The following is a 57,319-nucleotide window of genomic DNA, read 5'->3' on the forward strand; positions in this document are numbered from 1 at the left end:
CCGCGGGCGGGTCGCAGGCGGCGATGGCCAGCCGGGTCTTGCCGACGCCGCCCCGTCCGTGCCCGTGCCCGGGACGGAGCTGATCGGCAGGGACGCCGACGTGCGGCGGGCGGGCGCGGGGGCGAGCTGCCGCCTGACGGCCCGCGTCTCGGGGGCGGGCTCGACGCCCAGCTCGGCGGACAGCCGCCGGCGCAGCTCGTCGTAGCAGGCCAGCGCCCCCGCCCGGTTGCCGGACCGGGCCAGGGCCGTCATGAGCAGACGGTGCGCCTCCTCGTCGTACGGATCGAGCCCGGTCACGATGTACGCCAGCCGCGCCACCTGCCCGGCCGGCTCGTCACCCGCGCCCAGCAGCAGCTCCCGGAGCAGCAGCCGCACCCCGTGGCGCTCGCGCTCCAGCCAGTCGGCGAAGGCCGGGGCGTCGTGGAAGGAGACCCCGTCCATGAAGTTCCCGCGCCACAACCGCAGGGCCTCGGCCACCGTCGGGGCCTGGGCGAGGTGGCGGCGGTCCACGAAGCACTCGTCGGCGGCGCGCAGGCGTACGTGCTCCCGGGTGACGTCGAGCCAGCCGCCGACCTCCTTGCGCAGCTCGGACAGGGCCAGGCGCAGACTGCCCCTGGCGTTGGCGTCCGGTCGCTCGCCCCACAGCAGCCCCGCCAGTTCGGCGCGCGGCCGGGGCGCGGCTGAGGTCGCGAGGTAGCAGAGCAGGGCGCGCGCCTTGGCGGAGCGGACGTCCACGGGCGCGCCTGCGATGGACAGCTCCGGCGCGCCGAGCAGGAGCACGGTCAGCGACTCCCTCATGGCTCAGGAGGGTAAGCGCGAGGCCGCCTCGCGATCTGTGCGAAAAGATACATCCGGCCTGTGCTCTGGGTGACTTCACCTGGGCGTTAACGGTGCGCTCACGGCGGCCTGCCGACTCTGGTGCCGCGTTCCGCGAAGTCCGCGGGACGGACGTCCATCGAGGAGCACCGGCATGATGCGCTCTGCCCCATTGATCACCGCGCTCGCACTGGCCGCGGGCCTGACCGCGAGCCCGGCCGCCGCCTCCGTCGCGGCCTCGAACTGCCGCGTGGAGCTGTACGACATCGACAACCACGACGTGGACGAGAGGGACGGCAAGGACGAACTACGCTTCCTGGTCGGCGGGAACCTGTTCCCGCCCAACGGCTACGTCAACGTGCGCAACGGCGACGACCGCGACCCGGCCGACTTCGGCTTCCCGAGCACCTCCGTCAGCAACACCGGCAGCGCCACCTTCGACCTGCGCGAGGTCACCCCGCCCGCCGTCGGCCGCGGTGACAGCCTCGGCACCGTCGTGGTCTGGGGCAGCACCGTGTGCGCGCCGCTCGCGACGGGCGCGGTCGACTACGTGGAGGACTTCGTCGAGGGGGACGACGAGACCTTCTACTCCTACCAGGTCAAGCTCAAGGTGACCGGACTGTAGCCGGTCACGGGAGGCCCCGGACGCCGGCGGCGACGCCGGGCCGGGGCCTTCATTAATGCACCGTGTCGTGGCAGGGTTCGAGCGTGGTCCACGCCCTCACCCTGGCCGGGTGCCCCGTGCACGAGCTGCTCGACCGCCAGGCCACCAGGCTGGCCCGGCGGCTCGTGAGCGGCTTCTCCGAGCAGATCCCCGTCTACCGGCGGCTGCCGAGGGAGGAGCTCGACGGCGACATCACGTTCATCACCCAGCACAACCTGCGCCTGATCTCGCGGGCCTTCCGCGACCGCCGGCCGCCCGGCAGGGCCGACCTCGCGCCGCTGCGGGAGTCGGCGGCGCGCCGCGCCCAGGAGGGGGTGCCGCTCGAAGCGCTGCTCGCGGCCTACCACCTGGGGGCGCGCATGATGTCGGAGTGGTTGTTCGCCGACGCCGGGCCCGCCGACCTGGACGACGTGCTGGAGGCCAACCGGATCGTGCTGCTCTACATGGAGGGGGCCACGGCCGCCGTCTGCTCGGCGTACCTGGAGGAGCGGGAGAGCCTGCTCAGCCAGGAGCAGCACGCCATGCACGCCGTCGTCGCGGCGCTGCTCGGCGGTGACCGGGCGGCGCTGGCGGGTCTGCGGCTGCCGCCGCGCTACCTGGTGCTGGCCGTGGCGGCGGGGCGGCACCCCGACGAGGACGGTCCCGGCGGGCCGGTCGCCGGGCGGCGCAAGCTGCACCGGCTCAGGAGCGCGGTGCAGCGGTTCACGGCCGAGCCGGTGCTGCCCGCGCTCGACACGGCGGGCGGGCTCGTGCTGGTGCCGCTCCAGGGGGAGGGACCCGAGCTCGGCGAACTGGCACGGACGGCGGGCAAGGCCGCGGGCGTGCCGGTGTGGCTGGCCGCCGAGTGCGCGCCGCCGCAGGAGGTGCCCGCGGCGGCGCGGCTGGTGGAGGAGGTGCTGGAGGTGGTGCGCGTCTTCGAGCAGCCACCGGGCGGCTACCGCCTGGCCGACGTGCTGCTCGAATACCAGCTCACCCGGTCGAGCCAGGCCACGGAACTGCTGGCCGGGCTGCTCGACCCGCTGCTCGACCACCCCGACCTGCTCAGGACGCTCACCGCGTACCTGGACCTGGGCCTCGACCGGCGGCGTACCGCGGAGTTGCTGCACGTGCACCCGAACACGGTCGACTACCGCCTGCGCAGGGTCGTCGGGCTGACCGGGCTCGACCCGATGGACCCGGCCCACCTCCAGCGGATCGGGGCCGCGCTGGCGGCCCGCCGGCTCACCGGGCCGCCCCAGTGACCGCCCCAGTGACCGCCCCAGTGACCGCCGCAGTCACCACTCCGGCGAAGCCGCGCATGCCCGCCGCGTTCGGATGGAACGGCGCGGCCGGTGAGGCGGGCACGTACGGCTCGATCCACCGCGCGCCGGCCGAGGCGCACGGGTCGTGGCCGACGCTCGGGGTCTGCAGGTCGATGAAGCCCACGCCGGCCGCGGCGGCCTGCTCGGCCAGCATCTGGTTGAAGTACATGAGCGTGGCCCGGATGTAGTTCGCGTCCGCCTTGATGATCGGGACGCGCGGGTAGCAGCCGTTCTGCGGCGCGTACGTGCCGTAGCCGACCATGAAGATCCTGGCCCGCGGGGCGCGGGCGCGGATGTCGGAGACCAGGGTGAGCAGGCGGGGCCGCAGCGCGTCGGTGTCGACCCGCCACTTGTCCTTGCCGTCCACGACGTAGTCGTCGTTGCAGGCGTCGCCGATCGGCGGGGGCAGCAGGTTCAGGCAGTCCTCGATGAAGCCGGTCAGGCCGACGTCGTTCGCGCCGATCTGCACCGTGACCAGCGTCGTGTCGGCGCTGAGCGCGTCGAGTTGGGGCGCGACGTCGCCGAGTTCGGTGCTCTGCGGCTGGTACATGTCCTTGGTGTCGGCGCCCGAGCAGGTCACGTCGCGGAAGGTGGCCGCGCCGATGGCCTGGGCGGTCAGGCGCGGGTAGTCGCGGTCGGAGCGCAGGCAGCCGAGATGGATCTGGTTGGGCACGAGCGGTCCCGCGGCGGCGGAGTCGCCCAGGGCCACGTACACCTCGGATGGGGCGGCTTGCGCCGGTGGGGCGAGGGCGAGCGCGAGGCACGCGGTGGTGAGCAGCAGGGACATTCGCCGGAGCATGGCGACTCCTTCACAGGGGGTGAGCGGGGGTGTCGTCAGCGGCGGAAGGGGCCGGTGACCTCGTAGGTGATGCCTCCGGTGCCGGCGGTCTCGCCGCTGGTGCCGCGCTGGGAGGAGAAGTAGAGCCGGGTGCCGTCGGGGGAGAAGGCGGGCCCGGTGATCTCCGACCGCTCCTGGCCGTCGAGCCGCATGATCGGGGCCACGACGCCGTCGGGGGTGATGATGTTGATCTCCATGTTGCCGCCGTCCTCGGCCACGTAGAGGTCGCCGGACGGGCGGCCGGTGATGTTGTCCACGCCGTCGAGCGTGCCGCCGCCGTCGTAGATCGCGGTCACGGTCTGGCGGGCGGTGTCGTACGCCCAGACCTTGCGGTCGCCCTTGGCGGTGAAGTAGCAGACGCCCGCGGCGTAGTGGCAGCCCTCGCCGCCGTCGAAGTGCCTGGCATCCGCGACCTGGTGCCTGGTCTGGCGCTCCAGCACGGCGGGCGACGGGTCGGGGACGGGCCGCCACTCGACGCCGTCGCCGCCGGTGCCGCACAGCACGTCCAGCCGCCCGCTGGACAGCTCGCCCCAGGTGGTGGGCGTGAAGCGGTAGAGGCAGCCGTCGCTCTCGTCCTCGGTCAGGTAGATCACCTTGTGGTCGGGGTCGCAGGCGGCGGCCTCGTGCTTGAAGCGGCCCATGGCGGGACGGGGCTGGGCCCCGCGCACGCCGTACGGGTCGGTCTCGTAGACCCGGCCGCGGAAGATCTCCTCGCACGACAGCCAGGTGTTCCAGGGGGTGGCGCCGCCCGCGCAGTTGAGGTTCGTGCCGTTCAGGACGCGGTAGGCGTCGCCGATCGACCCGTCGGCCCGGAACCTGATCGCCGACGCGCCGCCCACCAGCGGCACCTCGGAGTTGGACACGTAGATCCAGCCGGTGCCGTCGGGGAAGCAGGCGCCTCCGTCGGGGGCCGGGTGCCAGAGCGTGCCGCCGACGCTGCGGCCCGTCCTGGCCACGACGCGGCCGGTGAATCCGGCGGGTAACGCCATGCCGTTGGCGTCGGGCCCGCCGAGCGGACCGTACGGGCTCACCCCGGCGGTCACCGACGCCACCGCCTCGTGCCACACCGCCCCGGAGAACGCCACCGATACGGGCACGGCTGTCAGAAAGGTACGGCGGCGCATGAAGGCTCTCCCGTGGTCGCGGTTGGATTCGCAGACACACGATGAGCCATGCTCGTCATTCTGTGAACTGGACAGGGCAGTAAACGTCGGCGGTCAAATCTGTGACGCCTCACAAAGCCGCCGGAGCTGAGGTGAGCAGGGGTGAGCCGGGGTGACGGTGGGCCGGGTCAGGGTGAGCCGGGCCGCCACATCGGCCGGAGCAGCGCCCCGTCCGGCGGCGCGTACGGCTCCAACGCCTGGTACCCGTGCCGCGCGTACAGGTCGCGGTTGCGCGGGTCGCCGGCCTCCAGGTACGCGGGCCGCCCGCCCAGCCTGGCGTGCTGGTAGTGCGGCAGGGCCGTGCCGAGCCCCTGGTCGTGCCGTTCGGGGTGCACGGCGAGGAAGGCGAGGCGGTGGTGCGGCGGCTCCGGGCGGTTGGCCGCGGACAGCCCGTCGAGCGTGCGGAACCGTTCGGCCCACTCGCCGGTGGCCTCGGAAAGCCTGCGGTCGTAGTCGTGCGGGACGGGCGGCGGCGAGTCGTGACGCAACCACACGGCCACGGCGGGGCCGTCGTCGATCAGGTGGATCTCGCCGTGCTCGGCGGCGTGCTCGACGAGGATGCGGAAGCCGGCGGGCAGTACCCCGGGCCGGCCCGTCCGCCCGAAGCGTGGCGATCTCCGGCTTCTGGCGTTTCGCTGACGTGTCCCTTACGCGGTTGGGAGATCCACTTGTTCCTGCCTGGGGTATCGGTGCCCGTGATCACGATCAGGAGGCACTGCAGATGGCGGACTTTCCCATCGTTGTCGGCATAAATCGCACCAAGGATGGTTCCATCGCCGTCGCGGTGGGCGAGTCGGGCATGTACGGCCTGCAGAAGGAGCGCGTCAGCCGCCGCAAGCACCACTGGGGCCGCCTCGGCGACCTGCCCGACTGTTACCTGCCGGCCATGCCGCTGCTGAAGGAGCCGGTGGACCTGGTCGTCGAGGGGTACTCGTCCGACACCGAGATCGAGCACGTGGGCGCCTACCAGGAGGAGGCGCGCGAGACGCTCGGGCTCAAGGGCGGCGCGCCGATCGTGCTGGTCTCGCACCACCTCACCCACCTCTACAGCGCGTTCTACCCCTCGCCGTTCGAGCAGGCCGCGGGGCTGGTGATCGACGCGCGGGGCAGCCGGGTCAGGGACTTCACCGAGCACGCCCCGCTGCCCGCGGGCACGGGCGGCGACCTGCTGGAGGTGGCCTCGTTCTACCGGTGCTCGCGCGGGCGGATCGAGTGCCTGGCCAAACAGGTCTGGGACGGCGACTGGGACCGTCCCGCCGGCCTCGGCTGCTTCTACACGCTGCTGACCAGGATGGTGTGGTCCGAGGGCGAGGGCAACGAGGCCAAGGTCGCCGACCTGGCCGCGTTCGGCGACCCCGACGCGCTCGGCCTGCCCGACCTCGACGTACGCGGCCACGAGGTGCACATCCCGCCCGCCTGGCTCAGGACGTTCGGCCGCCACGACGTCTTCGTCTACGAGCCCGGCGGCGAGGAGTTCCGCCGCGCCGCGAACCTGGCCGCCGCCGGCCAGCGCGCCTTCGAGCGGGCGCTGGCCCGGGTGGTGGCCTGGCTGCACACCGAGACCGGGCTGGACACACTGGCCTTCGCCGGCGGGGCCGCGCTGAACTGCGCGGCCAACGGCCGGCTGCTGCGCGAGTCCCCGTTCCGCGAGGTGTACGTCCCGCCCGCCCCGCACGACGGCGGCACGGCCGTGGGCTGCGTCCTGTACGGGCTCGTCGCCTGCCTCGGCGCGGACAGCCGCTTCCGCTGGACGGACGACTTCCTCGGCCCGGTCCCCGACGGGAGCGAGATCGAGGCGGCCGTCCGCGCCCTGCCCGACGGCCTGTACGCCGAGCGGCCCGACGACCTGGCGGGCGAGGTGGCGGCGCTGCTGGACAGCGGGCGCGTGGTGGGGCTGCACCAGGGCCGCAGCGAGTCGGGACCGCGGGCGCTGGGCAACCGGAGCATCCTCGCCGACCCCCGCAACCCGGACATGCAGGACTACATCAACTTCGAGGTGAAGGGGCGCGAGTGGTTCCGTCCGCTGGCGTCGCTGGTGCCGGCCGAGCACGCCGGGGACGTCTTCGATGTGGCCGGGCCCGCCCCGTTCGGGCAGTACGCCGCCGACGTCCACCCCGAGTTCCGCGACCGGCTGCCCGGGATCACGCACGTGGACGGCACGTCCGCGCCGCAGACGGTCGAGCCGGAGCGCTCCCCGTTCCTGCACGCCCTGCTGAGCAGGTGGCACGCGCGGGCCGGCACGCCGGTACTGATCAACACCTCGCTGAACAGGTCGGGCGAGCCGCTGACCGAGACGCCGGACCACTCGATCGAGACCCTGCGCCAGAGCGGCATGCACGCGCTGGCGATGCCGCCGTACCTGATCCGCAAGCGGGCCGAGCCGCCGCTCCCCGGGCCGCCCGCCTGAGCGTCAGGTGATGTGGAGGCGCAGGTCAGCGCGGTTCTTGGGTTCCGGGGCGGTGCCGGGTACGTTCGGTGGCATGCGCGTCCACCGACCCGCCGCGGCGCTGACCCTGCTCGCCGCGCTGTCCGCCGGGTGCGCCGCGCCCGCCGTCCATCAGGCGGTGCCGCCCGTCCCGGCGTCGTCCGGCGTCACCCGGTCGCCGGACGCGGGCCCGCTGGCGGGGAAGACGGTGGTGATCGACCCGGGGCACAACGGCGGCAACGCCTCCCATCCGAAGGAGATCAACCGCCAGGTCGATGTCATCACCGGCCGCAAGCCGTGCAACACCGTCGGCACCGAGACCGCCGACGGCTACCCGGAGCACGCCTTCACCTGGGACGTCGCCGGCCGGCTGAAACCGATCCTGGAACGGCTGGGCGCCGAGGTCGTGCTCACCCGTCCCGACGACAAGGGTGTGGGCCCGTGCGTCACCGAGCGGGCCGCGATCGGCAACGAGGCCAGGGCGGACGCCGTCGTGTCCATCCACGGCGACGGGGCCGCGCCGGGCGGGCACGGCTTCCACGTGATCATGCCGGGCCTGCTGCGCGGGCACAACGACAACGTGGTCAAGCCGTCGGCCAGGCTGGGCCGGGACCTCCGCGACGCCTACCGGGAGGGCACCGGCCTGCCGTACGCCACCTACACCGGCCGGGACGGCCTGCAGACCCGTACCGACCTGGGCGGGCTCAACCTGTCGAAGCGGCCGGTGGTGTTCATCGAGTGCGGCAACATGCGCAACCCGGGCGACGCCGCCAAGATGTCCGACCCCGCCTTCCGCGAGCGCATGGCCGCCGCCCTCGCCATGGGCGTCAGGCGGTTCCTGGACTAGCGTCGGCGCGCCGGAACACGGTCACCGCGGAGCCCGCGGGGCGTTCGAAGCCCTGCTCGTACCAGGTGCGGCCGAGGTCGGGGTAGCGGACGCCGCCGGAGCGGGGCGGGCGGGCTCAGCCGTGCGGGCAGAGGGGTTCGCCGCCGACCACGCACGCGATGTCGTCGAGTTCGCAACTCAGCAACGTGCCGTCCATGCCGAGCACGAGCACCAGATCGCGCCGCGACGGATGGGCCAGCATGACCCGCCCGACGACGCCGTTGTCCAAGATCACGGTAGGCCGGCCTGCCGCGTTGTCCATGCCCTCGTGACTCCTCTCAGGGTCCGGAACGAGCCCCGCGCCGGACCCGTCATCACCAGGATGCACAGGCTTTCCCTCGATGCGCATCGGTCCTGCGGCGGTAATTCCCTACGTCGCAGGTAGGAGGCGCACGGATCGTCGGCCGGCCGGCGGCGGTGACGCCGTCATTCTCTCCTTCCGCACCGGCGCCGCTCTTCCCGGCCCCGCATCGGGCGGGCCCGCCGGGACCGGCTCAGTAGGACTTGAGGGCGATGTCGGTGGCGAACTTGTCGCCCAACTTGGTCATCAGGCCCATCATCAGGCCCGACCTGAGCATGCGGTTGCGCATGCGCAGCCGCGTCGGGGTCGCGGGGGCGAGGAAGGGGCCGGCGTTGCCGTTCTTGGCGATCTTGGCGTACCGCTGGAACTGCCGCTCGTACTCCGCGAAGGCCGCGCGGTGCTCGCCGCCCGCCGCGGCCAGCTCGCCCGCCAGCACGTACGCGCCCACCATCGCCAGCCCCGAGCCGAACCCGCCCAGCGTGTTGCCGTACGCCGCGTCGCCCAGCAGCACCACCCGGCCCTGGCTGTAGCGCTCGATCCGCACCTGGCTGATCGAGTCGAGGTAGACGCTCTGCGAGCGGCGCACCGCCTCCAGGATCCGCTGAGTCCGCCAGCCCATGCCCTGGTAGGCGCGCACGAGGATGTCCTTCTGCTGCTCCACGTCGTAGCGGTCGTAGGTGAGCGGCTCGGAGGCGAAGACGAAGAACACCGGCGCCTTCGGCCCGGCCGTGGCCACCAGCCGGCCCGGCTCGTTGTACATCTGCGCCACCGGCCCGAAGTCCTCCTCCACGTCCACCAGGGCGTAGTGGTAGCCGAGGTGGCGGACGTAGTCGGGCTCGGGGCCGAAGGCCAGCCGGCGCACGTTCGAGTGGATCCCGTCCGCGCCGACGACCAAGTCGTACGTGGCGGGCGCGGCGTGTTCGAAGGTGACCTGGACGCCGCCGGGCGTCTCGGTGAGCGAGGTGATCGAGTCGCCGAAGACGTACTCGCAGTGCGGGGCGGTGCGCTCGTACAGGATCCTGGCCAGGTCGCCGCGCCTGATCTCCAGGGCGCCGCCGGTGAACTCGCCGGACATGACCGCCAGCTTGCGGCCGTCGGCGTCCACGATCTCCTGGTCGGCGCCGCCCGTCTGGAGGCGGCGCATGTCGTCCAGGATGCCCATGCGGCTCAGCACGGTGAGGTGGGTCTCGCCCTTGAAGTCCACCGCCTGACCGCCGGGGCGCAGGGCCTTGGCCTTCTCGACGACGGTGGCCCGGTAGCCGTGGTGGGTGAGCCAGTGGGCGAGCGCGGGACCGGCGATGCCGGCGCCGGAGATGAGGACGTTTCGCATGTCAGTCAGCTTCGCGAGCCGCGCTGACAACCCGGCGACCGTCCGCTGACAGGGCGGCACGGGGGTGTCAGCGCGTCGCCACCGGTGACGGCACGGGGGTGTCAGCGCGTGCCGCCGGGCGGGCCGCTACCGGTGGCGGAAGGGGGTGTCAGCACGTCGCCACCCGTGGCGGAAGGGGGTGGAAGCGCGTCGCCACCGGTGGCCGGAAGGGGCGGCGAGGCGCTATCGGCCGGCGGTGGCGCGCAGGGTGGCCAGTGCCTCGTCCGCGGACATCGCCGCACCCCCGGCGTACGCCGCCGCGAACGCCTCGGCCCCGAGCGTACGGGTGGCGCCAGCGGCGGTGGCGGCCACGTCCCGGTCGCCGGACACGGCCATGCCCCGCACCGCGACCCCGATCCCGAGCAGCAGCGCCGCCCGCTCCGCCGCCTCCCGTCCGGTCCCCGTGAACAGCGCGTGGCCGGCCAGGCCCTCGGCGGCGTCGGCGACGTCGGTGGCGAAGGGGGAGTCGAGGGCGTCCGCCAGGGCCTGGCCGTGCGCCTGGGTGGCGGCCTCCGCGTCGCCCCTGGCCTCGGCGAGGCGGCCGAGCGCGGTGTGCAGGTGCGACCTGATCCCGCCGGCGGTGAACGCGCCGGTCTCCGCGCCGGACAACGCCGCCCCGAGCTGCCTGGCCGCCTCGTCCAGGTCGCCTTCGAGCCGGGCGATCTCCCCGAGCTGGAGGTGCACCCAGGTCGTCACCTCCGGCCGGCCCAGCCGTCGTTCGATCTCGCCCGCCCGCTCGTAGTCGGCCCGCGCCGCCGCGGCGTCGCCCGCCCGCCGGCGCGCCTCGGCCCGCCGGCCGAGCACCTCGGCCAGCTCGTCGAGCGTGCCCAGCTCCTCCAGCAGCTCGACGGACTCCGCCCACAGGTCCATGGCCCGCCGCCAGTCGCCGCGCCGGCTCGCGAGCAGCGCCAGCCAGTCGAGCGCCTGCGCCTTCCCCCAGCGCTCGCCCAGCGCGCCGAAGTCGGCGAGCACCGACTCCAAGATCTGCTCCGCCTCGGTGACCGCGCCGTCGTGCAGCCTCATCAGCGCGATGCTGAGCCGGATGAGGGCCTCGCCCCACGGCTCGGCGCCGAGCAGCCGCCGCCCCTGCCCGGAGGCCGGCTCCTCGTCCGGAGGGCCCGCGATCATCCCCCACAGCGCGACGCCGAACCGGTAGCGCACCGGCCGGTCGAGCGACCCGACGACCTGCCTGGCCCGCGTCCAGTGCGGCGAGCCCGCCTCGGGCACGGCGTGCAGGACGGCCAGCACGTACTCCTCCTCCAGCCCGGCGGGCAGCTCGGAACCGCAGCCGTCGAGCAGGCGTCCGGCGGGCCCGGCGGCCTGGCCGCGCCGCCCGCTCAGCCACCAGTACATGGCCAGCGTGCCCATCAGCCGCCACGCGACCGGCCGGTCGTGCTCGACGCCCCAGTGCAGCGCCGCCTGGAGGTTGGCGTCGTCGGCCGACAGCACGGCCAGCCAGTCGAGTTGCTCGGCCCGGTGGAGGTGGTCGTGGGCGCGCTGCGCGAACTCCAGGTACCAGGCGGCGTGGGCCCGCCGCAGCCGTTCCTCCTCGCCCGCCTCCGCCAGCCGCTCCAGGCAGAACAGCCGGATGGTGTCGAGCATCTGGTAACGCTCGCCGTCGGTCTCGACCAGCGACTTGTCCACGAGGTCGGCCAGCGCCTCGCCGCCCTCCGCGCCGCAGACGCGTTCGACCGCCTCCAGGGTCGCGCCGCCGGTGAAGACCGCCAGCCGCCTGGCCAGCTCCTGTTCCCCGGCCCCGAGCAGGCTCCAGCTCCACTCCACCACCGCGTGCAGCGTCCGGTGCCGGGCGGCGGCCGTACGGTCGCCGCGCGAGAGCAGCCGGAACCTGCCGTGCGCGGCCAGCCGGTCGGCGACCTCCGCCACCCCGAACGTCCGCAGCCGCGCCGCCGCCAGCTCGATGGCCAGCGGCAGGCCGTCGAGCGCGGCGCAGATCCGCAGCACCGCCTCCAGGTTGCCGGGGCCGAGCGAGAACCCCGGCCGCACGGCCGCCGCACGGTCGGCGAACAGCCTGACCGCCGGGTAGCCGAGCGGGTCGTGCGCGTCCGGCGGCGGGACGGTCAGCGGCGCGAGCGGGACGAGGTGCTCGCCGGTGAGGCCCAGCGGCTCCCTGCTGGTGGCCAGGATGCTCAGACCGGGGCACTCGGCGAGCAGGCGGCGGGCCAGCACGGCGGCCTCGGCGATGACGTGCTCGCAGTTGTCCACGACGAGCAGCAGCTCCTGCCCGGCCAGCGCGGCGACGAGCACCCCGGCGGGGCCGGGCCCGCCGCCGGCCGCCGGCCTGAGCGCCGGCTCGCGCAACCCGAGCGCCCCGAGCACGGCCCGCGCCACCTGCTCCGGGCCGGACCCCGTGGCCACCAGCGACAGGTCCGCGAAGGCGACCTCGGCGGCGGGCGACGGGAGCCGGGGGCGGCGGGTCGTGGCCTCGATGGCCAGGCGGGTCTTGCCGGTGCCGCCGGGCCCGACGATCGTGACCAGGCGGGCCGCGCGCAGGGCGGCCAGCACGTCGAGCTCCTCCTCGCGTCCGACGAAGCTGGTGAGCTGGGCGGGCGGGCCCGTCCGGGTGGCGCGCCCGCGCTCGCCGCGCAGGATCTCCAGGTGCAGGGCGGCCAGTTCGGGCGACGGGTCCGCGCCCAGTTCGCCGGCCAGCAGCCGCCGGCCCTCCTCGTACGCGGCCAGCGCCTCGGCCTGCCGCCCGGCCGCGTGCAGGGCCCGCATCAGCAGGCCGCGCGCCCGCTCCCGCAGTGGCTGCGCGGCCACCAGCGCGCCCAGCCCGGCGGAGGGGTCGGCGCCGGGGAGTGACAGCTCGGCCTCGTACAGGTCCTCGGTGGCGGCCAGCCGCAGCTCCTCCAGCCGCAGCGCCTGCGCCGCGGCGAACGGGGCGTCGGCCACGTCCGCGAGCGCCGGTCCGCGCCACAGCTCCAGCCCCTCACGCAGCACGGACGCGGCCCGTCCGTGCAGCCCGGACGCGAGCAGCCCCCGCCCCTCGCGGGCCAGCCGTTCGAAGCGGTGCGCGTCGACGGACTCGGGGTCGGCGGCCAGCCGGTAACCGGCGCCGTGGAACTCGATCAGCCCGGCGGGCAGCCGCCGCCGCAGCCGGGAGACCTGCGCCTGTACCGCGTTGGCCGCGCCGGACGGGGGCCGGTCGCCGTACTGGCCGTCGATGAGGTGCTCGACGCTGACCAGCCGTCCCGCGTCGAGCAGCAGCATCGCCAGCAGCGCGCGCGGACGGGGCCCGCCGAGGGCGATCGGGTCGCCGCCGGGCGGCCACACCGCGAGCGGACCCAGGACGCCGAACTGCACGCCTCGATTGTCCCTCACCTCACCAGGTGAAACGTAATTATCGGTATACCTACCGATGCGAGTACGTATTTTCCCGCCGTCACGGAGCGCCTAGCGTCGGGCGGCAAGAAGGCGAAACGGCCCGCTCGCTCTCCCTCACCCCCCATTCCCTGTCACCGACGCGAACCCAGGCGACCCCGGGTTACGCGCGGGCCGCCGTGCGCCCACCAACGCGCGGCGGCCCAGGGAAGCGCCGAAAGGAGCAACACAGAGTGAAACGCAAAGCCTTACTCGCCGCGGTCGTGGGCCTCGCCACGGCCGCGACCGTGGTGTCACCGGCGCACGCCGCTCCGCCCGGAGCCGCCAAGTCCCAGGAGAGCGCGCGGGCGGCGGCGGCCGACCCCGCCTCGCTCGCCGCGGCGGTCGCCGACAAGGCCGTCTCCAACCAGCTCGACGAGCTCACCAGGGGCCCGGACGAGGCGTACAGCAGGGTCTCGGTCACGCCGGGCGCGAGCGACATGTTCTACGTGGCGTACGAGCGCACCTACAAGGGCCTGCCGGTGGTCGGCGGCGACGCCGTCGTGGTCACCGACGCGGCGGGGCACGTCAGGGACACCGTCGCGGCGTCGGGCCCGAGCCCGCGCGACGTGGCGACCAAACCCGCGATCAGCGCCGGCCGGGCCACCGAGGTCGCGCGGGCCGAACTGGAGCGGGTGGACGACACCGCCGAGCCGCGCCTGGTCGTGCTGGCCTGGGGCGAGCGGCCCCGGCTGACCTGGGAGGCCGTGGTCAGCGGCATCGACGCGGGCAAGCCGAGCATCCAGCACGTGTTCGTGGACGCGCGCACCGGCAAGATCGCCGACTCCTACGACCTCGTACGCGCCGGCACCGGCAACGGCTACTACTACGGCCAGGTCACCATCGGCACGAGCGGCTCCGGCAGCTCGTACTCGATGACCGACACCACCAGGCCCGGCATCCAGTGCGGCGGCCAGGGCGGCACCGCCTACACCGGCACCGACGACGCGTGGGGCAACGCCTCCGGCACCAACCTGGAGACCGCCTGCGTGGACGCGCTCTACGGCGTGCAGCGCGAGTGGGACATGCTGCGCGACTGGCTGGGCCGCAACGGCATCAACGGCAGCGGGCGCGGCTTCCCGGCGCGGGTCGGCCTGAACGACGTCAACGCCTACTGGAACGGCAGCTACACGAACTTCGGCCACAACCAGGCCAACACCCAGCAGGCCACGCCGATCGACGTGGTGGCCCACGAGTTCGGGCACGCGATCTTCCAGACCACCCCGGGCGGCGCCGGCTCCGGCAACGAGAACGGCGGCATCAACGAGGGCACCGGCGACATCTTCGGCGCGCTGACCGAGGCGTACGCCAACCACGCCGCCGACCCGCCGGACTACCTGGTCGGCGAGGAGGTCAACCTGGTCGGGCAGGGCCCGATCCGCAACATGTACAACCCGAGCGCGCTCGGCGACCCGAACTGCTACTCGTCGTCGATCCCCAGCACCGAGGTGCACGCGGCGGCCGGCCCGCTGAACCACTGGTTCTACCTGCTCGCCGAGGGCAACAACCCCGGCGGCGGCAAGCCGTCCAGCCCGATCTGCTCCGGCGGCCCCTCGTCGGTGACCGGTGTCGGCATCCAGAAGGCCGGCAAGATCTTCATGGGCGCGCTCGCCCGCAAGACGTCCGCCTGGCGCTACACGAACGTCCGCGCGGCCTCCGTCGCGGCCGTCATCGAGCTGTACGGCTCCAGCAGCGCCGAGTGCAACACCACGAAGGCCGCCTGGAGCGCGGTGAGCGTGGCGGCGGCGTCGGGTGAGCCCGCGTGCGGCACGCCGGGCAACGACTTCTCGCTCTCGCTCAACCCGTCCGCCGGCAGCGGCGCCCCCGGCCAGCAGGTCACGGCCACGGTCAGCACGCAGACCACCTCGGGCACCGCGCAGACCGTGACCCTGTCGGCGTCGGGCCTGCCGTCCGGCACCACGGCGAGCTTCAGCCCGGCGTCGGTGACCTCGGGCAGCGCCTCGACGCTGACGCTGTCGGTCGGCTCGGCCACGGCACAGGGGACGTACCCGATCACCGTCACCGGCACGGGGGCGACCTCGCACACCGCGTCGTACTCGCTGACCGTCGGCCAGGGCCCCGGCGGCGATGACCCGCCGGACATCAGCCTGACCAACGTCAAGGCACACCTGACGCAACTCCAGTCGATCGCCACCGCCAACGGCGGGAACCGCAGGTCCACGACCAACGGCTACCTGCAGTCGGTGTCGTACGTCGAGGACAAGCTGCGCGCGGCCGGCTACACCGTGGTCCGGCAGAGCTGCACCACCGCCTACTGCACCAGCGGCGCGGGCCCGAACCTGATCGCCGACTGGCCGGGCGGCGACGCCAACCAGGTCATCATGTCCGGCGCGCACCTCGACGGCGTGGCCGCCGGGCCCGGCATCAACGACAACGGCTCCGGCTCCGCGAACCTCCTCGAGGTCGCCCTCACCCTCGCCCAGCGCAACCCGACCCTGGCCAAGCACGTCAGGTTCGGCTGGTGGACGGACGAGGAGCAGGGGCTCAACGGGTCGGAGTACTACGTGGCCTCCCTCAGCGCCGCCGAGCGGTCGAGGATCCAGGTCTACTACAACTACGACATGACGGGCTCGACCAACGGCGGCTACTTCATCAACAACATCAACACCGCCGGGGCCGCGTACCTCAAGGAGTTCTACGACCGGCTGAGCCTCCAGCCCGAGGAGAACGTCGAGGGCGCCAACCGCTCCGACGACGCCTCCTTCCGCAACGCCGGCATCGCCAGCTCGGGCGTCGCGGCCGGAGCCAGCGCCACCAAGACCACGGCGCAGGCGGCCAAGTGGGGCGGCACGGCAGGACGCGCGTACGACTCCTGCTACCACTCCTCCTGCGACACCACGGCCAACATCAACGACACCGTCCTGGACCGGGCGGCCGACGCCGCCATGTACGCGGTCTGGAAGCAGGCGGTCGGCGGCACCCCGCCCACCCGTGACTTCTCGATGTCGGCGAGCCCCGCGAGCGGCACCGTGCAGGCGGGTTCGGCGGCCACGTCCACCATCGCCACCAGCACCACGGCGGGCACCGCCCAGACCGTGAACCTGGCGGCCGCGGGCCTGCCGACCGGCGCCACGGCCACGTTCAACCCGGCCTCGGTGACCTCGGGCGGGACCGCCACGCTGACGATCTCGACCGCGCCCACCACCCCGGCCGGCAGCTACACCGTCACGGTGACCGGTACGGGCGAGGCGGCCACGCGGACGACGACGTACGCGCTGACCGTCCAGAGCACCACGGGCGGCCGGACCTTCACCAACGACACCGACCGTCCGATCTACGACTACAGCAACACCCAGAGCTCGATCACCTCCACCGCGACGGGCACCGCGACCTCGCCGGTCCGGGTGTCCATCACGATCAGCCACACGTGCGCGGAGGACCTCGACATCTGGCTGCGCGGCCCCAACGGCACCTGGTACGTGGTCGACAGCTACGGCGGCACGACCTGCACCTCCTACGGCACCAGGACGTTCTCCGTCCCGGTGAGCCAGCAGGCGGCCGGCACGTGGGTGCTCGACATCGAGGACGTCTACGCCGGTGACACCGGCTACCTCGACTCGTGGAGCATCACGGTCTGACCGGTCTACGACTCGGGGGTGACGGGCCCCGGCCGATCCTCCGGCCGGGGCTCTCTCACCTCCGCCCGCGTGCGCACGCCCAGCTTCTGCAGCACGCGGGCGACGTGCGTGTCCACGGTGCGCCGGGACAGGTACAGCACTTCGGCGATCTCCCTGTTCGTCCGGCCGAGCGCGACCAGCCTGGCCACCTCGCTCTCTCTCGGCGACAGCACCCCGGCCGCCGCCCGTCTGGCCCGGCGGGGCGCGGCCGGCCTGCCGGGGCCCAGCTCGCGCAGCAGGCGGCGGCAGCGGGCCGCGTCGTGGGTGGCGCCGAGCACGGCGTACCGCTCGCCCGCCTCGGCGACCAGCTCCACGGCCCGCGCCCGCTCCTCGGGTCGATCGCCGGGGTGCGCACCTCCGGCGGCCGGCGCGAGCCGGGCGGCGGCCTCCAACTCGGCCGCCCGAGCCGCCGCGTACGGCCGGGGCATCGCCAGGTACGCCAGCCGGGCCCGCGCGTAACACCGCGCCGCCTCGTCGTACGCGCCCGCGTCGCTCGCCAGCGCGCCCCTGGCCAGGTCGAGCCCGGCGTGCGCGGAGGGCGCGTTCCTGCCCCTGATGCCCGCCGCGAACTCGGCCACCAGCCCGGCCGCCGCCGGCGCCCGCCCGTCCCGCAGCAGCGCGGCCACGGCGGCCGGGACGAGCTGGTCGCCCCACACCCACACGCCCTTGCGCCGCAGCCGGGTCACCGCCAGTTCGGCCGCCGCCAGCGCCGGAGCCAGCTCGCCCCTGGTCAGGTGCAGCTCGACCAGCCCGCTCGACCCCGCCACCGCGACCGGCAGGAAGCCGGAGTCCAGGTCCCGTACGCGGGCCGACTCCAGATGCTCGCCGGCCTCGTCCCACTCGCCCCTGGCCAGGGCCAGCACGCCGAGCGCGAGCCGGGCCTCGACCGCCGGCAGCGGCGCCTCGAACGTCATCGCGACGGCGGCCAGCGCCCGTTCGCGCAGCCCGGTCCAGCGGCCGGTCAGCAGGTCGAGCCGGATCGAGGACATCTCCACCAGGAACGCCGGGTACAGCGCGCCGGTCTCCTCGGCGACCCGCCTGCTGAGCTCGGCGAACCCCCAGGCCGCGGCGTAGTGCCCGAGGGCGAGCGCGGCGTCGTACAGGTTGGAGTAGCCGCGCGCGACCTGCCTGCGCACGGCCGCGGACGGGTCGTTGACCGGCAGCGTGCCCGCCAGCTCGAACGCGTCGGGCGAACCGACGTACATGGCCAGGCTGACCTTGTTGGCCTCCACCGCGGCGGTCAGCTCGCGATCCCGGCCCGCCGCGAGCAGGTGCTCCGCCCGCGTCATCCACTCCTCGTGCACGGCCAGCGGCTCGCCGCCCCACACGGGCATCGCCAGCAGCGCCAGGCCGCGGGCGGCCAGGCACGGGTCGCCGTCCAGGTCGGGGAGCGCGGCCAGGATCTCCTGGCGGCCCGCGGCGATCTCGCCCGCCTGGTTGGACAGCAGCACGCCCAGGTTGAGCCGGGCCTCGCCGCGCACCCGGGGGGACAGGCGGTCGTCGGACAGCAGGTGGCGCAGGATGCGGACGACACGCCGGTGCGACAGGCCGATCGCGGCGATCCGGCTGAGCCTGAGCGCCAGCGTGCCCCGCGCCTCGCCGGGCAGCTTCGGGTCGGACAGCAGCCCTTCCAGCAGTTCCACGGACAGGGGGATGTCGCCGATGGCGGCGGCGTGGTCGGCGGCGGCGCTGCCGTGCCGCTGCCAGGCCGTGACGTCGCCGGTGCGGCGGGCATGATGGGCGAGCTGGACGAGGGGCGGCGGGTCGAGGACGGCCAGCGCGGCCATGGCCCGGCGGTGCGTGAGCCGGCGGTCGGGGCCGGGGATGGCGTCGTAGACGGCCTGCTGGGCGAGGGCGTGGCGGAAGCCGTACAGGCTGTCGGGGTGTTCGCGCAGGACGCCGGCCCGTAGCGCCTCGGTCAGCCCGGACTCGCTGTCCGATACGGCGTTGATCAGCGGCTCCTCCGCCGGGATCCCCAGGACGGCGGCGGCGTGCACGGCGCGCAGCGCGGCCGGCGACAGGCCGGTGAGCCGTTCGGCCATCGCCTCGCGCAGCAGCACCGGCACGCCCATCCGGTCGAGCGCCTCCGGTTCGGGCAGGCGGCCCTCGTCGTCGAGCAGCGAGCGCATCGCCTCCTCGATCACGAACGGCACCCCGGCCGTGCGCTCGTGCAGCTTGGCCGCGAAGGCGGCGCTGAGCGCGGGCGGCGGGCCCGTTGCGGCGGTCGCCGCGGTCCCGGTTCGCGTGGAGGTCTCGGAGGGTCCGGTGCGTGCGGAGGGCACGGCGGCGGGGTCGGCGCGGGCCGAGGTGAGCAGGGCGGCGGCCAGGCTGCGCACCTCCTCGACGTCGAGCGGCGTCAGCGAGATCACCTCCCCGCGCACCCCGGGCGTCCTGCGGTACGCGTGCCCGAACGGCAGCCCCGGCACCGGCAGTTCCTCCCGCCGGAACGTCACCACCAGCGCCAGCCCCTCGGGCGGCTGGTCGGTGAGGAACCGCAGCAGGTCCCGGGTGCCGTCGTCGGCCCAGTGCAGGTCCTCGACCACGAGCACGGTCGGCCCCGCCGCGCCGAGCAGCGCGTGCACCGCGCGGAACAGGTGGTGCCGCTCGGCGCGCGGGTCGTCCACGGCGGGTGGAAAGGGCGCGGGGGGCAGGTGTCCGGCCAGTTCGGGCAGGTATCCGCGCAGCGCCCCGGTGACCGGGCTGAGCCGGTCCCGGCCGGGCAGCGCCGCGGCGATGTGGCGCAGCGCGTCGAACACCGGCCCGTACGGGAACGGCTCGCGGATCTGCCGGCAGTGACCGAGCAACACCGTCCTGCCGGGCCCGCCGGGTGCGGTGAGGCGGTCGAGTGCGGCCCGGACGAGGCTGGTCTTGCCGATGCCCGCCTCGCCCTGCACCTGGACGACGGCCGGCGGGCAGGTGATGGCGTCGGTGAGTACCCGCAGCGGGGCGTCGCGCCCGACCAGCGCAGGAGAAGCCAGGCTTGCCATCGGGTCTCCGTAAGAGTGGCAGGTTCTCTGCGTTCCCCTCGCGAGTGTGCTGGCTCCGCACTGATTCGTCCATCGCCGGTATCAGACCTGGGTCTTACGCACCTCCCACGCCCCGGCCCCGGCGCGGGTGCTCGATCCCGGTCGCCGCGTGATCTTGATACGGGATAATGATCTTGTGCGGGCCCTGACCGCAGCCGGGGCTCGCACGCCTTGCGAAGGTAGGCTGCTTCCATCATGGACAGCACCGTGGGGCTGCGGGAACGCAAGAAGGCCGAGACCCGCCAGGCCGTGCACGAGGCGGCGCTGCGGCTCGTCGTCGAGCGTGGTTTCGACTCCGTCACCGTCGAGGCCATCGCCGACGCGGCCAACATCTCGCGCCGCACGTTCTCCAACTACTTCTCCGGCAAGGAGGACGCGCTGCTCTACGGGGAGGAGCAGCGCTTCCAGTCGCTCGTGGAGCAGGTACGCGCCCAGCCCGCCGAGCTGTCGGCCTGGCAGGCGCTCCGGGCGGCGATCGACGACCTGCAACGGGAGATGGAGGAGCCCGAACGCGAGTGGGCGCTGCGCACCCGGCTGGCCCGGCGGCACCCGTCGCTGCTGGCCCGTCAGCTCGCCAACCACGCGGCGCTGGAGCGCGACCTGGCCGAGGCCGTCGCCGGGCGGGCGAGCGAGGTGCCGTCCCGGGTGCTGGCGGCGGGCTTCCTGGTCGCGCTGCGGCTGGCCGCACACCTGTGGACGGAGGAGCGGGAGGCCCGCACGCTGCGCGAGGTGATCGGCGAGACGCTCGATCACATGGAGCGGCCGTTCACCTGACGCCCTCCGGCGGAGGAGGCGTGGCGGCTCGCTCGCCACGCCCCGATGGGCACCGTTACGACCTGCGAGGTCGCGCCGCCGGCGGGGCCGGCCAGCGCTTCCGGACTGGTGGCGACCGCCGCGCGGGGTTGATCTCTCCTTATCGGTTGTCCCCGACGATGTGACCGGTGAAGGTGTCCACGTCCACGGCGGAACGCGCGACGACCGCGCCGCCGCTGACCAGGGCCAGGTGCAGCCGCCCGCTCGTCCAGCCCGCGGGCAGTTCGGCCCGCACCTCGGCGGCGCCGCTGAGCAGGAACGGCTTGGCCTCGACCCGCGGGCCCTCCGCACCGGGGCCGGCGGGCGTCGCGCCGAAGACGGGCGTCCAGGCGGTGTGCAGGCGGCCGTCGACCGGCTCGGCGCCGTGGTGCGAGACCCGCACCGGGACGTTCACCGCGCCCGTCTCGCTGAGCAGGTCGCGGCCGGGTGCGACCGGGACGACGTCCAGCACGAGCGTGGTCGTGGCGTTGGCGTCGGCCGGGCGCACCCCGGCCAGGTCCTTGGCCCGGCGCTCGAAGTCCAGCAGGCCGGCCGACTCGTGCTCGATGTCGTACAGCTCGGTGTAGACGTAACCGGCCACGCGGTCGTGGCGGCGCAACTCCTGGGTCTGCCAGCGAAGGTGCCAGCCCCGCTCGACGGAGGTGAAGCCGGTGCCGTACTCGCTGTTGAGGTTGGGCAGGCCGCGCAGCGGCTGGTCCGGCGACCCGGCGAGCTTCTTGCGGACCACGAAGTCGGGGCCGAGCTTGACGGGGAAGTCGTCCTGGCGGCCGTCGAGCAGCGCGGCGACCGTCCGGCCCCAGGAGGCGGCGGACTCGTCGTAGTAGTGCCAGTCGAGCAGGTCGGTCTTGACGTGGGTCCAGCCGGAGTTGTCGACCGCGGGCCGGCTCGAGTCGAGCGCCTTGAGCAGGTCGTATGCCCGAGCCGCCGCCCGCTGCTTGGCCGGGTCGCCCGGGATGTCCCAGTCGAGGCCCCACTCCTCGTTGTACAGGCCCCAGATGACGACCGCCGGCGAGTTGCCGTCGCGCTCCACCATCGGCGCGATCTGCTCCTCGAACGCCGTCACCGAGGCGTCGGAGAAGCGGCCCGTCGCGGCGGGCTCGGCCCACACCAGCATGCCGAGTACGTCGGCGTGGTGCACGAAGCGCGGGTCCTCCAGCTTGAGGTGCTTGCGCACCAGGTTGTAGCCGGCCGCCGCGGCCAGTTCGATGTCGCGGCGCAGCGCGGCGTCGTCGGGCGCGGTGATGCCGGTGAGCGGCCAGTACCCCTGGTCGAGCACGCCGCGTACGAACAGGCGGCGGCCGTTGAGGTACAGGTCCTCGCCGATCGCCTCGATCCGGCGCAGCCCGGTGTAGGCGGCGACGGTGTCGGTGCCGTCGGCCGAGGTCAGCGTGGCGTCCACGTGGTAGAGGTGCGGGTCCTCCGGCGACCACAGGCGCGGCTCGGCCACGGGGATCACGGTCTCCGCGAGGCCGCCCACGACGGGGAGCTCGATGGCCAGGTCCGTGCCGCGCAGGCTCAGCCGCAGCGTGGCCTCGGCCGCGCCCGCCACCCGGGCCTCGACCTCGATGGCGTCCAGCCCCTCCGACGGCCGCAGCGTCAGCCCGGACAGGTACGTCGCGGGCCTGGCCTCCAGCCAGACGCTCTGCCAGATGCCCGAGGAGGGCGTGAAGCAGACGCCGTCGAAGTCGTCGCGCGGGACGCTGCGCTGCTTGCCGTGCGCGATCTCGCGCTGGTCCAGCGGCGCGCTCACCCGTACGACGACCTCCTGCTCGCCGTCGCGGAGCGCGTCGGTGACGTCGGCCTCGAACGGCGTGTAGCCGCCCCGGTGGGTGACCACCTCGACGTCGTTCACCCAGACCGTCGCCTCGTGGTGCACGGCGCCGAACTGGAGCACGACCCGCTGCCCGCGCCACCCGTCCGGGACGGTGAACGAGCGGCGGTACCAGGCCACGGGCAGCCAGTGGGCCTCGATGCCCGACGCCGGGGTCTCCCAGGCGAAGGGCACGGTGATGGTCCGGTCCCAGTCCTGTTCGGTGTCGGCCCGGAAGTCCCAGTCGCCGTTCAGGCTCGACCAGGTGTGCGACCGGTCGAAGTGGGGGCGGGGGTATTCCGCACGCGGCGTCATAGTGCTCTCTCTCATGTGATCGGGGTCAGCCCTTGACGCTGCCCGCGAGGATGCCGTTGATGAAGTGGCGCTGCAGCAGCACGAAGATCACCAGGAGCGGCAGCATGGCGATGCTCCCGGCCGCGAGCAGTTCGCCCCACACGGTGGCGAAGTCGGCGCCGATGCGGTTGCCGGTGATGTTCTGCGCCAGCGTGGACAGCACCACCTGGAGGGTCTGGTGCGCGGTGTCGTTGACGGCGACGACCGGCCAGACGAAGTCGTTGTAGATGTTCATGGTGGTCAGCACCGCCAGCGCGGCCAGGCCCGGCCGGATGACCGGCAGCACGACCTTGGAGAAGATGCGGAACTCGCCGGCCCCGTCCACCCGCCCGGCGTCGATCAGCTCGTCGGGGATGGCGGCGATCGTCTGCCGCATCCAGAAGATGCTGAACGCGTCGATGCTGCCCGGCAGGATCAGCGCCTGGTAGGTGTTCACCCAGCCGAGCGCGCTCATCTCCAGCAGCAGCGGGATGATCAGCACCAGCGTCGGCAGCATCAGCGTCAGCAGCACCACGCCGAAGAGCAGGTTCTTGAACGGGAAGTCGTACTTGGCGAAGGCGTAGCCGGCCAGCGGGCAGAAGACCATCGTCATCCCGCCCTTGACCAGCAGCACCAGCGCCGTGTTCACGAACCCGGTGCCGATCGGCACGTCGGCGAACATCGCCCGGTAGTTGTCCAGCGTCAGCTCGCCGATCGACAGCGGGCTGGCGATGATCTCGGCCGCGGGTTTGAACGAGGAGCTGACCGCCCACCAGATCGGGTACAGGAACACGATCGCGAGCAGCGCCAGCAGCACGTACTGGGCGGCTCCCGGCCTGTGCTGGTTCATGAGACCTCGTCTTTCGGGCGCAGCATCCTGACCGAGACCAGCGACAGGCCGAAGACCAGCAGGACCAGCAGGAACGAGTTCGCCGCGCCGGTGCCCAGGTCGGAGGCGGAGATGTGCTCGTACAGGTAGAGGCCCGCGGTGCGGGTGGAGCCGTACGGGCCGCCCTCGGTGACCACGAACGGTTCGGCGAACATCTGGAAGACCGCCAGCGTCTGGATGACCACCAGGAACGCCATGCTCCGCCGGACCAGCGGTACGGTGATCGACCAGAACTGGCGCCAGCGGGAGGCGCCGTCGAGCGAGGCGGCCTCGTACACGCCGCCGGGGACGGCCTGCAGGCCGGCCAGCAGGATGATGATCGCGAACCCGGTGGTCTTCCACAGGAACAGCAGCGCCAGCGTCGGCTTGGACCACGTCGTGGAGGTCAGCCAGCCCACGTCGGGCAGGCCCACCAGGTTGAGCAGATAGTTGATCAGGCCGTGGTCCTGGTCGAACACCACGATCCACACCTGCGCCATGGCGACCAGCGGCGTCACGAACGGCGCGATGAAGGCCACCCGGAAGAACCCGCGCAGCCGCAGCTTGGCGTTGGCCAGCAGTACCGCGCCGCCCAGCCCGGCCACGATCTGGATCGGCACGATCAGCAGCCACATCACGGCGCTGTTGCCGAGCGAGGCCCAGAACTCCGGGCTGGTCAGCAGGTAGAGGTAGTTGTCGAGACCGACCCAGCGCGCCTCGCTCCCGCCCCGCCAGCGCATGAAGCTGAGCTGCAGCGCGTAGATCAGCGGGTAGAGCCCGAACGCGCCGAAGACCGCGAAGAACGGCGCGATGAACAGGTACGGCGTCAGCCGGACGGAACGCAGCCTCATGAGCGGTCGATCAGGTTCTTCTGAATCTTCCCGGCCGAGTCGGCGATCACCTGGTCGGGGGACATCTTGCCTTCCATCAGGCGTTGCATGTTGTTGCCGAGGTAGTCCACCGACTGGGCGAACCACCACGGGATCGGCGCGGCGGCCGGGATGGTGGCACCGGCCTCGACGGCGACCTTCCACAGGTCCTGGCCGCCCAGCGCCTCGATCGGCTGGAACAGCGGCTTGGCCGGGTCGGCGGCGGGCGCGTAGCTCGGGATCGAGGTCGACAGGCCGCCGGGGTAGACGTCGTTGGGGCCGTACACGGCGGTGTAGCCGGGCTCCTTGAAGCACAGGAACTCGTACAGCAGCCAGGCCAGTTCGGGGTTCTTGGCCTTGGCGGGGATGATGAAGCTGCTGCCGCCCATCGCGCCGCTGCGCGCGCCGCCGGGCGTCCAGGCGGGCAGCGGGGCCGCCCGCCACTTGCCCTTGGTGTTCTTGAGCAGTTGCTGCGGCGCGAACGACCACCAGATCGCCCATGGCACGAACACCTGCTGGCCGTTGTCGAGCGCGTTGAGGTCGGCCTGCTCCAGGTAGGGGGCGTGGGTGACCAGGCCGTCCGTGACCGCCGACTGGATCCAGGTGAAGATCCGCCGGTATTCCTCGGAGTCGAGCCGCAGCTTGCCCTGGGCGTCGGTGAGGCTGGTGCCCTGCTGGTTGGCCAGCATCTCCAGCCAGAGCTGGCTGAGGAACGGCGTCTTCTCCAGGTGGATGGGCTTGGTTCTGGGGTCCTTCTCCTTGATCGTCCTGGCCGCCGTGAGCAGGTCCTCGTACGTGGCCAGCCCCGCCGGATCGACTCCGGCGTTCTCCAGGACGTCCTCGCGGTACCAGAGCAGGCCGGGGTCGAGGTCCCACGGCACGCCGTAGATCTTGCCTTCCACGGTGTTCACCGACAGCTTGTACGCCGAGGTCTGCTCCTTGTACGGCGCGATCAGGTCCGTCAGGTCGAAGAGGTGCTCGGCCTGGCCGCCGATCTTGGCGTCGTCCCAGAAGCTGCCGTCGGGCACGTCGGTGCCGCTGATCAGCGTGTTGGCCAGCTTGGCGTCGATGTCCACGGCCTGGTGGTTGACCTTGACGTCGGGGTAGGCCTGGCGGAACTTGGCGATCGCCGCGTCGAACACCTTGAACAGGTCGCCCGAGCGGTTCCAGATCGTGATCTCACCCTTGGCCGCGGAGCCGGACGCCGTCGGCGCGGCGAGTCTGCTCGGCTGCGCGCTCGTCCCGCCCGGCGCCGCGCAGGCGGCGGCCAGTGAGCCGGTGGCGGCGAGTGCGCCGAGGCCGAGGCTTCCCTTGAGGAAGCCGCGGCGGCCGATGGGGGTTGTAGTCATCTTCGACTCCTCGCCGGACGGAGTAAGGCGTTGTGAGGGCTCTGCAACGATGCAGACATAATGCATAATCGTCTGCAACGATGCAAGAGCCAGTTAGGATCTTCCCAACTACGGGGCCTCGGAGGTATAGGAGACGCATGGCCGGTCCAACCCTGCGTGACGTCGCGAAACTGGCGAACGTGTCCATCCGGACGGTGTCCAACGTGGTCAACGGGTACGCCCCGGTCTCCGCCGAGCTGCGTGCCCGGGTGCAGGTGGCGCTCGACCAGCTCGACTACCGTCCCAACCTGATCGCCCGCAACCTCAAGCAGGGGCGTACGGGGATGATCGCCCTCGCGGTGCCCGAGCTGGACGTGCCGTACTTCGCCGAGCTGGCCCGCGAGGTGATCAAGGCCGCCCACGCCCACGGCTACGTGGTGATGATCGACCAGACCGACGGCGCCGCCGACCGGGAACGCGAACTGCTCGGACGGGACTCGCGGGCCACGATGTTCGACGGCCTGCTGCTCAGCCCGCTGTCGATCTCCGCCGACGAGCTGCGCGCCCGCGGCAACAGCGTCCCGATCGTGCTGCTCGGCGAGCACATCTTCAACGGCAGTTTCCCCCACGTGGCCATCGACAACGTGGCCGCCGCCCGCGAGGCCACCGCCCACCTGCTGGAGCTGGGCCGCCGCCGGGTGGCCGCCATCGGCGACCAGCCGTACGCGACGGGGGAGACCGCCCAGCTCCGCACCGCCGGCTTCCGGCAGGCGCACGCCCGCGCGGGGCTGGACGTACGTGACGAGCTCATCGTCTCCACCCCGCACTTCCACCGCAGGCTGGGCGCCGAGGCCATGGAACGGCTGCTGGCCCTGCCCGAGCCGCCGGACGCGGTCCTCTGCTACAACGACCTGCTCGCCCTGGGCGCGATCAGGGCGCTGACCAGGGCGGGTCGCCGCGTCCCCGACGACGTGGCGGTGGTCGGGGTGGACGACATCGAGGAGGGCCAGTACAGCACACCCAGCCTCACCACGGTCGCCCCGGACAAGGTCGGCATCGCCCGGCGGGCGGTGGACACGCTGCTGGAGTCGATCCGCGGCGAGCTCGGCACCCCTCCCGAGATCGTCGTGCCGCACCGGCTCATCGTGCGCGAGAGCACGGTGGGCGAGCGCGCTGTGGGGGAAGGCACTGTGGGGGAAGGCGCTGCGGGAGATAGCGCTGCGGGCGAGGCCGCCGCCGCACGGTGACGGCCGGGCGGCTCACCCGGTGAGGAGCTTCACGATCGCCACCGCGCCGATGCACACGATCACCCCGCGCAGCACCGGAGCCGGCAGCCGGCGGCCCAGCCGGGCGCCGGCGAAGCCGCCGGCCATCGAGCCCGCCGCCACCAGCAGCACCGCGAGCCAGTCCACGTCGGCGACGAGCGTGTACAGGATCGCGGCCGTGCCGTTGACCAGCACCACCAGCACGTTCTTGGCGGCGTTGACGCGTTGCAGGTCCTCGTCGATGAGGATGCCCATCAGGCCGATCAGCAGGATGCCCTGACCGGCGCCGAAGTAGCCGCCGTACACGCCGGCCAGCAGCGCGCCCAGCCAGAGCCACGGGCCGCCGTGCGCGTGCCGGGGCCGGTCGGCCAGCGCGCGGCTGAGCCGGGGCTGGATCACCACCATCGCGCAGGACAGCGCGATCAGCACGGTGACGACCACCGTGAAGGTGCGCTCCGGCAGGTTGAGCAGCAGCAACCCGCCCGCCAGCGCGCCCGCCACGGACGCGGGCGCCAGCCGGAGCAGACGCTCGCGCTGGCCCTTCAGCTCCTCGCGGTAGCCCGCGACGCCGGTCAGCCCGCCGGGGACCAGGCCGATGTTGTTGGAGACGTTGGCCGTGATCGGCGGCAGGCCCACGGCGAGCAGGGTGGGGAACGTGATCAGTGACCCGGACCCGACGACGGTGTTGATGGCCCCGCCCGCGACGCCGGCCACCAGCACGGCGACCATCTCCCAGGGCGTCATGCCGTGCGGCTCCCGGGCGCGGCCGTGCTCTGCCTGGCCACGAGCCGGGCCGTGGTGTCCTGGAACGAGCCCGGCGACCCTCCGTCGAGCAGGCTCACCAGCGTGCGCGCCGTGTGCGCCCCGTACGCCTGCACGTCCCTGGACAGGGCGGTCACCGTCGGGAAGACCATCTCGCAGAGTTGTGAGTCGTCGCCCGCCACGATCGACAGCTCCTGCGGCACCCCCACGCCGAGCTGCCGGGCCACGCTCACCCCCGCCGTCGCCATCACGTCGTTGTCGAACGTGATCGCCGTCGGCCGGTCGGGGGCGGCGAGCAGGTCGCGGGTGGCCCGCGCGCCGGCCGCCCAGGTGTAGTCGGTGTCCACGACGGCGGCCGGCGACAGCCCGTGCCGCTCCATGGCGGCGTGGAAGGCGGCCGTGCGGACCTGCGTGTGCTCCAGGGCGGGCAGCCCGGCCACCCGGGCGATGCGCCGGTGGCCGAGCCCCACCAGGAAGTCCACGGCCTCGGTGACCGCCGCCGCGTCGTCGCTCCACACCGCGGGCATGCCGCCGGGACGCGGCCGGCCGACCAGCACCGCGGGGATGCCCATCGACTCCAGCACCGGCAGCCGCGCGTCCTCGGCCCACAGGTCCATGACGATCAGCCCGTCCACCCGCCGCTCGGCCCACCAGTCGTTGATGGCCTCGATCGAGCGGGCGTGGTCGGGCACGACCTGGAGCAGCAGCGCCGTACGGGTGATCGCCAGCTCGCTCTCCATTCCCGCGATGAACTTCATGAAGAACGGCTCCACCCCCAGAGTGTCGGCGCTGCGGGCGATGACCAGCCCCACGGTGTGGGCCCGCGACTCCGACAGCCCGCGGGCGGCGGCGTTGGGCCGCCAGCCCATCTCGGCCGCGATCGCCAGGATGCGCCGCCGGGTGGTCTCCGACACCCCGGGCCGGCCGTTCAGCGCGAAGGAGACCGCGCCGATCGAGACCCCCGCCCGCTCGGCGATGTCGCTGATCGTCAGCCGTTTCACGGGCTCATCGTAGGCGTCGGCGCGGGGTCACTTCGTCGCGCCCGCGGTGAATCCGTTGTACACGAATCGTTGCAGGGCCAGGAAGATGACCAGGGTCGGCACGATCACCAGCACCGCGCCCGCGGAGATGACCTCCCAGTGCGCCCCGAACGGCCCCTTGAACCGGAAGAGCGAGGTCGAGATGACGCCCAGCTCCTCCGACGGCATGTACAGGAAGGGGATGTAGAACTCGTTGTAGACGGTGATGCCCTTGATGATGACGACCGTCGCGACGGCCGGCTTGAGCAGCGGCAGGATCACCTTCCGGTAGACGGTGAACGAGGTCGCGCCGTCCATTCTCGCGGCCTCGTCCAGCGAGACCGGAATGTTCCTGATGAACTGCAGGAAGATGTAGATGGCGACGATGTCGGTGCCCATGAAGAGCAGGATCGGCCCCCACCGGGTGTCGAACAGCCCGAACGCGTCGATCACCTCGAACGTGGCCACCTGCGTGGTCACCCCGGGCACCAGCGTGGCGACGAGGAAGAGCGCGACCACGACCTTCTTCAGGCGGAAGCGGAACCGGTCGATCGCGTAGGCGGCCATCGACCCGATGAGAATGGTCCCGGTGATCGAGAACAGCAGGATGAAGGCGGTGTTGCCGAAGGCCGCCAGCATGTTGCCGTTCTCGAAGGCGACGCGGTAGTTCTCCAGGTTGAGCCAGTTCGCCGGAGGGGCCAGGATGTCGCCCTCCGCCATCTCCTGCGGCGTCTTGAACGACGTGCTGAACATCGTCAGCAGCGGCAGCAGCACGACCGCCGCGGCGGCGACCAGCGACAGGTACTTCAGCGCCGTCAGGGACGCTCGCACGGTCATGCGCTCGGGGTCCTCTCCTCCGGTACGATCCGCCGCTGCACCCAGGTGATCAGCAGGATCACGACCAGCAGCACCACGGCCGCCGCCGAGGCCAGCCCGGTCTTGTTGAACTGGAAGGCCAGCTTCACGGTCTGGATCACGAACGTCTTGGTCTCGCCCGAGCCGCCGGTCATGATGTACGGGATCTCGAAGACCGACAGCGACCCCGCCACGCCCAGGATGAGGCTCAGGCTGATGATCGGCCTGATGCTCGGGATGACGATGTGCCACAGGACGCGCGGCCGGCTCGCCCCGTCGAGCATGGCGGCCTCGTGCAGCTCCGACGGCACCGACTGGATGGCGCCGAGGAAGAGCACGAAGTTCAGCCCCATGAAGCGCCAGACCGACACGCCCGACAGGGACACGTTGGCCAGGTCGGGGTTGCCCAGCCAGAGGATGCCGGCGTCGACGCCGGCCAGCCCGAGCACCTGGTCGAGCGTGCCGCCGGGCTGGAACAGGTAGAGGAAGACGAACGCGACCGCGACGCCGTTGAGCAGGTAGGGGAAGAAGATGACGCCCTTGAACAGGCTCCTGAAGCGGGTCTCGAAGCTGAGCACCGCGGCGAAGTAGAGCGCCAGCACGATCTGTACGAGCGCGGCGACCAGGTAGTACAGGCTGGTCGCGAAGACGGAGAAGAGCTCGGGCCGGGTGAAGAGCCGCACGTAGTTGTCCAGGCCCACGTAGGCGCGGTCGGGGCTGACGCCGTCCCAGTCGGTGAAGCTGTAGGAGAGCATGCTCACCACCGGCACGTACGTGAACGTGCCCAGCATGATCAGCGGGGCGGCCAGGTACAGCCACGGGGTGGCCCGCCGCCACCGGCTCGGCCGCGCCGCGGCGTGCCGGGACGGTGGCGCGGGCCTGCTCGTGCGGGCGGAGGTGCGCACCACGGTCAGCCGCCGAGCGCCACGGCGTCGGCCCACTTGCCGGCCAGTTCGGTGAGGGCGCCGCCGAGATCGCCCTTGGCCGCCCCGCGGGCGATGTCCACGAGCCGCTGGCGGTACTCCGGCTTGGTCAGCCCCACCTCGGCGGCGTTGTCGATGGTCGTCACCTTGCCCGCCTCGGCCTGGGACAGTTCGAACAAGCGCACGCCGGCGTCCTCGAACGGCTTGAGCGCCGTGGGCAGGGGCGCGTCCCGGCGGCTGGAGATGCCCTGGATGTCGGCGGTGAAGGTGGAGCTGTCGAGCACCCAGTCGACCCAGGCGCGGGCCGCCTGCTGGTTCCGGGAGTGCTTGTTGATCGCGTAGACGTAGTCGGGGGTGGTGGGGGCGCAGTACTTGCCGTCCACCTGGGCGGGGAAGGGCAGGTAGCCGATGTCGTCGGGGCTCTTGCCGGCCTTCGCGGCGGCGTCCCGCATCTGGGCGATCGACCAGGAGCCGAGGAACATGCTGGAGATCTCGCCGCGGGCGAGCAGGCCCTTGGAGTCCTCCCAGTTCGTGGTGGTCGGGTCTGGTTCGGAGAGCTTGCGGCTGACGATGTCGAACAGCAGCGTGTCGGAGACGTTCAGGTCGCTGCCCGCGGACCAGGGGTTCGGGGCGGTGGCGAGCTTGTCGTTGGCCTTCGGGTCGCAACTGATCGCGCCCATCGCGCCCTGCCAGCCGCTCAGCGGCCAGCCGTCCTTGTAGTTCGTGTAGTACGGGATGGCGTCCGTCCGGTCCTTGACCGCCTGCAACGCGGTGAGGAACTCGGCGGGCGTCTTCGGCCAGGCGGTGATCCCGGCTCTGGCCCACACGTCCTTGTTGTAGACGAAGCCGTTGACCACGGCGAAGGAGGCCAGGCCGTACACGGTGCCGTCCACCGTGCCCTTCTCGGTGAACTGGTATTTGCGGCTCAGGTCGGCGGCGGGGCCGAGCGCGCTGAAGAACGCGGGATAGTCGTCGCGGCTGACGGTGGAGGGGATGAGCAGGACGTCACCGTAGTTCTCGGTGTTCATCCGGATTTTGACCTCGCCCTCGTAATCGGTGATGCCGTCGAACTTGACCTTGATTCCGGGATAGGTCTTGTTGAACTCGGCGGCGTACCTGCCGAGGGTGCCGTCGGTCACCATGTCGGTCCGGTTGGTCAGCACGGTGATCTCGCCGGTGGCCTGGGCGGGGTCGGCGGGCGCGGAGGCGCCGGCGGTGGGCCCGCCGCCGCTCGCGGCGCCGCCGCAGGCCGCGATCAGGAGTATCGAGGCCAGTGCGGCGGCGGCCGGTGCCTTGCGTTGCATGGTCATGTTCTCCGTCCTCAGGGGGTATTCGCGCGGGCCGGGCGCGATGAGGAACTAAAGCGCTTCAGTTCGAGTGGACGCGATCGTCTTCCGGTTATGCGGGCGGTGTAAAGGCGTGCGACGCCTATGTTGCTTAACCGTTACATATAGCTATCCGAGGCCGGGATCGCGTTGTTGACCGACTATGCAGCGCAGACGTAAAGTTCGGCGTGCTTATCCGATTCAGTAGCGCAGCTTGGGGAGAATCAACGTGTACCGTCCGCTGCACGACGGCTGGACCCTCCGATCAGACGGCGAGGCCCCGAGCGGGCTCACCGGGATCCCGGCCGCGGTGCCGGGCAGCGTGCACACCGACCTGCTCGCCGCGGGGCTGATCGAGGACCCCTATCGCGACGACAACGAGACGCGGCTCGGCTGGATCGGCCGTACGGACTGGGTCTACGAGACGACCTTCGACTGGCACGACGACGGCCACGAGCGTACGGACCTGGTCTGCGAAGGGCTCGACACGGTCGCGACCGTGACGCTGAACGGGCACGAACTGGGCCAGAGCGCCAACATGCACCGCACCCACCGCTTCCCGGTCCGCGAACTGCTGCGCGCGGGCGTCAACCGGCTGGAGGTGCGCTTCCGCGCGCCGTACGCCTACGCCGAGGAGCAGCAGGCCCGGCACGGCGAGCGCCCCGGGCCCTACGACGAGCCGTACCCCTTCATCCGCAAGATGGCCTGCAACTTCGGCTGGGACTGGGGGCCCACGCTGGTGACCAGCGGCATCTGGCGGCCGATCGGGCTGCACGCGTGGTCCGGCACGCGCCCGGCCGAGGTGCGCCCGCTCGTCCGCGGCGACGGTGTGGACGTCCGGGTCCGGGTCGAGCGCACCGGCGACGCGCCGGTCACCGTCACCGCCGAGGTGGCGGGCGTCAGCGCCGAGGTCAAGCTGGAGCCCGGCGCGAGCGAGGCCGTGCTGCGCCTGGACGTGCCGCACGCCGAGCGGTGGTGGCCCCGCGGGCACGGCGCGCAGCCGCTGTACCCGCTCACCGTGCGCGCCGGCTCCGAGCAGTGGCGGCGGGAGATCGGCTTTCGCACCGTGGAGCTGGACACCGACGCGTTCCGCCTGATCGTCAACGGCAAGCCGGTCTTCGCCCGCGGGTTCAACTGGATCCCCGACGACTGCTTCCCCGCCAGGGTCACCCCCGCCCACCTGGCCGAACGCTTCGAGCAGGCCGTCGGTACCGGCGCGAACGTGCTGCGGGTGTGGGGCGGCGGCGGGTACGAGTCGGACGACTTCTACGCCCTGGCCGACCGCCTGGGCCTGATGGTCTGGCAGGACTTCCCGTTCGCCTGCTCGGCCTACCCCGAGGAGGCCCCGTTCCGCTCGGAGGTCGAGGCCGAGGCGCGCGAGAACGTGGCCCGGCTGTCCGCCCACCCCAGCCTCGTGCTGTGGTGCGGCAACAACGAGAACATCGAGGGCCACCAGCACTGGCAGTGGCGCGAACCGCTCGGCGACCGGAGCTGGGGCGCCGGGTTCTACTTCGACCTGCTGCCCGCGATCGTGGCCGAGCTGGACCCGACGCGGCCGTACTGGCCGGGCAGCCCGTACTCGGGCACGCCCGACCGGGACGTGCGCGACCCCTCGACCGGCACCGTGCACATCTGGACGGTGTGGGGCGGCGACCTCGGCTACGAGCACTACGCCGACTACACGCCGCGCTTCGTGGCCGAGTTCGGCTACCAGGGGCCGCCGACGTACGCCACGTTGCGGGCCGCCTCCTCCGACGAGCCGCTGACCCCCGGCTCCTCGCACCAGAAGGCCACCGGCGGGCAGGCCAAGCTGCTCAACGGCCTGCGCGGGCACCTTCCGGAGCCGGAGACGTTCGACGACTGGCACTACTGGACGCAGCTCAACCAGGCCAGGGCGATGGCGTTCGGGGTGCAGCGGTTCCGGGCGCTGATGCCGTACTGCATGGGGACGATCGTCTGGCAGCTCAACGACTGCTGGCCGGTCACGTCCTGGGCCGCGGTGGACGGCGCGGGCCGCAGGAAACCCCTCTGGTACGCGCTGCGCCGCTCCTTCGCCGACCGGCTCATCACCCGGCTGGGGGCGGAGATCGTGCTGGTCAACGACACCGACGAGGAGTGGGCCGGCCCGCTGGAGCTGGCCGCGCGCGACCTGTCGGGCCAGGTGCTGGCCGCTCGCGAGGAGCCGGTCACCGTGCCCGCCCGCGCGACGCTGCGGCTCGGCCCGCCCGAGGACCCGCGGGCCCGGCTGCTGACGGCCCGGCTGGGCGGCGAGCGGGTGGTGTTCGCGCTGGCCGAGGACCCCGACATGGGCTACCCGGCGGCCCGGCTCACCACCCTCGTGGAGCGGGAGCCGGGCGGGTACGCGGTCACCGTCACCGCCGGCACCGTGCTGCGCGAACTGGCGATCTTCCCCGATCGGCTCGACCCGGCCGCGAGCGTGGACGACCAGCTCGTCACGCTGCTGCCGGGAGAGAGCGTGACCTTCCACGTGACGACCGAGCGGGAGCTGGACCCCGACGCGCTCACCTCGTTCCCGGTGCTGCGCTGCGTCAACGAACGCTGAACCGGCGGCCGGGCCGCCGCCCGGCCGCGATCACCCGTACGTGCCGGCTCTGAGCCGGGGGAGCGCGCGCTTGAGGATCTTGCCCGTGGGGCTCATCGGCAGCTCGTCCGCGAACGACACGTGACGGGGATACTTGTACGCCGCCACCCGCTCCCGTACGAAGTCGCGCAGTTCCTCGCCGCTCACCGGGGCGCGCAGGGTCACCACGGCCTCGATCTCCTCGCCCAGCCCGGGGTGCGGCACGCCGAACACGGCCGCCTGCCGCACCGCCGGGTGCTCGTACAGCACCTCCTCCACCTCGCGGGGGTAGACCGTGTAGCCGCCGCGGATGATCACGTCGCGGCGGCGGTCCACCAGGAAGAAGTAGCCGTCGCCGTCGGCCCGGCCGAGGTCGCCGGTGTGGAACCAGCCGTCGCGGATCACCTCGGCGGTGGCCGCGGGGTCGTTCCAGTAGCCCTTCATGACGTTGGGGCCGCGCACCACGATCTCGCCGATCTCGCCCGTGGGCAGCTCGCGGCCGTCGTCGCCGACGACCTTCATCTCGACGCCCCGGATGGGCCAGCCGATCGAGCCCGGCCTGCGGTGCGCGCCGCCCCGGTTGGTCGCGGCGACCGGGGAGGTCTCGCTGAGCCCGTACCCCTCGACGATCTCGCAGCCCAGCCTGCTCTCGTAGGCGCGCAGCACGTCCAGCGGCAGCGCGGCCCCGCCCGAGGCGCAGACCCGCAACATCGACATGTCGGAGGCGCCCGGATGGTCGAGCAGCGCGATGAACATGGTCGGCACGCCCTGGAAGACCGTCACGCCGTCCCGTCTGATGACCTCCAGGGCCCGTCCGGCCTCGAAGCGGCCGAGCAGGGTCAGCCGCGCACCCGCGTGCACGGTCGCGTTGAGCGAGCAGGTCTGGCCGAAGGTGTGGTAGAGCGGCAGCGCGCCGAGCACGACGTCGTCCACGCCGAGGGCGTGCATGCGGGCCACGGTGGCGGCGTTGCCGCCCAGGTTCGCGTGGGTGAGCTCGATGCCCTTGGGACGGCCGGTCGTGCCGGAGGTGTAGTGGATGACCGCGGTGTCGTCGGGGGCCGTGCGGGCGATCTCGCGCTCGGCCGGGACGCCCCGCAGCAGCCGCCGGAACTCGCCCGGCACCACGAAGAAGCAGTCGGTGCCGGCCGAGCCCGCCTCCGCCGTCTCGGCGAAGGCGTGCCAGGCGATCAGCAGCCGGGCCCCGCAGTCACCCAGGTACGCGGCGATCTCGCGGCGCTTCAGCAGCGGGTCCAGCGGCACCACCACGGCCCCGGCCCGCAGCACCCCGTAGTAGACGACGCCGAACTCCGGCACGTTCGGCAGCATGATCGCGACCCGGTCGCCGGGCCCGATGCCGCGGCCCCGCAGCAGGCCCGCCAGCCGGGCGCTCAGCTCGTCGAGGACGCCGTAGGTGAGCTCCGCCTCGTCCAGCGTGAGAACCGCCCTGCCGCCCAGCCGGGTGGCGGAGGTGTGGAGCCGGTCAGCGAGGTTCATGGAAAGACGGTACGTCCGATCTCCCACGGCCCTCATCGGTCGCGGCAGCCAGTCTTTTCCGCCCGGTATTGGTCGGCGAGCCGATCGCGGGCTGCGCGTCGTGCAGGGCGATCGCGACGAGCAACTCGACGAGGTCGTTGATCGAGCGCAGGCTGCGCCCGGTGCGCTCCTGGATGCGGCGCAGCCGGTACTGGGCGGTGTTGGGGTGGATCTGCAGGCGCTCCGCGGTGGCCCGCAGGTTCAGGTCGGCGGCGGCGAACGCCCTGATCGTGGCCGTCAGCACGCCGCCGCGCGCCCGGTCCTCCGACAGCAGCGCGGTGATGCGCGGGTGCACGAGGTTGCGGGCGGTGTCGTCGGCCTTCAGCGCCAGGTACTGGAACGGCGTGATCCTGGGCAGCGCCGCCACGCCGCCCTCCTCGGGCACGAAGTCGAGCACGGCCCTGGCCTCCAGGTAACCCTGCGGGATCTGCGCGGCGCCGGCCGAGACGGTGCTGACGCCCATGGCCAGCCTGATGCCCTCGCCGGCCAGGTTCCGCACCACGTCCTGGAGCCGGTCGCACAGTTCCTCGGGCCCGCTGCCGGGGCCGAGCACGGGGATGGCCACGATCTCCGACTGGCGTACGACCGACAGCGTGCGGGTGCCGTTCCCGGCGATCCTGGTGATGGCCGCGCACGCGGAGTGCCGCGCGTCCTCCGGGTCGGCGGACGGTTCGGCCAGCACCGCGATCACCACGAGCAGCGGCGTGCGCGCGTCCGGGCCCAGGCCGTGCGCCTGCGCCGCGGCCAGCTCCCTGCCCCGCGCCGGCGCGCTCCCGGCCAGCAGCGTCTCCAGCAGGTCCCGGCTCTCCCGTACGGCCTCCGCCCCCGCGTACTGCTGGAACTCCATGTACGCGTTCGCGGCGTGCGTGCTGGCGAAGTCGCAGTACCGCATCAGCGGGGTGGCCAGGGAGAGTGCCGCCTCGCGTCCGGCGAACGCGGGCCCGGCGCGCGCCACCACGGCCTCCCAGAACACCTGCTGCCCGACCCGGAAGGCGTTGATGTAGTCGGCCAGCGGTACCCCCGCCCTGGCCCGGCGCATGGCGGCGCGCCTGGTGAAGGAGATGTCGTCCAGCGTGACCGTGCGGTCCTCGAGGAGCACGCCCAGCTTGGCCCGGTAGTGCTTGACCACCTGGTCGCGCACGTCGGCGTGGAAGGCCGGGCCCAGGGCGTCGTAGGAGGGGATCTCCGCCCGCATCGTCGTGACCGCGACGTCGGCCAGCTCCCGCAGGTCGCGGAGCAGCCCGGACAGGAGACGGGTGCGTTCCGCGCGTACGGCGGCTTCCACGGTGCTCGAACCAGTGGACATGCCGGGATGATCCATGCCCATTGCCGCACGGTCAACGGGTCGTAACCGGTCCGAGACCCAGCCTGTGCTCAGCGGACAACTCGCCAGAAACATCTTGGGTCACCGTGCCCAATGCGGCCGTTGACGGGCGGCTCCTACGCTGAGCCCAACTTCAGAACATTGTTCTCCAGGAGGCCGGATGCTGGAGGTGCACGATCTCACCGTCCGCTTCGGCGGCATCACCGCGCTGGACGGCGTGGGGTTCGAGGTGGCGGCCGGCGAGATGGTGGGGCTCATCGGGCCGAACGGCGCCGGCAAGACCACCCTGTTCAACTGCCTGACCCGGCGCTACGACGCCCAGTCCGGAACGATCACCTACGAGGGCCGGGACCTGACCGCCGTGCCGCCGCACGCCGTCGCCGGGCTCGGCCTGGCCAGGACCTTCCAGAACCTGGGGCTGTTCCCGCGCCTGTCCGTACGCGACAACGTGCTGCTCGGCGCGCACCACCGGGGCCGCGCCGGCTTCCTGTCCGCCGGGCTGCGGCTGCCACGGGTGCGCCGCGAGGAACGCGAACTACGCGCCGACGCCGACGCCGTGCTGGACCGGCTCGGGCTGGCCGGCGTCGCCGCGCACCCGGCGACCGGGCTGCCGTTCGGCACCCTGAAACGGGTCGAGCTGGCCCGCGCGCTGGTCGGCCGCCCACGGCTGTTGCTCCTCGACGAGCCCGTGAACGGGCTGAACGCGGCGGAGGTGGCGGAGTTCGCGGGCACGCTCGGCGCGATCCGCGCCGAGTACGGCCTGACGGTCGTCGTGGTCGAGCACCACATGGGGTTCGTCATGGGCATCTGCGAGCGGATCGTCTGCCTCGACTTCGGCCGCAAGATCGCCGAAGGCTCCCCGGAGGAGATCCAGCGCGACCCGGCCGTCATCGAGGCCTACCTCGGGACCGCCGCATGAGCGCGGACCTGGTGGTCGAGGACCTGACCGCCGGCTACGGCGACGCCCAGGTGCTGCACGGCCTGCGCCTCACCGTGCGCGAGGGCGAGGTCTGCGCGATCCTCGGCCCGAACGGCGCGGGCAAGACCACGCTGCTGCGCGCCCTGTCCGGCATGGTCAGGACGCGCGGCACGATCAGGCTCGGCGACGCCGCCCTGACCGGCCGCCCGCCCGACGCGGTCGCCCGGCTCGGCGTGGCCCACGTGCCCGAGGGCCGCGGCACGTTCATGCCGCTGACCGTCGAGGAGAACCTCCGCCTCGGCGCGTACGTGCGGCGCGGCCCGGACGTCGAAACCGACCTGGAACGCGTCTACGCCTACTTCCCCGTCCTGCGCAAGCGGCTCAAGCAGGCCGCGGGCAGCCTCAGCGGCGGCGAGCAGCAGATGCTGGCCCTCGGCCGGGCCCTCATGCTGCGCCCCCGGCTGCTGCTGCTCGACGAGCCGTCGCTCGGCCTGGCCCCGATCGTCACCCGCGAGCTGTTCGGCATCGTCCGGACCATCAACGAGGAGGAGCGGACCACCGTGGTCGTCGTCGAGCAGAACGCCCATCTCGCGCTGGGCGTCGCCCAGCAGGCGCACGTCCTGGAGACCGGGCGGATCGTGCTGTCGGGCACGGCCGCGCAGATCCAGGCCGACGAGCAGGTCGCGCGCTCCTACCTCGGATACCGGGTGTGACGCCGATGGCCGGATTCCTGCAGCAGGTCGTCGAGGGGCTCGGCGCGGGCGCCGTCTACGCCAGCCTGGCGCTGGCACTGGTGCTGATCTACCAGTTCACCGGGATCGTCAACTTCGCCCAGGGCGAGCTGGCCATGTTCTCCACGTACATCGCCTGGCAGTGCGTGGCCGCCGGGATGCCGTTCTGGCTGGCGCTGGTGGTGACGCTGGCGGTCTCGTTCGCGGGCGGCATGCTCATCGAACGGGTGGTCATCCGGCCCGTCGAAGGCGCGCCCGAGCTGACCATCGTGATCGTCACCGTCGGGCTGTTCATCTTCGTCAACGCCGCCGCCGGCTGGATCTGGACGTTCCTCATCAAGGACTTCCCGAACCCGTTCCCCGGCGGCGCGCTGGAGGCCGCGGGGGTCAGCGTCAACTGGTCCACGCTCGGCGTGCTCGGCGTGGTCGGGCTGGTCATGGGGCTGCTGTACCTGCTCTTCCAGCACACCAGGATCGGGCTCGGCATGCGCGCTGTGGCCGCCGACCCCGCCTCGGCGCGGCTGGTCGGCATCCGCGTCGGCCGCACGCTCGCGCTCGGCTGGGGCCTGGCCGCCACCGTCGGCGCGGTGTCCGGGGTGCTGGTCGCGCCGCTGCTGTTCCTGGAGCCGAACATGATGGGCGGCGTCCTCATCTACGCCTTCGCCGCCGCCACGCTCGGCGGCTTCGACAGCCCCGCGGGGGCGGTCGCCGGCGGGCTGATCGTGGGCGTCGCCGAGACGCTCGCCGGGGCCTACGTCGGCTTCGTCGGATCCGACCTCAAGGTGGGAGTGCCGCTGGTGATCATCCTCGGCGTGCTGCTGCTGCGGCCCCAGGGCCTGTTCGGACGGGCGGCGGTGGAGCGCGCATGAGCACCACCGGGACCACCGAGGCCGCTGCACCCGCGCCGGTGCGGCAACGCCGCCGGCTCGACCGGCGCTGGGCGGGGCTCGCCCTGCTGCTCGCCGCGGCCGTGTACGCGCCCTTCCAGCTCGTCCCCTTCCACGTCTTCCAGCTCACGATGGTGCTGGTGTACGCCGTGGCGCTGCTCGGGCTCAACCTGCTCGTCGGCCACGCGGGCCAGATCTCGCTCGGCCACGGCGCCTTCTTCGCGGTCGGCGCCTATGCCTCGGCCGTCCTGCTGGACCGGTGGGACCTGCCGTACCCGCTCACCCTGCCCGTCGCGGCGGCGGTGGCGTTCCTGCTGGGCCTGGCGCTGGGCGTGCCCGCCATGCGGCTGCGCGGCCTGTACCTGGCGCTCGTGACGCTCGCCATCGCGATCTTCCTCGTTCCGCTGCTGAAGCGGTTTGAGGAGCTGACCGGCGGCTCCATGGGCCTGACGCTGGCCAAGCCGCAGCCGCCCGCGTGGAGCGGCCTGGCCGAGGACCAGTGGCTGTACTTCCTCACCCTGGCCGTCGCCGTCGCCGCGTTCCTGCTGGCCGCCTCGCTGCTGCGGTCCCGCGTGGGCCGGGCGCTGCACGCCGTCCGGGACAACGAGATCGCCGCCGAGGTGATGGGGGTGCGGCTGTCGTTCTACAAGACGCTCGCCTTCGCCTGGAGCGCCATGTACGCCGGAGCGGCCGGCTGCGTCTACACGTGGGTGATCGGGTTCGTCTCGCCGGACTCGTTCACCGTGAACCTGTCGATCACCATGCTGGCCGGCCTGGTCGTCGGCGGGCTCGGCTCGCTGGCGGGACCGGTGCTCGGCGCGCTGTTCGTGATGTTCGTGCCGAGCATCGCCCAGGACGTCAACGACGCGGCGCCCGGCGTCATCTTCGGCCTGCTGATCATCGTGGTGATGTACGTCGCCCCGACGGGGCTGGCCGGTCTGGCCGGGCGCCTGACCAGGAAGATTCCCCGGAAGGAGTAAGAGGGATGCGAGTATCTGCGATCGGTTGCGCGGCGCTGCTCCTGCTCGCCGTCGCCGCCTGCGGAGGGCGGTCGGGCGGTGGTGAGGCGGGAACCGGCGGCGGCACGGCCGCGTCGGGCCAGTGCGCGGGGCAACAGACCACCGGCATCACCGACAAGAGCATCAAACTGGGCGGCATCTACCCGCTGTCCGGCCCCGCCTCCGCCTACGGGGACATCCCCAAGGGCATCAAGGCGTACTTCGACTACGTCAACGCCGAGAAGAACGGCATCGGCGGGCGCAAGGTGGAGTTCGTCGTCCGCGACGACGGCTACCAGCCGCCCAAGGCCGTCGAGGAGGCCCGCAGGCTGGTGGAGCAGGAGCAGGTGTTCGCCCTGTTCCAGACGCTCGGCACCCCCTCGACCGCCGCCACCTGGGACTACACCAACCAGCGCAAGGTCCCGCAGGTCTTCGTGGCCACCGGCGCCTCCCAGTGGGGCACCGACACCGCGCACCCGTGGACGATCGGCTGGCAGCCCAACTACGTCTCCGAGGCGCGCGTCTACGCGGCCCACCTGAAGAAGGAGCAGCCGGAGGCCAAGGTCGCCGTCCTCTACCAGAACGACGACTTCGGCAAGGACCTGCTCGGCGGGTTCAAGCGGGCCCTCGAAGGCACCCAGGTGCAGGTCGTGGCCGAGCAGAGCTACGAGGTGACCGACCCGAGCGTGGACCCGCAGATGCGCAACCTCGCCGAGTCGAAGGCCGACGTGTTCCTGAACATCACCACGCCGAAGTTCGGCTCGCAGGCGCTGGCCGCCGACGCCAAGAACACGAAGTGGAACCCGTTGCACATCGTCAACAACGTCGCCGCCTCCATCACGGTGCTCAAGCCCGTCGGGTTCGAGAACGTGCAGGGTGTCGTCTCGGCCACGTACTACAAGGACCCGAACGACCCGACGTGGGCGGACGACGCGGAGATGAAGCTCTACAAGGAGAAGATGCAGCAGTACGCGCCCGGGGCCGACCCCAACGTGCCCTACCACACCTTCGGCTGGGCGGTGGCGAGCAGCTTCCACAAGGCCATGGAGGCGGCGGCGTGCCCGACCCGCGAAGGGCTGCGGGACTCCGTGCACAACCTCAAGGGCGTCGCGGTGGACATGCTGCTGCCGGGGGTGACACTGGACACGGCCCAGGGCGACGGGTTCCCGATCGAGTCGATGCAGCTCATGACGTTCAAGGGGCAGCGCTGGGAGCTGTTCGGCGACGTGATCGACACCCGCAAGGAGTTCGGCCCGCTGGGCGGCTGACCCCGGCTACGGCGTGATGACGCCGTCGCGGACCAGCCGCTCGACCGCCTCGGACACGGCCTCCAGCGAGGTGTGGCGGGGCCGGTGCCCGAGCAGCCGCTCGGCCTTCTCCATGCTGCAGTGCGGGCTGTGCAGGAGGTGGTCGTAGGTGATCCGGCCGTCGAACTCGGAGACCGTGGCCCGCCACTCCTCCCACGGAAGGAAGGACAGCCGCGCGTCCCGTCCGAACCAGCCCGCCACCGCCTCGGCGTACCCGCGCAGCGTCAGGGCGGTGGTGGCGACGGAGTGGAAGCTCTCGCCGATCGAGGTGGACGGGCTGGCCAGGGCGTCCATGAACAGCCGGGCGACGTCGTCGGCGTGCACGTGCTGCACGGTCTCCATGCCCAGGTTGGGCAGCGCGACCTCGGAACCCTCGGCGAGCTGCTGGAACACCTCCGGGTTGACGTTGCCCGCCGGGTTCACCGGCACCCACCCGGGGCCGGTGATGTGGCCGGGGTGCACGATCGTGGCCGGGAAGCCCTCGCGGTGGGCGCGCTCCAGCAGGTGGGCCTCGATGGCCGCCTTCCGGACGCCGTACTCGCCGAAGGGGGCGCGCTTGACGTCCTCAGTCGTGGGCACCTGCACGCTCGGGCCGTGCACCCAGATCGTCCCGCAGTGCAGGAAGTGCCGCACCCGCCCGGCCAGGGCGTCGGCGAGCGCCTTCGCGCTGTCCTCCGTGAAGCAGATGAGGTCGATGACGACGTCGCCGTCGAGGTCGGCGATGCGCTGACCGAAGCCGCCGTCCGCCTCCTCGGCCGTGCGGTCGGCGACGACGGTGGTGACCCGCTGCCAGGCGCCGTGGGGCGTGTAGGGCTCGCGCTGCCCCCGGCTCACGTTGATGACCTCGTGCCCGGCGCCGATCAGGCGCGGAATGAGATACGTACCGATATGTCCGCTGCCGCCAATCACCACAACCCGCATGGCGACAGCCTAGACCCGGCCGGCCGGGGACCGGCGGGGGGTGTCACGCCCACCCGCCGGACCGCGTCAGTTCACGTACGCCCACAGGTCGTAGGTGGAGTAGCCGGGGTTGGTCTGCGGGTAGTGGGTGCTGCACCACCAGGTCTGCCAGCGTCCGTTCTGCTGGCCCGACTGCCCGAAGGAGATGCAGATGTCGTAGGGCAGATCGGTGTAGACGACCTGGAGCGTGGACGCGGCCTGAGCCGGAGCGCTCGTGGCCAGGACGGGCGCCAGGGCGGTGACCGCGAGCAGCACAAAGGCGGTGATTCGGCGACGCACCAGTTCTCCCCTCGTGAAGGGCCGGAAGGCGATCACCGTGAATTGCACGACAGGGGTGGCGCGGCTCGCAAGACGGGCCCTGGCCGGGCCGCGCCGACCAGCCCGGACGTCGCGGCGGCGATGAAAGCTTCATCCCGGGGCCGGCGTCACAGCCGCCAGACGATCTCCTCGGCGGGCCGGTAACGGCAGGTGGACCCGGTGGAGACGGACGCGCGCAGGTGGGCGGCCAGCTCGGGGTGGGCCTGGTCGAGCTTGCGAAGGGTGTCGCGGATCCGCGCGGTGACGGTCTTGCGGGCGCGCTCGGCCTCGTCGCCCAGCCGGCGGGTGCGCCCGCCCAGCCCGGCCGCCGCCCGCAGCTCGGCCAGCAGCGCCGCCCGCTCCCGGTCGAGCCCGGCCGCCCGGTCGTCGTCGCCCACTTCGGCGGCGCGGTCGATCTCCTCGTCGAGCCGCGCCAGGTGGTGGCGGTAGCGCGCCTTGGCCTCCTCGTCGAGCACCGGGTCGCCGCCCAGGCGACGGGCCGCGACGACGACCGCGCCGCCCTCCGGGGCCAGCAGCGCCACGGCGGGCACGTCGACGCCCGGCCGGCCCAGCAGGGTGTGCAGGTCGCGCAGGCCCTTGGCGTCGGGCAGGTGGGCCGTCCGCCCGGCGAACACCAGCGACCACACCGCCCCGTCAGGCCGGAACTCCCCGGCAGGCCCGCCCGGCACCGGCCCCGCACCATCGGTCTGGAACTCTCCGCCGGTTCCACCCGGAGTGGGTCCCCCGTCGGGGTTGCCCGGCACAGGCCCCGCACCATCGGCCCGGAACTCTCCGCCGGTTCCACCCGGAGTGGGTCCCCCGCCGGGGTTGCCCGGAGCCGGTCCCGCGCTGTCGGCCCGGAACTTCCCGGCGGGCTCGCCCGGAGATGGTCCCGCGTCGTCGGGCGGGAACTCTCCGCCGGGGTTGCCTGGAGTCGGTCGCGGGCCGTTGGGCCGGGATTCTCCGCCAGGGGTCGGTCTCCCGCCGTCGGGGCTGGCCGGAGACGGTTGTGGCCGGTGGCCTGGTGCGGTTTCGGCGGTCGTTCGTGCCAGGTCGCCAAAGGCTGGGTCGGGTGGGGTGGGGAGCAGGTGCGGCAGCACCTGTCGCATCCCCAGCTCGGCCGCGTCCCGGCGGGCTCCTTCCGCCAGCTCCCGGGCCGCCTCCGCGTCGCCGGGCGCGCCGCGGGAGCGCAGCGTCTCGGCCAGGTGGCCGCGGGCCAGCACCGACCACGGCCGCGCCCGCATGGCGTCGGCCGCGCGGTAGGCGGCGGTGAGCTCCTCGACGGCCTCCGCCCACCGCCCCTGCGCCGCGTCGACGAGACCGAGCCATAGGTCGTAGGGGCCGCTGATCTCCCAGCCGAACACCGCCACCACCCACCGCCCCCGATGCGGCGCGAGCCGGGCCCGCGCGCGGGCGCACAGCTCGGGATCACGGCCGGCCGCGGCCAGCTCGGCCTGGACGCGCAGCCAGATCGGCTGGATCATGCGGTCGTCGGGCTCCTCGTCGCCGGCCCGGCGCAGCGCGGTGCCGAGGTCGCCGGTACGCAACGCGGTCAGCGCCTCCAGCAGGTGCACGCAGGGATGGCCGCTGCCCCTGAGCCGGCGCAGCAGCTCCTCCAGCCCGCCGGTCTCGCCCCTGAGCGACGTCAGCACCCAGCGGTGATGGTCGAGCATGAAGCCGAAGTGCTCGCGCCCGGTATCGGGATCGACGGCCGCCAGCAGGGACTCGGCCTCGGCGAAGCGCCCTTCGAGGCCCGCGACGATGCTTTCGTCGATGTCGGTGGTCATCACGAGGTGCGGGCGCTCGCTGCGCCGGCCCCTGGCGGCGTAGGCGTGGAACTCGTCGAGGTAGCGCGGCTCGCCCTGCTCGGCCAGCGCCACCCAGCGCAGGGCGCGGGCGAAGTGTTCGAGCTCGCGGTCGGCGGTGCGCTGGGCCACGTCGATCAGCTCGCCCGTCAGCGCCACCCGCTCGGCGGCCGTGCCCGGCCCCCAGATGATGTCGTGGTGTGTCCAGAGGCTGAAGGCCAGCGCGTCGTCGTCGCCGCCCTTCCTGGCCAGGCTGCCCAGCCGCAGCACCAGGGCGATCGCCAGCCCGTCGTCGGGCACCGGGCCGCCGATCAGCCTGCGGTGGGCGTCTCGGAGCCGGTCGAGGGCCTGCTCCTGGCCGTAGTGGCGGTGGAAGACCAGCGCGACGCGGGCGGGCAGTTCGGGGTCGTCGAGGTCGCGGGCGATGGCGTCGGCCTCGTCGAACAGCCGCCTGGCCGCCTCGTGCTCGCCGTCGTGGTGCAGCTCCCGGCCCAGGTCGAGGGCGATCATGCCGCGCCGGCGCGGGCTCGCCGCGCTCAGCTCGTACGCCCTGCGCAAATGCCCGCGCTGCTCCTCCGCCGCGAAGCGCCCCTTGGCCGCGCGGGCGGCGTCGAGCAGCAGCACGATGGCCCGCTCGGGGTCGAGCCGGTCACCGGCGAGGTAGGCGTGCCTGGCGAGCTCGCCGGGCGGCAGCCGCCCGGCCGGGCCCGGCGCGCCCTCCACGGCGGCCACCGCGGCGGCGTGCAGGTCGCGCGGGTCGGCGAGGGAGTCGTAGAGCGTCTCGCGGACCAGGTCGTGGGCGAAGGCGAACACGCCGCCGCCCCTGGTCACCACCAGCCTGGCCACGACGGCCAGCTCCAGCAGCCGATCGACGTGCGCGGCCGGGGCCGCGACGGTCGCGGCCAGCACCTGCCGGTGGAACTCCCGCCCCAGCACCGCGGCGGCCGGCAGCAGCCCGGCCACCTGGGGCGGCAGCAGCGACAGCCGCCGCAGCAGCGCGTCGCGAACGCCGGGCGCGACGGCGGTGGCCGAGCCGCCGCTGCGCCACAGCCGGGAGGTCTGCTCGACGAAGAACGGGTTGCCGCCCGTGCGCAGGTGGACCTCCTCGACCAGCTCGGGCGGCGGGTCGTGGCCCGCCGTGCGGGCCATGAGCGCGGCGACGCCCGCCCGGTCGAGCCCGGTGAGCGTGATCGTGGTGGCCTTGGCCACGAGCGGCGACAGCAGGTCGCGCAGCGGATGATCGACCGGCTCCACCTCGGCGTCGCGGTAGGTGCCGATCAGCAGCAGCCGCTCGAACCAGGTCTGCCGGGCCGCGAACTCCAGCAGCCGCAGCGAGGCCGGGTCGGCGGCGTGCAGGTCGTCGATGACGACCACGACCGGACGCCGCTGCGCCAGCGCGACCAGGGCGGAGGTGACCGCGTCGAAGACCCGGAAGCCGTCGGCGGCCGGCTCGCCGGACGGGCGGGCCTCACCGAGCAGGGCGGTCAGGCTGCCACCCGCCGCGCTCTCCGCCTCCGCCCACTCCCCGGGCTCGGCCGCGCGCCGCAGCGCCCTGATGACCTGCACCCACGGCCAGTAGCCGGGGGCGCCGCCGGAATCCCAGCAGGCGCCGCCGGCCACCAGCGCGCCGCGCCGCCTGGCCTCGCCCACCATGCCGGCGACCAGCGTGGTCTTGCCGATGCCGGCCTCGCCGGTGACCAGCACCAGGCCGCCGTGGCTGTCGATGAGCCTGCCGATCTCGGCACGCAGCAGCGCGGCGGGGTGCTCCCTGCCGATGAGCTCGTGTGCCGCGATGTCCGTAGGCATGACGCTTGCACGCTATCCGCCCGGACCGACATTTTCCCAAGCGCCGCTACCAGGTCACCTCCAGGGAGCTGAGCCCGTAGACGACGGAGGAGACGCGGAAGCCCGGCTCGGCGTCCGCGACGCGCAGCTTCGGGAACCGCTGGAGCAGCGCGGGGAAGGCGATGCGCAACTCCATGCGGGCCAGCGGGGCGCCCAGGCAGTGGTGCACGCCGTGGCCGAAGGCGAGGTGGCCGGGCGCGCCGCGGCTGAGGTCGAACGCGTCCGCGTCCGGCAGGAACGACGGGTCCCTGTTGGCGGCGGGCAGGGTGACGAGCACCAGGTCGCCCTCCTCGATCCGCTGCCCGCCGACCTCGGTGTCGCGGGTCGCGACCTTGGTGGTGCCCGAGTTGACGATGCTGAGCCAGCGCAGCAGCTCCTCCACCGTCGCGTCGATCCGCTCGGGCTCCTTCCTGAGCAGGTCGAGCTGCTCGGGGTGGCGCAGCAGGGCGAGCGTGCCCAGGGAGAGCATGTTGGAGGTGGTCTCGTGCCCGGCGAACAGCAGCAGCCCGCCGATCCCGACCAGCTCGTCGGTGGACAGGTCGTCGCCGTGCTCGCGGACGAGCATGCCGAGCAGTTCCTCGCCGGGGTCGGCCTGGATGCGCGCGACCAGGCTCTCCATGTACGCGCGCTGCTCGAACTGGAGCATCATGCGCTCCTGGCCGGGCACGGACATGTCGAGCATCCTGGCGGTGCGCCGCTGGAAGACCTCGCGGTCCTCGGACGGCACCCCGAGCAGCTCGGAGATCACCAGCGACGGGATCGGCAGCGCGAACGACGGCACCAGGTCGGCGGGCGCGCCCGCAGCCTCCAGGGCGTCGAGGTGCTCGTCCACGATGCGCCTGACGCGCTGCTCCATCCGGTTGATGCGGCGGATGGTGAACTCCGGCGTCAGCATCCTGCGCAGCCGCGTGTGCTCGGGCGGGTCCACGCCGAGCAGGTTGCCCGCACGTACCTTGGCGATCTGCTCCTCCGTCATGGGCGGCGCTCCGGGCAGCCGGGCGATGTTCTGCGGGGCGATCTTGAACCGCTCCGCGTCGCCCAGCACCTCCCGCACGTCGGCGTAGCGGGTCACGAGCCAGGCCTCGGAGCCGAACGCCGTGGTGATCCGTTTGACGCGGTCGTCGTCCCGGGCGGACGCCAGCTCCGGCGCCGGGTGGAACTCCACCCGCCGCATATGTAACGGCATCGTCTCGCTCATATGCATCCCCTCCGTGATTCCTAACGTTTGGTTGCACGCTACTGAGCCGGGCGAGCCTCCACTAGTTGCGAGTTTCAATTGTTGTCAGGTCGTACCACCTCCTTCCTGCGTTCCTTGACGCGGATCGAACGGGCCGCGGACTATACCTGCGACCACCCGGACGAAGAGGACATCCATGGACCTGGTACGGCACGTTCCCGGCTCCGTGCCGGTGCTGATCGCCGGAGGCGGGCCCGTCGGCCTGGCGACCGCGGTGGAGCTGGCCCATCACGGTGTGCGCTGCCTGGTGGTGGAGCCGCGCGAGACGGTGTCGTGGCTGCGCCCGCGCGCCAAGACCACCTCGGCGCGCTCGATGGAGCTGCTGCGCAGGTGGGGGCTGGCCCAGGTGCTGCGCGCGCGGGCGCCGCTGGCGGTGTCGTGGTCGGACGAGGCGGTGTTCGTCACCGGCCTGCTCGGACGGGAGATCACCCGCATCGGCGGCTGCTTCGGCCTCGACCTGATCGGCTCCGACCTGGCCGCAGAACCGGGCCAGCAGGTGCCGCAGCCGCTCGTCGAGGAGGTGCTGCGGGAGGCAGTCGGCGACGCGCTGCTGACCGGCTGGCAGGTGGCCGGCCTGCGGGAGGACGCCGACGGGGTCACGGTGCGGATCACGTCCGGCGGCCGAGAGCGCGAGGTGCGCGCCCGGTACGTCGTGGGCTGCGACGGCCCGCGCGGCGTGACCAGGGACGCCATCGGCGCCCGCTACGAGGGCCGCCAGGACGCCCGCCCCAACTTCAACATCGTCTTCCGCGCCCCCGGCCTGGCCGAGCGCATGCCGCACGGCCCCGCCGTGCACTACTGGGTGCTGAACCCGGCCCAGCCCGGCATGCTCGGCCGCCTCGACCTCGACGACACCTGGTGGTGCATCGCCCAGGGAGTGCGGGCCGCGGACGCCGACCCCGTACGCCTGGTGCGCAACCTGGCCGGCGCCGACATCGACGTGGAGATCCTGGCCACCGACCCGTGGACGGCCCGGATGCTGCTGGCCGACCGGTACGCCGGCGGCCGGGTCTTCCTGGCCGGCGACGCGGCCCACCAGAACCCGCCCTACGGGGGACACGGGTTCAACACCGGCATCGGGGACGCGGTCAACATCGGCTGGAAGCTGGCCGCCGTGCTGCTGGGGTGGGCCCCCGCGCGGCTGCTGGCCACGTACGAGAGCGAGCGCCGGCCGGTCGCCGCCGCCACGATCGAGGCCGCCGCCGCGAACATGGCCACCCTCGCCCCGGAGTTGGCCGACCCGGCGCTGATGGGGGAGGAGGCCGAGTTCGAGAAGGTGCGCCCGCTGGTGGCGGAGGCGGTGCGCAGGACCAAGGACAGCGAGTTCCACAGCCTGGACCTGGTGCTGGGCTACACGTACGCGGGCTCGTCCATCGTCGCCTCCGGGACCGGGGAGCGGCTGCCGCACCGGTGGCTGGCCCCCGGAGAGTCGTTGTACGACCGGCTGGGCCCCGCGTTCAGCCTGGTCGGCGACCAGGAGACGCCAGGCGCCGCCGTGGTGGTGGCGCAGGCCGGGGAACTGGGGGTGCCGTTGCGGGTGGTGGACCTGCCCGGGGAGTCGCTCGCGCTGGTGCGGCCGGACCAGCACGTCGCCTGGCGCGGCGGCGACCCCTCGAGGGCCCTGCGCGTGGCACTCGGCCACGAGCGGTGACCCCCGAGGGCTCGCTCACTTGCGGTTGTAGAGCCGCATCGTCAGCGTGCCGAAGACCACGACGAGCACCGCCGACGACACCAGCACCCAGGTGATCTCCCCGGCGTCGGGCGTACCGGCCATCAGCGAGCGGACCGAGCTGACCAGGCGCGAGATCGGGCTGGCGTTGACGAACGCCTGCAGCCAGCCCGGCATCGTCGAAGGGTCCACGTAGACGTTGCTCAGGAAGGTCAGCGGCATCAGCACGAGCATGCTGACCCCCATCACCGACTTCTCGCTGCGCATCAGCAGCCCGAACATCGTCCACACCCACGAGAACGCGAACGAGAACACCAGCAGCAGCGCGATCGCGCCCACCGCCCCGACGACCCCGCCCTGCGGGCGGAAGCCCATCACCAGCCCGACCAGCAGGATCACCGTCGAGGCCATCAGATAGCGCAGCATGTCGCCGAGCAGGTAACCGACCATGGTGGACGGCCGCCAGATCGGCAGGGTACGGAAGCGGTCGAAGACCCCCTTCTCGATGTCCTTGTTGACCTCCACGCCGGTGTACATAGTGATCATCACGACGCTCGTCACCATGATGCCCGGCAGCACGAACTGCAGGTACTCGGTGGGCGAGCCGGCCAGCGCGCCCCCGAACAGGTACGTGAACATCAGCGTCATCATGATCGGGAACGCCGTCACGTCGAAAAGCTGCTCGGGCACGTGCTTGATCTTCAACATCGCCCGCCAGCCGAACGTCATCGACGCCGACCAGGCGCTGGGCCGTGGTGGCCGGGTCGTGGGGGCGAGGACGGCGGCCAGGGTGTCGGTCGCGGGCGCGGTGCCCGCCTCTGTGGTGGCGGTCATGCTGCTGCCTCCTCGGTGGTGGCGGGACGGTCGGTGAGGGCGAGGAAGACCTCGTCCAGGCTGGGCTGGCCGAGGGAGAAGTCGTCGACGACGATGCCGGCGGAGGCCAGGCGGGCCAGCGCGCGGGCGGCCTGCTCGGCCTCGTCGCCCGCGCCGGTGACCCGGGCGGTGAGGGCCACCGGATCGGCCTCCAGGTAGACGGGCGTGTTCAGCGCCTCGGCGAGCACCCGCTCGGCCTCGGGCCGGGTGGCGGCGTCGCGGAGACGGACGTGGATCGAGCCGGAGCCGACGGACGACTTCAGCTCGCCCGGCGTGCCCTCGGCGATGAGCCGGCCGTGGTCGATGACCGCGATGCGCTGCGCCAGCCGGTCGGCCTCCTCCAGGTACTGGGTGGTCAGCAGCACCGTGGTGCCGTGGGCGACCACGACGCGGACGATGTCCCAGACCTGGTTGCGGCTGCGCGGGTCGAGCCCGGTCGTGGGCTCGTCGAGAAAGAGCAGGTCGGGGGTGTTGAGGATGCTGGCCGCGATGTCGATGCGCCGCCGCATGCCGCCGGAGTACGTCTTGACCTGCCGCCCGGCCGCCTCCGTCAGCCCGAACGCCTCCAGGAGCTGCGCCGCCCGATCGCGCGCGGCCGGCTTGCGGTGGCCGAGCAGGCGGGCGAGCAGGATCAGGTTCTCGGAGCCGGTCATCTCCTCGTCCACGGAGGCGTACTGGCCGGTCAGGCTGACCCGGGAGCGTACGGCGTCGGCCTCGCGGACCACGTCGTGCCCGAACACGGTCGCCTCGCCGCCGTCGGGCCGGAGCAGCGTGGCCAGCATGCGGACGGCGGTCGTCTTGCCGGCGCCGTTGGGCCCCAGCACGCCGTACACCGCGCCGGCCGGCACGGACAGGTCGAGGCCGTCCACGGCGCGTGTGTCGCCGAAGACCTTGACCAGGCCGGAGGTTCGTATCGCCACTTCTGGCATGGGTGATCCCTTCATGAGACGTAGGGCTGGTCGCGCCGCCCCGCCCGCAGCGTGCGGCCCCACCAGGTGAGCTGGTCGAGCAGGGCCGCGACGGCGCGCAGCCGGTCGTCGGTGTCGTGGGGCCGGCAGTTCCCGGCCGGCCCGGGGTCGTCCGGGCCCGGCTCGGTCATGCCGGGGCCGAGCAGGTCGAGGCCCACCCAGTCGCGCATGGTCACCGCGTGCAGGGCGGAGAAGACCGTGCGGAGCTGCTCGACGGCGTAGTGGCCGCACGAGCCCGAGCCGTAGGCGACGATGCCGACCGGCTTGGCCTGCCACTCGTCGTAGGCGAAGTCGATCGCCTGCTTGAGCGAGGCGGGGAAGCTGCGGTTGTACTCGGGGGTCACCACCACGAACGCGTCCGCGACGGCGACGGCCGCCGCGAAGCGCCGCATGGACGGCGTCGCCCCCTGCGGGTAGCAGGGCGGGAAGGCGTAGGCGGCCAGGTCGAGCACCTCGATCGCGAGGTCCTCGCGCCGCCGCGCCCGCTCGGCGAACCAGCCGGCGACCGCGTCGCAGACGCGGCCCGCCCGGGTGCTGCCGACGATCACCGCGACGTTGAGCGGTTCGGCCGTCATGGTGTCACCCCCTTCACCGGGAAGGCGCGAGACGGTCCGCTAGATCCGATCTGGCGGACCGTCCGGTACGGCGGGGGCGGTGCGGGATCCGCTCTCGCGGCGTCGCCGGCAGTGACGCAGGTCACACGGCGGATCCTGTCACAGGGCGCGCGCCACCGGCATCTCCATGTCCGTAAGCCGGTCGCGGACGGTCCGCCCGGCGCGTGACCCGAATCGAGGACACCATGACAGAGCGTCTCAACATGTTCGCCAACCAGCTCGGCGCCCGGATCGGCAAGCGGTTCGCCGGTACCGCCATGCTGATCGAGCAGGCGCTGCCCAAGGTCGTCGTGGAGCTGGTCAACCTCCGCGTCAGCCAGATCAACGGCTGCGGCTACTGCACCGACGCCCACGCCAAGGAGCTCGCGCACGCCGGGCAGAGCGCGGCGCGCGTCAACCTGGTCGCCACCTGGCGCGAGAGCACCGTGTTCACCGAGGCCGAGCGGGCCGTGCTGGCGCTGGCCGAGGAGGGCACCCGGCTGGCCGACGCCGCCACGGGCGTGTCCGACGAGACCTGGGCCGAGGTGCGCAAGCACTTCGACGAGGACCAGGTCGTCGCGCTGGTGTCGCAGATCGGGATGATCAACGCGGCCAACCGGTTCGGCGTCATCCTGCGCACCCCCGGCGGCTCCTACGAGCCCGGCGCGTTCGCCGCCATCGCGGACTGACCCTGGGGCCACCGGTCTTGAGGGCAGGCGCACGCCCCCGGTTCCGGGCCGCGCGGGCGGGTGCGGGGTCAGGCGGGTGCGGTGCTGGCGCGCATCACGAGGGTGGTCGGCAGCTCCACGCGCTCCGGCGTCTCGCCCGACAGCAGCGCGCCCAACGCCACCGAGCCCAGCTCGGGCCACGGCTGGCGGACGGTGGTCAGCGCCGGGGTGACGTGGGCGGCGGCCCACGAGTCGTCGAAGCCCACCACGCTGACGTCGTCGGGCACCCGCAGGCCGTGCTCGCCCAGGGCCTGGTAGACCCCGACGCCCATCGCGTCGGAGCAGGTGAAGATCGCGGTCGGCCGGTGCGGGCCGGCCGTGTCCAGCAGTTCGCGGGTGGCGGTCAGCGCGCTCTCGCGCTGGAAGTAGCCACACACCTCCCATCGCGGGTCGACGGCCAGCCCCGCCGCGGCCATGGCCTGCCGGTAGCCGTTCAGCCGTTCGACCGCGCAGGGCACGCCGGGCCGGCCGGTGACGATCGCGATGCGCTCGTGGCCGAGGCCGATGAGGTGCTCGGTGGCCTCGCGGGCGCCGTCCAGGTTGTCCGCGGCCACGATCGAGACCCCGGGGGGCGGCTTACGTCGCGGGTCCACGATGACCGCGGGGATGCCGTGGTCGGTCAGCCAGGCCCGCTGGGTGGCCGTCGGCGAGGTGCGCACCAGCAGGACGCCCGCGCTGTCCCGCGCGCCGATGCGGTCCAGCCAGGCGGGCGGCGGCTGGCCGTTCTTGGTCCGGTCCACCACGGCCGAGACGATCAGGTCCACGCCGAGCCGCCAGGCCGCGTCCTCCACGCCGCCGAGGATGGCCAGCGCGTACGGCGAGTCGAGGCCCTGCAGCATGACGTCCACCATGCTGCCCCGCGTGGGACGGACCCGCTGGCGCGGGTAGCCGCGCCGTTCCAGCACCTCGGCGACCAGGCGTCTGGTGTGCTGTGAGACGTCGGAGCGGCCGTTCAATGCTTTGGAAACGGTTGCAACCGAAACCCCGGCCTCGCGGGCGATCACCGCCAGTTTCGGCAGCGGGGAGGGGGTGTCCGAGGCCGTCATGTCCCCACTCTCCTCCGAAGGGAGGGCATAAGGCCAGGCCATGCCAGCGAAAATTTCGAAATTTCGGCGTTTGCCCTGTTAGTGGCCTTCGTCGGGTTCCTGTGCCATTGACGTTGCGTGCGTGCTACCGCAACGTTTCCTGCAACCGATTGCAGACCCGGCACCACGCGAAGGAGTCCATGACGTGGCCGTCGTCTCGGCGCCCCCGCCTCATCGCCGACCCCGCCGAGCAGGCGCGCTGACACCCTATTGGCTGATCGCCCCGTCGGTGGTCGCGATGCTCGGGTTCCTCGTCTACCCGATGCTCAGCGTCCTGTACTACAGCCTCCAGCACTACAACGTGACCCAGCCGTGGGACAACGGCTTCGCCGGGCTGGAGAACTTCCACCGGCTGCTGTTCGAGGACCCGATCTTCTGGCAGAGCCTCGGCTTCAGCGCCAAATGGGTGGCCGTCGAGGTCGTGCTGCAGTTCCTGCTCGGGCTGGCGCTCGCGCTGATCGTCAACGAGAGCTTCGTCGGCCGCGCCGTCTCCCGCGCCCTGGTCTTCTCGCCGTGGGCCGTCTCCGGCGTGCTCACCACCGCGATCTGGGTGCTGCTCTACAACCCGTTCACCGGCATGTCGCGCTACCTCGCCGACTTCGGCCTCATGGACTACGGGGCCGCGCCGCTGGCCAACCCCGGCACCGTGTTCTGGGCCGCGGTCGTGGCCGAGCTCTGGCGCGGGGTGCCGTTCTTCGCGATCCTGCTCCTGGCCGACCTGCAGTCGGTGTCGAAGGAGCTGTACGAGGCCGCCTCCGTGGACGGCGCGAGCCGCCTGCGCCGCTTCTTCCACATCACGCTGCCGCACCTGCGCGACGCGATCATCCTGTCCACGCTGCTGCGCTGCGTGTGGGAGTTCAACAACGTGGACCTGCTGTACACGCTGACCGGCGGCGGCCCGGCCCACCAGACCACCACGCTGCCGCTGTACGTGGCCTCGCTGGCCGCCCAGTCGCACGACTTCGGCTACGCCACCGCACTGACCACCGTGGCGTTCCTCATCCTGACCTTCTTCTCGATCGCCTACCTGCGGCTGAGCAAGTTCGGAGCGAAGTCATGACCGTGGTGACCGAACGACCGCCGGCCCTCGCGACGCGGCCGGCCGCCACCGCGGCCCCCGGCAACCGCGTGCCGCGCTGGCAGATCTATCTCCCGCTGGCCCTGTACCTGCTGTTCACGCTGGTGCCGTTCTACTGGATGCTGGTCTTCGCCTTCCGGCCGGCCGGCTCGACGGCGATCGTCCCGTGGCCGATCACGTTCGAGCACTTCGACACGGTGTGGAACGGCATGGGGTTCGCCGTCTTCTTCCGCAACAGCCTGATGGTCGGCGTCGCCTCGCTGGTCGCCACCACGGTGGTGGCGCTGGCGGGCGGGTACGCGCTGGCCCGCTACGCCTTCCGCGGCAGGGGCGCGTTCATGATCGGGATGCTCTGCACGCAGTTCATCCCCGGCGCTCTGATGATCATCCCGCTGTTCGAGATCTTCCGCACGCTGGGCCTGACGAACTCGTTGTGGAGCCTCGTCATCGCCGAGACGGTCTTCCAGCTCCCGCTCTCGCTCATCCTGATCAGCGGCTTCATCCGCAACATCCCGTACGAGCTGGAGCAGGCCGCCTGGGTGGACGGCTGCTCGCGGCTGCGCGGCTTCCTGGCCATCGTGCTGCCCCTGCTGCGGCCCGCGCTGGTCGCGGTCGGCTCGTTCGCCTTCATCCACAGTTGGAACAACTTCCTCTTCGCCCTCATGTTCATCAACGACCAGGAGAAATTCACCGTGCCCGTGGGCCTGGCCTACAACCTCGGCGAGAACAGCGTCGACTTCGGCGCCCTCGCCGCCGGCGGCGTCGTCGCCGCACTGCCCGTCGTGATCGTCTTCGCCTTCATCCAGCGCTACCTCGTCCAGGGGATGTCCGCCGGGGCGGTGAAGGGATGAGCGCGACCTACCGCAACCCGGTGCTGAACGCCGACTGGTCCGACCCCGACGTGATCCGCGTCGGCGACGACTTCTACCTGACCGTCTCCACCTTCACCAAGGTGCCGGGACTGCCGATCCTGCACTCCCGCGACCTGGTCAACTGGACGATCATCGGCCACGCGTACACCCGCGGGTACGACGACGTACGGCCCGGCTGCGGCGTGTGGGCGCCCTCGCTGCGCCACCACGACGGCCGGTTCTGGATCTTCTTCGGCGACCCGGACGTGGGCGTCTGCTGGGTGAGCGCCGCCGACCCGCGCGGCCCGTGGACCGCCCCGCACGTGGTCAAGCCGGGGCGCGGGCTCATCGACCCGTGCCCGCTGTGGGACGACGACGGGCACGCCTACCTCGTGCACGGCTGGGCCAAGAGCCGGGCCGGCGTCAACAACCGGCTCACCCTGCACCGCATGGCCCCCGACGGCAGCACGGTGCTGGACGAGGGCACGATCGTCATCGACGCCGACCTGCTGCCGGGCTACCGGACGCTGGAAGGGCCCAAGCTGTACCGGCACGACGGGGCGTACTGGATCTTCGCGCCGGCCGGGGGCGTCGAGCAGGGCTGGCAGTCGGTGTTCCGCGCGGAGTCGATCTTCGGCCCGTACGAGGACCGCATCGTGCTGGCGCAGGGCGGCACCGGCGTCAACGGCCCGCACCAGGGCGGCTGGGTGGACACCCCGTCCGGCGCGCACTGGTTCATGCACTTCCAGGACCGCGGCCCCTACGGCCGGGTGACGCACCTGCAGCCGATGCGGTGGGAGGACGGCTGGCCGGTCATGGGCGCGGACGGCGAGCCGGTGTCCGAGGCGCCCGTCCCCGTGCCGGGGCACGAGCCGGCCGCCCCGGCGACGTCCGACGACTTCGCCGGGCCGGGGCTGGGGTTGCAGTGGAGCTGGCAGGCCAACCCGGAGCCGTCCGGGTGGGAGCTGCGTGACGGGGCGCTGCGGCTGGCCTGCGCGCCGGGGCCGGACGACCTGCGCGAGCGGCCGTCCGTGCTGGGCCAGCGGCTGCCCGGCGTCCCGTGCCTGGTCAGCGC

General features: G+C 72.7%; 45 protein-coding genes (1 of these 45 cut by a window edge). 18 read left to right on the plus strand and 27 right to left on the minus strand.

The annotated features are described in order from the left end of the window. Positions 1 to 798: BTAD domain-containing putative transcriptional regulator (locus FAF44_RS04445; protein ID WP_272894055.1), on the minus strand; the 798-nt coding region annotated here is incomplete at its 3' end. A gap of 172 nt (positions 799 to 970) precedes the next feature. On the opposite strand from FAF44_RS04445, the gene FAF44_RS04450 reads away from it, so the two are divergent. Together FAF44_RS04450 and FAF44_RS55675 are read left to right on the plus strand one after the other, a co-directional pair. Next, entirely contained in the window at positions 971 to 1,441 is a 471-nt protein-coding gene (locus FAF44_RS04450) for a hypothetical protein (protein ID WP_237101697.1), read from the plus strand. A gap of 83 nt (positions 1,442 to 1,524) precedes the next feature. Further along, positions 1,525 to 2,721 (plus strand): CdaR family transcriptional regulator, encoded by a 1,197-nt coding sequence (locus FAF44_RS55675; protein WP_237101698.1) that lies wholly within the window; start codon positions 1,525 to 1,527, stop codon positions 2,719 to 2,721. Here the strand turns inward: FAF44_RS55675 and FAF44_RS04460 are convergent. From FAF44_RS04460 to FAF44_RS04470, 3 genes are all read right to left on the minus strand, one after another. Beyond that, complete coding sequence (locus FAF44_RS04460) at positions 2,702 to 3,580, minus strand: SGNH/GDSL hydrolase family protein (protein ID WP_237101699.1); 879 nt, start codon at positions 3,578 to 3,580, stop codon at positions 2,702 to 2,704. The genes FAF44_RS55675 and FAF44_RS04460 overlap by 20 nt on opposite strands. 35 nt (positions 3,581 to 3,615) lie before the next feature. Then, the gene (locus FAF44_RS04465; protein ID WP_237101700.1) at positions 3,616 to 4,743 is read right to left on the minus strand and encodes an alkaline phosphatase PhoX; all 1,128 of its coding nucleotides are present in this window, start codon (positions 4,741 to 4,743) and stop codon (positions 3,616 to 3,618) included. A gap of 167 nt (positions 4,744 to 4,910) precedes the next feature. Next, on the minus strand, positions 4,911 to 5,282 hold the full coding sequence (locus tag FAF44_RS04470) for a GNAT family N-acetyltransferase (protein WP_237101701.1): 372 nt from the start codon (positions 5,280 to 5,282) through the stop codon (positions 4,911 to 4,913). Positions 5,283 to 5,503: 221 nt separating this feature from the next. Between FAF44_RS04470 and FAF44_RS04475 the strand changes: the two genes are divergently transcribed. Further along, a complete protein-coding gene (locus tag FAF44_RS04475; protein WP_237101702.1) occupies positions 5,504 to 7,189 on the plus strand; it encodes a carbamoyltransferase C-terminal domain-containing protein in 1,686 nt (561 codons plus the stop codon). 73 nt (positions 7,190 to 7,262) lie between these two features. Continuing rightward, positions 7,263 to 8,054, plus strand: coding sequence for an N-acetylmuramoyl-L-alanine amidase (locus FAF44_RS04480; protein WP_237101703.1), 792 nt, complete (start codon positions 7,263 to 7,265; stop codon positions 8,052 to 8,054). 115 nt (positions 8,055 to 8,169) lie between these two features. On the opposite strand, the gene FAF44_RS04485 is transcribed toward FAF44_RS04480, so the two are convergent. The 3 genes from FAF44_RS04485 to FAF44_RS04495 form a co-directional block, all read right to left on the minus strand. Further along, positions 8,170 to 8,355: a hypothetical protein gene (locus FAF44_RS04485; protein WP_237101704.1), complete on the minus strand. Its 186-nt coding sequence runs from the start codon at positions 8,353 to 8,355 to the stop codon at positions 8,170 to 8,172. A gap of 232 nt (positions 8,356 to 8,587) precedes the next feature. Next, positions 8,588 to 9,724, minus strand: a complete 1,137-nt coding sequence (locus tag FAF44_RS04490) for an FAD-dependent monooxygenase (protein ID WP_237101705.1) — start codon at positions 9,722 to 9,724, stop codon at positions 8,588 to 8,590. Between the two features lie 222 nt (positions 9,725 to 9,946). Beyond that, on the minus strand, positions 9,947 to 13,102 hold the full coding sequence (locus tag FAF44_RS04495) for a BTAD domain-containing putative transcriptional regulator (protein ID WP_237101706.1): 3,156 nt from the start codon (positions 13,100 to 13,102) through the stop codon (positions 9,947 to 9,949). Between the two features lie 233 nt (positions 13,103 to 13,335). On the opposite strand from FAF44_RS04495, the gene FAF44_RS04500 reads away from it, so the two are divergent. Continuing rightward, a complete protein-coding gene (locus FAF44_RS04500; protein ID WP_237101707.1) occupies positions 13,336 to 16,740 on the plus strand; it encodes a M28 family peptidase in 3,405 nt (1,134 codons plus the stop codon). 5 nt (positions 16,741 to 16,745) lie between these two features. Here the strand turns inward: FAF44_RS04500 and FAF44_RS04505 are convergent, their stop codons facing one another. Then, entirely contained in the window at positions 16,746 to 19,766 is a 3,021-nt protein-coding gene (locus tag FAF44_RS04505) for an AAA family ATPase (protein ID WP_237101708.1), read from the minus strand. Between the two features lie 234 nt (positions 19,767 to 20,000). Here FAF44_RS04505 and FAF44_RS04510 point away from each other — a divergent pair, with 234 nt between their 5' ends. Then, positions 20,001 to 20,579 (plus strand): TetR family transcriptional regulator, encoded by a 579-nt coding sequence (locus FAF44_RS04510; protein ID WP_237101709.1) that lies wholly within the window; start codon positions 20,001 to 20,003, stop codon positions 20,577 to 20,579. A 139-nt stretch (positions 20,580 to 20,718) separates the two neighbouring features. Here FAF44_RS04510 and FAF44_RS04515 read toward each other — a convergent pair whose 3' ends face one another. The 4 genes from FAF44_RS04515 to FAF44_RS04530 are packed head-to-tail and all read right to left on the minus strand — an operon-like array spanning position 20,719 to position 25,847. Then, positions 20,719 to 22,743 (minus strand): glycoside hydrolase family 2 protein, encoded by a 2,025-nt coding sequence (locus FAF44_RS04515; protein WP_237101710.1) that lies wholly within the window; start codon positions 22,741 to 22,743, stop codon positions 20,719 to 20,721. 25 nt (positions 22,744 to 22,768) lie between these two features. After that, positions 22,769 to 23,611 (minus strand): carbohydrate ABC transporter permease, encoded by an 843-nt coding sequence (locus FAF44_RS04520; RefSeq protein WP_237101711.1) that lies wholly within the window; start codon positions 23,609 to 23,611, stop codon positions 22,769 to 22,771. Then, the gene (locus tag FAF44_RS04525) at positions 23,608 to 24,480 is read right to left on the minus strand and encodes a carbohydrate ABC transporter permease (RefSeq protein ID WP_237101712.1); all 873 of its coding nucleotides are present in this window, start codon (positions 24,478 to 24,480) and stop codon (positions 23,608 to 23,610) included. Before FAF44_RS04525 ends, FAF44_RS04520 begins: the two co-directional genes overlap by 4 nt. Beyond that, a complete protein-coding gene (locus FAF44_RS04530) occupies positions 24,477 to 25,847 on the minus strand; it encodes an ABC transporter substrate-binding protein (RefSeq protein ID WP_237101713.1) in 1,371 nt (456 codons plus the stop codon). Before FAF44_RS04530 ends, FAF44_RS04525 begins: the two co-directional genes overlap by 4 nt. Before the next feature lie 137 nt (positions 25,848 to 25,984). Between FAF44_RS04530 and FAF44_RS04535 the strand changes: the two genes are divergently transcribed. Then, complete coding sequence (locus FAF44_RS04535; protein WP_237101714.1) at positions 25,985 to 27,073, plus strand: LacI family DNA-binding transcriptional regulator; 1,089 nt, start codon at positions 25,985 to 25,987, stop codon at positions 27,071 to 27,073. A 12-nt stretch (positions 27,074 to 27,085) separates the two neighbouring features. Here FAF44_RS04535 and FAF44_RS04540 read toward each other — a convergent pair whose 3' ends face one another. The 5 genes from FAF44_RS04540 to FAF44_RS04560 are packed head-to-tail and all read right to left on the minus strand — an operon-like array spanning position 27,086 to position 31,960. After that, the gene (locus tag FAF44_RS04540; RefSeq protein WP_237101715.1) at positions 27,086 to 27,835 is read right to left on the minus strand and encodes a sulfite exporter TauE/SafE family protein; all 750 of its coding nucleotides are present in this window, start codon (positions 27,833 to 27,835) and stop codon (positions 27,086 to 27,088) included. Then, a complete protein-coding gene (locus tag FAF44_RS04545; RefSeq protein WP_237101716.1) occupies positions 27,832 to 28,854 on the minus strand; it encodes a LacI family DNA-binding transcriptional regulator in 1,023 nt (340 codons plus the stop codon). The genes FAF44_RS04540 and FAF44_RS04545 overlap by 4 nt, the downstream gene beginning before the upstream one ends. A gap of 27 nt (positions 28,855 to 28,881) precedes the next feature. Further along, complete coding sequence (locus FAF44_RS04550; RefSeq protein ID WP_237101717.1) at positions 28,882 to 29,709, minus strand: carbohydrate ABC transporter permease; 828 nt, start codon at positions 29,707 to 29,709, stop codon at positions 28,882 to 28,884. Further along, positions 29,706 to 30,635 carry a carbohydrate ABC transporter permease gene (locus FAF44_RS04555; RefSeq protein ID WP_237101718.1) on the minus strand — a complete coding sequence of 310 codons (930 nt, stop codon included), beginning with the start codon at positions 30,633 to 30,635 and terminating at the stop codon, positions 29,706 to 29,708. Before FAF44_RS04555 ends, FAF44_RS04550 begins: the two co-directional genes overlap by 4 nt. 2 nt (positions 30,636 to 30,637) lie before the next feature. Further along, positions 30,638 to 31,960, minus strand: a complete 1,323-nt coding sequence (locus FAF44_RS04560; protein WP_237101719.1) for an ABC transporter substrate-binding protein — start codon at positions 31,958 to 31,960, stop codon at positions 30,638 to 30,640. 244 nt (positions 31,961 to 32,204) lie between these two features. Here FAF44_RS04560 and FAF44_RS04565 point away from each other — a divergent pair, with 244 nt between their 5' ends. Further along, positions 32,205 to 34,538, plus strand: a complete 2,334-nt coding sequence (locus FAF44_RS04565) for a glycoside hydrolase family 2 protein (protein ID WP_308193281.1) — start codon at positions 32,205 to 32,207, stop codon at positions 34,536 to 34,538. A gap of 30 nt (positions 34,539 to 34,568) precedes the next feature. Here the strand turns inward: FAF44_RS04565 and FAF44_RS04570 are convergent, their stop codons facing one another. Both FAF44_RS04570 and FAF44_RS04575 read right to left on the minus strand, forming a co-directional pair. After that, entirely contained in the window at positions 34,569 to 36,050 is a 1,482-nt protein-coding gene (locus tag FAF44_RS04570) for a long-chain fatty acid--CoA ligase (RefSeq protein WP_237101720.1), read from the minus strand. Further along, complete coding sequence (locus tag FAF44_RS04575) at positions 36,037 to 37,395, minus strand: CdaR family transcriptional regulator (RefSeq protein ID WP_237101721.1); 1,359 nt, start codon at positions 37,393 to 37,395, stop codon at positions 36,037 to 36,039. Before FAF44_RS04575 ends, FAF44_RS04570 begins: the two co-directional genes overlap by 14 nt. A gap of 178 nt (positions 37,396 to 37,573) precedes the next feature. Here FAF44_RS04575 and FAF44_RS04580 point away from each other — a divergent pair, with 178 nt between their 5' ends. The 5 genes from FAF44_RS04580 to FAF44_RS04600 are packed head-to-tail and all read left to right on the plus strand — an operon-like array spanning position 37,574 to position 42,216. Then, on the plus strand, positions 37,574 to 38,332 hold the full coding sequence (locus tag FAF44_RS04580) for an ABC transporter ATP-binding protein (RefSeq protein ID WP_237101722.1): 759 nt from the start codon (positions 37,574 to 37,576) through the stop codon (positions 38,330 to 38,332). Further along, positions 38,329 to 39,045, plus strand: a complete 717-nt coding sequence (locus tag FAF44_RS04585; RefSeq protein WP_237101723.1) for an ABC transporter ATP-binding protein — start codon at positions 38,329 to 38,331, stop codon at positions 39,043 to 39,045. Before FAF44_RS04580 ends, FAF44_RS04585 begins: the two co-directional genes overlap by 4 nt. Positions 39,046 to 39,050: 5 nt before the next feature. Further along, positions 39,051 to 39,932 (plus strand): branched-chain amino acid ABC transporter permease, encoded by an 882-nt coding sequence (locus FAF44_RS04590; RefSeq protein WP_237101724.1) that lies wholly within the window; start codon positions 39,051 to 39,053, stop codon positions 39,930 to 39,932. After that, positions 39,929 to 40,930, plus strand: a complete 1,002-nt coding sequence (locus tag FAF44_RS04595; RefSeq protein ID WP_237101725.1) for a branched-chain amino acid ABC transporter permease — start codon at positions 39,929 to 39,931, stop codon at positions 40,928 to 40,930. The genes FAF44_RS04590 and FAF44_RS04595 overlap by 4 nt, the downstream gene beginning before the upstream one ends. Before the next feature lie 5 nt (positions 40,931 to 40,935). Then, positions 40,936 to 42,216 carry an ABC transporter substrate-binding protein gene (locus FAF44_RS04600; RefSeq protein WP_237101726.1) on the plus strand — a complete coding sequence of 427 codons (1,281 nt, stop codon included), beginning with the start codon at positions 40,936 to 40,938 and terminating at the stop codon, positions 42,214 to 42,216. Between the two features lie 6 nt (positions 42,217 to 42,222). Here the strand turns inward: FAF44_RS04600 and FAF44_RS04605 are convergent, their stop codons facing one another. From FAF44_RS04605 to FAF44_RS04620, 4 genes are all read right to left on the minus strand, one after another. After that, entirely contained in the window at positions 42,223 to 43,176 is a 954-nt protein-coding gene (locus FAF44_RS04605) for an NAD(P)-dependent oxidoreductase (protein WP_237101727.1), read from the minus strand. 66 nt (positions 43,177 to 43,242) lie between these two features. Next, on the minus strand, positions 43,243 to 43,494 hold the full coding sequence (locus FAF44_RS04610; RefSeq protein ID WP_237101728.1) for a hypothetical protein: 252 nt from the start codon (positions 43,492 to 43,494) through the stop codon (positions 43,243 to 43,245). Between the two features lie 146 nt (positions 43,495 to 43,640). Then, the gene (locus tag FAF44_RS04615; protein WP_237101729.1) at positions 43,641 to 47,123 is read right to left on the minus strand and encodes an AAA family ATPase; all 3,483 of its coding nucleotides are present in this window, start codon (positions 47,121 to 47,123) and stop codon (positions 43,641 to 43,643) included. 46 nt (positions 47,124 to 47,169) lie between these two features. Then, entirely contained in the window at positions 47,170 to 48,360 is a 1,191-nt protein-coding gene (locus FAF44_RS04620) for a cytochrome P450 (RefSeq protein WP_237101730.1), read from the minus strand. A 175-nt stretch (positions 48,361 to 48,535) separates the two neighbouring features. On the opposite strand from FAF44_RS04620, the gene FAF44_RS04625 reads away from it, so the two are divergent. After that, the gene (locus FAF44_RS04625; RefSeq protein WP_237101731.1) at positions 48,536 to 50,050 is read left to right on the plus strand and encodes an FAD-dependent monooxygenase; all 1,515 of its coding nucleotides are present in this window, start codon (positions 48,536 to 48,538) and stop codon (positions 50,048 to 50,050) included. A gap of 15 nt (positions 50,051 to 50,065) precedes the next feature. Here FAF44_RS04625 and FAF44_RS04630 read toward each other — a convergent pair whose 3' ends face one another. The 3 genes from FAF44_RS04630 to FAF44_RS04640 are packed head-to-tail and all read right to left on the minus strand — an operon-like array spanning position 50,066 to position 52,484. Then, a complete protein-coding gene (locus FAF44_RS04630; RefSeq protein WP_237101732.1) occupies positions 50,066 to 50,902 on the minus strand; it encodes an ABC transporter permease in 837 nt (278 codons plus the stop codon). Then, positions 50,899 to 51,870: an ATP-binding cassette domain-containing protein gene (locus FAF44_RS04635; protein ID WP_237101733.1), complete on the minus strand. Its 972-nt coding sequence runs from the start codon at positions 51,868 to 51,870 to the stop codon at positions 50,899 to 50,901. Before FAF44_RS04635 ends, FAF44_RS04630 begins: the two co-directional genes overlap by 4 nt. 11 nt (positions 51,871 to 51,881) lie before the next feature. Further along, positions 51,882 to 52,484: an NADPH-dependent FMN reductase gene (locus tag FAF44_RS04640; protein WP_237101734.1), complete on the minus strand. Its 603-nt coding sequence runs from the start codon at positions 52,482 to 52,484 to the stop codon at positions 51,882 to 51,884. A gap of 224 nt (positions 52,485 to 52,708) precedes the next feature. Here FAF44_RS04640 and FAF44_RS04645 point away from each other — a divergent pair, with 224 nt between their 5' ends. Then, the gene (locus FAF44_RS04645; RefSeq protein ID WP_237101735.1) at positions 52,709 to 53,191 is read left to right on the plus strand and encodes a carboxymuconolactone decarboxylase family protein; all 483 of its coding nucleotides are present in this window, start codon (positions 52,709 to 52,711) and stop codon (positions 53,189 to 53,191) included. A 68-nt stretch (positions 53,192 to 53,259) separates the two neighbouring features. Here the strand turns inward: FAF44_RS04645 and FAF44_RS04650 are convergent, their stop codons facing one another. Then, positions 53,260 to 54,276 carry a LacI family DNA-binding transcriptional regulator gene (locus FAF44_RS04650; RefSeq protein ID WP_237101736.1) on the minus strand — a complete coding sequence of 339 codons (1,017 nt, stop codon included), beginning with the start codon at positions 54,274 to 54,276 and terminating at the stop codon, positions 53,260 to 53,262. A 184-nt stretch (positions 54,277 to 54,460) separates the two neighbouring features. Between FAF44_RS04650 and FAF44_RS04655 the strand changes: the two genes are divergently transcribed. The 3 genes in view from FAF44_RS04655 to FAF44_RS04665 are tightly spaced (each overlapping or abutting the next) and all read left to right on the plus strand, a layout consistent with a single transcriptional unit that may run on beyond the window. Continuing rightward, on the plus strand, positions 54,461 to 55,375 hold the full coding sequence (locus tag FAF44_RS04655; RefSeq protein WP_237101737.1) for a carbohydrate ABC transporter permease: 915 nt from the start codon (positions 54,461 to 54,463) through the stop codon (positions 55,373 to 55,375). Next, positions 55,372 to 56,244 carry a carbohydrate ABC transporter permease gene (locus FAF44_RS04660; protein ID WP_237101738.1) on the plus strand — a complete coding sequence of 291 codons (873 nt, stop codon included), beginning with the start codon at positions 55,372 to 55,374 and terminating at the stop codon, positions 56,242 to 56,244. Before FAF44_RS04655 ends, FAF44_RS04660 begins: the two co-directional genes overlap by 4 nt. Further along, a protein-coding gene (locus FAF44_RS04665) for a glycoside hydrolase 43 family protein (RefSeq protein WP_237101739.1) crosses the window boundary here: on the plus strand, positions 56,241 to 57,319 show its 5' portion. 352 nt of this gene lie beyond the right edge of the window; the window shows 1,079 of its 1,431 coding nt (coding positions 1-1,079); its start codon is at positions 56,241 to 56,243; its stop codon lies off the right edge, out of view. The genes FAF44_RS04660 and FAF44_RS04665 overlap by 4 nt, the downstream gene beginning before the upstream one ends.

The organism is Nonomuraea sp. MG754425 (assembly GCF_021699195.1).
Classification (GTDB): domain Bacteria; phylum Actinomycetota; class Actinomycetes; order Streptosporangiales; family Streptosporangiaceae; genus Nonomuraea.

Coding starts and splice junctions, on each gene's coding strand:
- FAF44_RS04450 (WP_237101697.1), top strand. CDS start 971: ATGATGCGCTCTGCCCCATTGATCACCGCGCTCGCACTGGCCGCGGGC.
- FAF44_RS04460 (WP_237101699.1), bottom strand. CDS start 3,580: ATGCTCCGGCGAATGTCCCTGCTGCTCACCACCGCGTGCCTCGCGCTC.
- FAF44_RS04465 (WP_237101700.1), bottom strand. CDS start 4,743: ATGCGCCGCCGTACCTTTCTGACAGCCGTGCCCGTATCGGTGGCGTTC.
- FAF44_RS04475 (WP_237101702.1), top strand. CDS start 5,504: ATGGCGGACTTTCCCATCGTTGTCGGCATAAATCGCACCAAGGATGGT.
- FAF44_RS04480 (WP_237101703.1), top strand. CDS start 7,263: ATGCGCGTCCACCGACCCGCCGCGGCGCTGACCCTGCTCGCCGCGCTG.
- FAF44_RS04485 (WP_237101704.1), bottom strand. CDS start 8,355: ATGGACAACGCGGCAGGCCGGCCTACCGTGATCTTGGACAACGGCGTC.
- FAF44_RS04490 (WP_237101705.1), bottom strand. CDS start 9,724: ATGCGAAACGTCCTCATCTCCGGCGCCGGCATCGCCGGTCCCGCGCTC.
- FAF44_RS04505 (WP_237101708.1), bottom strand. CDS start 19,766: ATGGCAAGCCTGGCTTCTCCTGCGCTGGTCGGGCGCGACGCCCCGCTG.
- FAF44_RS04510 (WP_237101709.1), top strand. CDS start 20,001: ATGGACAGCACCGTGGGGCTGCGGGAACGCAAGAAGGCCGAGACCCGC.
- FAF44_RS04515 (WP_237101710.1), bottom strand. CDS start 22,743: ATGACGCCGCGTGCGGAATACCCCCGCCCCCACTTCGACCGGTCGCAC.
- FAF44_RS04520 (WP_237101711.1), bottom strand. CDS start 23,611: ATGAACCAGCACAGGCCGGGAGCCGCCCAGTACGTGCTGCTGGCGCTG.
- FAF44_RS04525 (WP_237101712.1), bottom strand. CDS start 24,480: ATGAGGCTGCGTTCCGTCCGGCTGACGCCGTACCTGTTCATCGCGCCG.
- FAF44_RS04530 (WP_237101713.1), bottom strand. CDS start 25,847: ATGACTACAACCCCCATCGGCCGCCGCGGCTTCCTCAAGGGAAGCCTC.
- FAF44_RS04535 (WP_237101714.1), top strand. CDS start 25,985: ATGGCCGGTCCAACCCTGCGTGACGTCGCGAAACTGGCGAACGTGTCC.
- FAF44_RS04540 (WP_237101715.1), bottom strand. CDS start 27,835: ATGACGCCCTGGGAGATGGTCGCCGTGCTGGTGGCCGGCGTCGCGGGC.
- FAF44_RS04550 (WP_237101717.1), bottom strand. CDS start 29,709: ATGACCGTGCGAGCGTCCCTGACGGCGCTGAAGTACCTGTCGCTGGTC.
- FAF44_RS04560 (WP_237101719.1), bottom strand. CDS start 31,960: ATGACCATGCAACGCAAGGCACCGGCCGCCGCCGCACTGGCCTCGATA.
- FAF44_RS04570 (WP_237101720.1), bottom strand. CDS start 36,050: ATGAACCTCGCTGACCGGCTCCACACCTCCGCCACCCGGCTGGGCGGC.
- FAF44_RS04575 (WP_237101721.1), bottom strand. CDS start 37,395: ATGTCCACTGGTTCGAGCACCGTGGAAGCCGCCGTACGCGCGGAACGC.
- FAF44_RS04580 (WP_237101722.1), top strand. CDS start 37,574: ATGCTGGAGGTGCACGATCTCACCGTCCGCTTCGGCGGCATCACCGCG.
- FAF44_RS04585 (WP_237101723.1), top strand. CDS start 38,329: ATGAGCGCGGACCTGGTGGTCGAGGACCTGACCGCCGGCTACGGCGAC.
- FAF44_RS04590 (WP_237101724.1), top strand. CDS start 39,051: ATGGCCGGATTCCTGCAGCAGGTCGTCGAGGGGCTCGGCGCGGGCGCC.
- FAF44_RS04595 (WP_237101725.1), top strand. CDS start 39,929: ATGAGCACCACCGGGACCACCGAGGCCGCTGCACCCGCGCCGGTGCGG.
- FAF44_RS04600 (WP_237101726.1), top strand. CDS start 40,936: ATGCGAGTATCTGCGATCGGTTGCGCGGCGCTGCTCCTGCTCGCCGTC.
- FAF44_RS04605 (WP_237101727.1), bottom strand. CDS start 43,176: ATGCGGGTTGTGGTGATTGGCGGCAGCGGACATATCGGTACGTATCTC.
- FAF44_RS04615 (WP_237101729.1), bottom strand. CDS start 47,123: ATGCCTACGGACATCGCGGCACACGAGCTCATCGGCAGGGAGCACCCC.
- FAF44_RS04620 (WP_237101730.1), bottom strand. CDS start 48,360: ATGAGCGAGACGATGCCGTTACATATGCGGCGGGTGGAGTTCCACCCG.
- FAF44_RS04625 (WP_237101731.1), top strand. CDS start 48,536: ATGGACCTGGTACGGCACGTTCCCGGCTCCGTGCCGGTGCTGATCGCC.
- FAF44_RS04630 (WP_237101732.1), bottom strand. CDS start 50,902: ATGACCGCCACCACAGAGGCGGGCACCGCGCCCGCGACCGACACCCTG.
- FAF44_RS04635 (WP_237101733.1), bottom strand. CDS start 51,870: ATGCCAGAAGTGGCGATACGAACCTCCGGCCTGGTCAAGGTCTTCGGC.
- FAF44_RS04640 (WP_237101734.1), bottom strand. CDS start 52,484: ATGACGGCCGAACCGCTCAACGTCGCGGTGATCGTCGGCAGCACCCGG.
- FAF44_RS04645 (WP_237101735.1), top strand. CDS start 52,709: ATGACAGAGCGTCTCAACATGTTCGCCAACCAGCTCGGCGCCCGGATC.
- FAF44_RS04650 (WP_237101736.1), bottom strand. CDS start 54,276: ATGACGGCCTCGGACACCCCCTCCCCGCTGCCGAAACTGGCGGTGATC.
- FAF44_RS04660 (WP_237101738.1), top strand. CDS start 55,372: ATGACCGTGGTGACCGAACGACCGCCGGCCCTCGCGACGCGGCCGGCC.